The sequence below is a fragment of the Flavobacterium fluviatile genome (assembly GCF_010645065.1).
GTDB lineage: Bacteria > Bacteroidota > Bacteroidia > Flavobacteriales > Flavobacteriaceae > Flavobacterium > Flavobacterium fluviatile.
In genome coordinates this window covers 57,672-115,342 of the sequence record NZ_JAADZW010000009.1, presented here as the reverse complement: position 1 = coordinate 115,342, position 57,671 = coordinate 57,672, and the positions used below count along the sequence as shown (strand labels likewise).

Sequence of the window (57,671 nt, the reverse complement as noted above, 5' to 3'; positions counted from 1 at the left end):
AATAGCAAGCACTACAATAGTATATACAATAGTGTCAACCTCGGATGGATATTCGATGTTAAATTTTTTCATCAGCTTGGTATTTCCGGCAAGTACTTCTTTCCCATCAATAGTTCCTTTAAGACCATGACCGGAAATTTCCTCTACGTCGGAAATGTTGACGCCTTTAATACTGTCCTTGCCCGCATGCTCAACAACTGCAAGCCCGATAGGATGGGTGGACTGGCTTTCAATAGCAGCAGCATATTTAAGAAGTTCATCTTTTTCTATGTCTTTTGAATTGATTTCCTGTACTTTAAAGATGCCTTCGGTGAGCGTTCCGGTTTTATCCATTACCACTACATTGATTTCAGTCATAACGTCAAGGAAATTGGAACCTTTAAATAAAATACCATTTCGGGAGGCAAGTCCTATTCCGCCAAAATATCCCAAAGGTATAGAAACCACAAGGGCACAAGGGCAGCTGATCACAAGAAACACTAAAGACCTGTAGAACCATACATTGAACTCGTAAGGGTCTACAAAGAGGTAGGGAGCAAAACAGACTGCAACAGCAAGGGCAAAAACAATGGGTGTGTATACTTTTGCAAATCTGCTGATAAAGAGCTGTGTCTGTGATTTACGGGAGGTGGCATCCTGAACCATTTCAAGAATTTTGCTAAGCTTGCTGTCCTGAAAAAGCGAAGTCACCTTTATTTCGGCAACCGTATTTAGATTAATCATTCCGGCGTAAATCTGTTCTCCCTTGTTTTTTGTATCAGGCTTGCTTTCTCCTGTCAGGGCTGCTGTATTAAAGGAAGCTTTTTCAGAAATCAGTTCGCCGTCCAGGGCTACTTTCTCACCGGGCTTTATCTGAATGATTTCACCGGGTTTTACTTCTTTCGGGTCTACAACCAAAAAGCCGCCGTCCCGCTGCACAGCAACCTGATCGGGCCTGATGTCCAAAAGTGCCTTTATGCTTCTTTTTGCGCGGTTAACCGCTGCGTCCTGAAACCATTCCCCTACCGAATAAAAAGCCATAACAGCAACACCTTCACTATAGGATCCAATGGCAAAGGCACCGATAGTGGCAACACTCATCAGGAAAAATTCATTAAAAAAGTCAAATCTTTTGGCCTTTCGGTAAGCCATGTATAAAACATTGTAACCTGCAAGGAGATAGGCTGCCGTAAATATTATAAGGTCAGCTGGAAAAGCCGGCACAAATTGAAAGCCGAATTCAAGCACCAGCATTACCACAAGTATAATTATGGCAAGCAGAAGCTGCCAGTGGCTTTTCCATCCTGAATCAGCATCTTCTGCTCCATGGTCGTGGCCGTCATCATCCGAGTGCATCTCTTGCTGTGGGGCGGCAGTTACTTTGTTGTTTTCTTTTGGATCTCCGCTGGGAGTTTGCTTTACAGTATCTGAATTTTGGGTGTTGTCAATCATAGCGTAATTTTTACTGCGGCATTGGAAAATACCGCACGGTTAATATATAACTAGTTAATGTAATAGTAAGAGTCTGGTTGAATAGGCGCTATAGCCTTATCGCTGCAAATTTCTTTTATATTGTTTTCTATAACCCCGCAAAGTGCCGTCATAGGTATGTCGGTCGGACTGTTCTCAAAAGGGTCCTGCATTATGATTGCTGTTTTTTCCACTGCTATTAGCATAGTGGATATAACAATAGTAAGGACAATTTCCAATACGGGAAAGCTGTCTTCAAGTCCAAAGGGGAGGATAGAGGTGAGAAGGTAAATCAGAAAGTGAATCAGCAGGCTGTAGGATTTCGGAAATACCGTATTTTTAATTCTTTCGCATTTTCCCATAGCATCATTCAGCCGCGCAATAGTAGTATCGATCTGTACCTGTTTATTCTCATTTATTATGAATTTTTTTGATACCACTCCGAGCTGATCGGCATGTCTGTTTAAAAGTTCGGCAGGAACATTATTTGCTTTTATATGGTGCTGCTCAAGATAAGAGCCGACACGCTTGGAAAATGGAATTTTCCTCAGGCTTTCCGATAAAGCATAGGACCAGATAACCTGTCTCTGTGCAAATTCTTGTAATTCATCGTCAGAATCAGGCATGAACTGCCTGACCTGTCTTATTAATGTTCTGGAATCATTGACAATTTCTCCCCAAACTTTTCTTGCCTCCCACCAGCGGTCATAAGACTGTGCTGTCCGAAAAGCAAGCAGTAATCCCACTATGGTTCCCATAATAGCGGTTATGGGAAGAGGTATTGCAATTTCCCGCAGTATGGTATTATGATCAAGTGTGCCGATTACCAAAGCATAAGTTATGATAGCGGCTATATCAACCCAGATCGATCTAATGAAAAACACTATGGAACTTTTATTATTTTTAACCAGCATTTATCAGCGTTTTATAGTTGTTAAATAAAGTTTGTTTCTAAGGAACCTGGAGCAATGACCTCCAAAGGCTTATAAATCCTTATGACAGGTATGGTTATATCTTATCTTTTTTTTCCACCTGATATACCACTTCTGGTGATGGAGTGAAAGTAAAAAATACAAGGCGCCAGAACTTGCCACAGCAATTATGTACATGTTGAGCCCGACAGCAACTCCAACAGCCGATGTACACCAGACCGTAGCAGCTGTTGTCAGCCCATGTGAAGCCCCCTTGTGATCGTTTCTGTAAATAATTCCGGCGCCAAGAAAACCTACACCTGTGATAATATTTGCTATAACTCTCGATGCGGCAGCCGGGTCCGATGCGAGATGAACTGTAATGGAAGTGAACAGCGTCGCACCAATACATACCGCTGCATATGTCCTTACCCCGGCATCATGACCGTGCCTTTCCCTGTCAAGGCCTATGAAGAATCCTAAGGCCAAAGAAACCAGTAGTCTAGGAAGTATAAACAGCTCTGTATTAATGTCCATATCTATCTAAGTTAAGAATTAATTGCCAACTATTAAAATTTTTCAATCTTTTAATAACCAGGCACTGTATGATGTACCTGGTGTTTTGAATTTATTTCCTTCACTGGTTTTAGCAGCTTAAAGCCACCCTAATGTTCATGTCCCTGATGATTTTTTGGGTCATGTTTATGTCCCTGGTGGCTTTCCTGGTTAACCCTGATGAGTTTCATCTGGCATACCGGGCATTTCCCTTTTGATTTATATACTTTTCCCTTTTCACAATTCATAGGGCATTCATACGCTAATGTGTGCATGTCTGCATCCTTATGCTCATGTTTTTGCTCGTCCTGGCCAGAGGGTTTGTGGTCATTGTGCCTGCAGGAGAAAATTGTTAGTATGTTTAAGATCAAAACAATAAACAAGACTTTTTTTTTCATATCGAATGTTTTAATAGTATCATTTAGTGCTCATGACCTCCGCCGCCTTCACTCTTCAATAAATGACTTTGGATATAATATGCGCCTTTGGTGACAATTTTAGAATCTGCATCAATTTTCTGAAGCAGCGTTACTTGAATAAACCCTAATTGTGAAGTTCCTGTTTTTACTTCAATACGCTGAAAATGGTAGGTTTTGCCCTCGCTTTCCTCGTGTTTGTCTCCATCTTCATGAGCGTGCCCCTGCTTTTCATCGTGGGCCTCTTCTTCCTTATGTCCCTCTTCAAGAACAAATATAAATTCGCGTCCGTCAGCTTTAACTACCGCTTCCAAAGGAAGCGCGCTTACAGCATTTACCCCGATATCGATAAGGGCATTTATATACATTCCAGGAATTAACTGCTGTTTTTCATTGATGATATCGGCATGCACGGCAACGGATTTAGTTTCATTCTCAAATGATTTGCCCACACTGAAAATTTTCCCCTTGATTTCGCTGTTATCCTGATTGGTCAAAATAAACCTTACATCCTGGCCTGGTTTGACCTTGCGCAGGTCTTTTTCGTAAACCAGCAGATCGACATGGAGTTTTGAATTATCAACAATGCCAAGCAGTGGTTTTCCGGCCTCAACATTGCTTCCCAATTTGATGTTAATTTCAGTTATAAATCCTGAAATAGGCGCTTTTACAGCCACTGTGGAGGTTGCAGGTCCATTTGGGCTAATATTTAAGGTTGCTAACTGTTTGGCAAGGGAATTGAATCTCGCCTTTTCAATTTCATAATTGGATTTGGTCTGCTGGAATACTTTTTTAGAGTTCACTTCCTCAGCGCTCAGGATTTTTTGTCTCTCAAATTCCAGTTTAAGATACTCTAAATTGCTTTTTGAAGTAAGGTAGGCTTCCTGCATTTTTGAGAATTCAGGACTTTCAATGGTGGCGATAATTTGTCCTTTCTGCACGCGCTGCCCCTCTATAACAGAAATGCTTTTCACGATTCCCGTAGTAAAAACAGATACATCTGCCTGATTCTGTGGAGGCAGTTTTGTGTAACCATTGGCGTTGATAACATCGCTCAGGTTTTTCTTTGAAAAGCCTCCAAGTTCTATTTGCGACCCTTTAAACTGGGCTTCATTTAGTTCTACTTCCTTGATTCCGGCTGCCTGGTTTTCTTCGGTTTTCGCTTCTTCTTTTGGAACCTCGGCCGCTGTTTTGCGAAGTGTAAAATAAAGGATTATTGCAATTACTACAGCAGCACCTATTGCATATATTATATTTGCTTTTTTCATTATAACTTAAATTATTGATTTATTAAATACTGAATTGCAATTACTGTCTGATTGTATTTGCTGACAGCATCATTATAGTTTAATTGTATCGTTGAAGCTGTTTCAATACCCTGAACATATTCGACATACGAAATATCCCCGTTTTGATATCCCTTTGTTGCATTTCGAATTATTGAATTGGCATTTTCAATTGCAGTTGTCTGATAAAAATCAATCAGCGACTGATAGGTCTGCAGTTGTTTGTTCAATTGTTCAAATTGGGTTTTTACCTGGGCATACAGGTATTCCGAATTCTTTTTTTCTACCTCTATAACCGTTTTGGCTGCTTTTGATTTCGCTGCGCCGCTTCCGGCAAAAACAGGAAGGGAAACACCCACTGAGAAACCCTGGAACTGCAGCGAGTTATCTGCTATGGCAGTGCTGTAAGGATCCTGGCTTCCGCTGATGGATTGTATGAAGTAGCCTGCTGAAAAATCAGGAAGCAGCACAGACTTTTGAACTTTATAATTGGCCTGGGCAATTTTTACCTGATTCTCCGAAAGCTGAAGCCCGGGATTTTGTTTCACAAGAGATGTGTCTGCGGCAATAGCAAAAGGTATTTGCGCAAAAGTAGTATCCGAAGATATAAAATCGCTGTCAAGGTTCATCAGCGTTTTTAAATTGGACACTTCAACCTGCAGCTGTGTGCTGTTTTCCTTAATACGCTGCTCTAATTCCTGCTGTTTGGCAAGGGCAATAGATTTTTCCAGTGAATTGGTTTCCCCGGTCTGGAATTTCAGGGCTGCTGACTTTACAAACTTCTGCAGAATCACATTCTGCTTTTCAAGGATTCGGTTCTGCTTTTGAAAATACAGCATTGTGTTCCAGGATTGTCGAATGCTGTATTTTACTTCCTGTTTGGTGATACCTAATCTTGTCTGGCTTGCATTGCTGTATTCGGTCAGCAGTTTTTTGCGGGCACCGATTTGAAATGGGCTGATGCCCTGTGTTACACTAATATTTTTATCGTTGGCCTGCGAGTTGATTTTTCCGAAAGTTCCCAGCAATTCAGTTTTTGGAAGATCCCACGCGGAACCCAGCAATTGGGATTGTGCCTTTGTATCGAGCTGGGATGCCTGTATGCTTTTATTGTTTTTCAAACCAAGGTCAAGGGCTGTTCCCAAATTAATGGACTGAACAGGTCCCTGCGCAGTGGCTGTTAAAGAAAACAAAGCCAAAGCCAAAACAGTAAGGGCAGATTTCCCAGGACTTTTGATCTTGCCAATACCTTTTTCAAAATACAGATAAAGGATCGGAAGTACGATCAGTGTCAACAATGTTGCCGTGATAAGCCCTCCGATGACAACTGTTGCAAGTGGCTTTTGAACTTCTGCCCCTGCGTTGGTGCTGATGGCCATTGGAAGGAATCCCAGTGACGCTACTGCTGCTGTCATGACCACAGGACGCAGTCTGACTTTGGTTCCTTCTCTAATTCTCTCATATACATCCTGCATGCCTTCCTCTTTTAATTGGTTAAAATATCCGATAAGTACAATCCCGTTAAGTACCGCAACACCGAATAAAGCTATAAAGCCCACACCGGCAGATATACTAAAAGGCATATCGCGAATCCACAGTGCAAAAATTCCGCCAATTGCCGATAATGGAATGGCTGTAAAGATCAGTAGTGACTGTTTGATAGAATTGAAAGTGAAATAAAGTAAAATTAAAATTAGCCCAAGCGCTATAGGAACTGCTATGGAAAGACGCTTGCTGGCATCAATAAGGTTCTCAAAAGAACCTCCATAGGTAGTGTAATAGCCATCCGGCAATTTTAATTTCGCATCAAGTTTGGCCTGGATTTCCTTTACAATACTTTCCACATCGCCTCCTCGGACATTAAAACCGACAACAATTCTTCTCTTGCCGTTTTCACGTGAGATCTGCATAGGCCCGTCTTCATAATTTACATCGGCGATCTGCTCCAGAGGAATCTGGCTTCCCGAAGGCAGTGTGATGAATAGTGTTCTTAAGTTCTCAATATCCTTGCGGCTTTCGTTGTCCAGTCTCACCACCATGTCAAATCGTTTTTCGCCCTCATACACAACACCTGCGGCCTCACCTGCGAACCCCATACGGACAACCCTGTTCAGATCGCCTATTTTTAAGCCGTAAAGGGCTAATTTGTCTTTATTGTAACGGATTGTAATTTGTGGCAGACCGGCAACACGTTCTGCTTTTGCATCAGCAACACCTTTCACGCCTTTTATAAGCTGTACCACTTCTTCACCTTTGCTTACCAGCATATCAATATCTTCTCCAAATATCTTAATGGCTACATCGCTTCTTACTCCTGTCATAAGCTCATTGAAACGCATTTGAATGGGCTGTGAAAATTCAGTTGAAGCGCCCGGGATCTCCTCAAGGGCCTCTTCCATTTTTTCCATCAATTCCTCTTTGGTCTCAGCTGAAGTCCATTCGCTTTTATCTTTCAGGGTAATGATCATATCACCCGCTTCAATCGGCATAGGATCTGTCGGGATTTCCGCACTACCAATCTTGGTCACAATCATTTTGATTTCAGGAAATTTAGCTCTCAGTATTTTTTCTGCCTTTGTAGTGGCTTCTATTTCCTGTGAAAGGGAACTTCCTGATGCTATAATAAGGTGTGTGGCAATATCTCCTTCGTCAAGCTGTGGTATAAATTCGCCTCCAAGTGAATTAAAAATAATCAGAGCAACAGCAAATAGAGCCAGGGCAACGCCTATTACGACGGCTCTTACTTTTAGTGCCTTTTCCAAGAGCGGGCTGTAGAAGCGGTAAATGGCATCGATGATTTTGTCACTGATGTTTTTCTTATGTCCGGTTTCTTTTTTAAGGGCCAGGGCAGACATCATCGGAACATAGGTTAATGAGAGGATAAAAGCGCCCAGAATGGCAAAAGAAACGGTTTGTGCCATAGGGCCGAACATTTTTCCTTCAATACCGACAAGGGCAAGAATGGGCAGATAAACAATAAGAATGATGATCTCCCCAAAGGCAGCGCTGCTTCTGATTTTAGAGGAGGCCTGATATACTTCCTCGTTCATTTCCGCTGTACTGAGCTTTCCTTTGTTGCTGACCTGGAGTCGGTGTATAATAGCTTCCACAATGATAACCGCACCATCGACAATAAGGCCAAAATCTATAGCGCCAAGGCTCATCAGGTTACCGCTCACGCCAAATAGTTTCATCATCGTAATGGCAAATAACAGTGCCAGGGGAATAACAGAAGCCACTACAAGCCCGGCTCTCCAGTTGCCCAGCAACAATACAAGGATGAATATTACAATAAGGGCACCTTCTATAAGATTTTTTTCGACAGTTGAAATAGCTTTATTTACCAGCACGGTTCGGTCCATAAAAGGTTCAATATCCACACCTTCAGGGAGTGATTTTTTGATCTGCTCCATTTTTTCCTTTACGATCTTTACGATCTCACCGCTGTTTTCGCCTTTCAGCATCATGACCATCCCTGACACCTCTTCTCCTTTGCCATCTTTGGTAACTGCTCCGTAGCGGATTCCGGCGCCAATCTGAACCTTGGCTACATCGCGGATTAGAATGGGGATTCCATTTTGGTTTTTGACTACAATTTTATTTATATCATCAATATTATTAACCATACCAATACCTCTGATAAAATAAGCGTAAGGCTTTTTATCGATATAGGCGCCTCCAGTATTTTCATTATTGTTTTCCAGTGCATCGAAAATTTCCGTTATAGTAGTATTCATGCTTTTGAGCTTGTCAGGCTGAACGGCTATTTCGTATTGTTTAAGTACACCGCCCAGAGTGTTAATTTCCGCAACTCCTTTTGTTCCGATAAGCTGAGGCTTGATAATCCAATCCTGAATTGTTCTTAATTTGGTAGCATCGAATTTGTTTTCATATCCTTTTTTAGGAAAGACCACATATTGGTAAATTTCTCCCAATCCGGTACTAAGAGGAGACATTTCCGGAACTCCAACACCTTTTGGTATCATGTTCTCCGCTTCTTTGATCCTTTCGGCAATTTGGGCGCGTGCCCAGTAGATATCAACATTTTCCTCAAATACCACTGTCACCACACTGAGTCCGAAACGGCTGATTGAACGAAGTTCGACCATTCTGGGAATTGATTTTACAGACTGTTCAATGGGATAGGTGATGAATTGTTCCACCTCCTGAGTGGCAAGCGTAGGGGAGCTGGTAATAATCTGTACCTGGTTGTTGGTAATATCCGGTAATGCATCGATAGGGAGCGTGTAAAGCGAATAGCTCCCTACAGCTATTAGTACCAGGGTGAATAGTCCAATAATAAACTTATTATTGATACTAAAATGAATTATTTTATCTAACATTATCTTGTTGTAAATTAAATGTATAAAAGCGGTTTTTGATGATCTCTCCCATGTTTGTTCGGCTTTATTGGCATGCCAAATGACGGGCACTGCTAAATGCAGGTGAGCACTTCTCTAAGTACAGTATGAAATGAATTTGCTTGTTCTTTTAAGGACGGTGTACCGTGAAGAAGTGGTAAATTCTTGCACCTATCCCCAAAAGCAGTAAAAGACAAATCAAAACTGTGATAATTGTTCGCAGAACTGCATAAGGTTTTTTAGGCTGTAGTGCCTTTTTTTTTGATTTTATCATTTTGACATAATTAATTGATACTATTATGAACATATCGGCATACATCACAGTTGTGCAACTGCCGGATGGCAATAATATTATGAATTAATCTGAGGGGGCTGCCAAATGCTTCCAGTGAAGCTAGATATTAAAATGGATTGGTATTGAGATACCTTAGGGGGAATTTCTGGAATGATAACAGGGAAATCAAAAGAAATAGCATTCAGGTTGTTAACCACCTGGATTCCGCAGCAGGCGCAGCTGCAAAAAGGAGAGCATAAATCTGTTTCGCCTTTATGTGAAGTGCCTTCATTATGATTGGATTGTGATATCTCGGCAGATTTTGAAACAGAACTATACATATCGGCGTCAGCACAGGTAATGGCTGAGAGGCTTAGCAGGTAAATAGTTAGTATAAAGCTGAATATTTTCACGCCATAAAAGTAAATAATTATTTTTACCCCTCCAATAAAATTATGGAAAATTTGTAGCTCATAATTCTAAAACAGTATAGTTCGATATAGGCCGCTGCAATGTTTGTTGTTTAAAATAGTGCTGTGTTGCAGTTTGTTTGGTCTGGAATGTTATAATACTGTAACGGCTGTTTTATGTCAGGTATCGGCCAGTTTTTCAGGTATTGGTGTTTTTTGCTTGTAGAAATAAAAAAAAATTTATCACGATATGTTATCTTTGCCGTGATGAGCTGTAATGCAGGATTTATTTAAAGCAGCTTGGCGCGAATATGAAAATTTTATTAATCGAGGACGAACACTTTTTGTCCGAAAGCATCAAAGATTATCTCTCGGGCAGCGGAATTTTGTGCGAGTGCGTGGATAAAGTAGGGACTGCCCTTAATAAAATAGCGGTATATCATTATGATTGTATTGTCCTTGATCTGGGACTTCCCGATGGCAGTGGCCTGGAGCTGTTGCTGGCACTCAAAAAGCAGAACAGAAATGAGGGCGTCATTATTATTACCGCTAATGGTCTTACACTTGAAGATAAGATCGAAGGATTTAACAGCGGTGCTGATGACTATCTTACCAAACCCTTTGAGCTGGCAGAATTAATGGTTCGTATCATAGCACTGGTACGCAGAAAGCAATTTAATGGCAATAACATTGTCCTTTACAATGAAATCGCTATAGATATGCTTGCCAAAACAGTAAAAGTAGGAGACATCTTTATAGACATTACTAAAACAGAAATAGATTTGCTGCTGTACCTTGTAGCCAATGAAAATAAGGTACTGTCAAAGAGTACGATCGCCGAGCATATTTCAGGCGACATGGCAGATATGCTTGATAACCATCATTTTGTATATGCTCATATAAAAAATCTTAAGAAAAAGCTTGTTGACGCAGGTTATGATGATTACATCAAGACCCTGTATGGGATGGGCTATAAATGGACAATGAAAAATGAGTAAAAAGCTGCTCAACAGGACCCTTAAATACTATATGGTATTTTCAATTACAATGCTAATTATTGCGGGCATCGCTTTTTACTTCTTCGGAACTTTGCTTTACGTCAATAATGCAGACCGCGAACTTTTAATTCTCAAAAAAGAATTTATCAGTCTTTCTCTCCCTGGGCTCAAGCCAGATAAAATTGCTGCCTGGAATGAGTTTAACCGTGATCTTAAGATTAGGGACAACAATGACCAGCTTGCTGATGATACTTTTTTTTACCACAGTTATTACAACTGCCTGAGTGAAAATTACGAACGCTACAGAGTGTTGCAGTCTCCTGTAAGTATTGATGGTAAAAATTATATTTTTTCGGCCAAGATTAATCTCATTGAAGATGAAACATTGATGATAGGAATAGTGCGCCTCTTTGCTATTATCGGCTTTTTTCTGCTAACGGGGCTGTATCTGATTACCCGCTATCTCTCAATCCGTTTATGGAAACCCTTTTATACAACACTGCAGCAAATAGAACGTTTTGAAATTGATAAGGTAAACCAGCCTGAACTGCCCGCCGTGGATGTTGAAGAATTCGAAAGGCTTAATTGGGCAATTTCCAGGCTGATGGAAAAAAACACAAGTATTTATGCCAGTCATAGTGAATTTATTGAAAATGCTTCGCACGAACTCCAGACCCCTCTTGCCATTTTTAAGGGAATGCTGCAGTCCCTTCAGCAGCGTAATGATATTACAAAGGGTCAGTTTGAACTTCTGGAAAATATAAATATAGCTGCTTCAAGGCTTGGCAAGATCAATAAGAACCTTTTGCTGCTATCAAGGCTTGAGAGCAGGCAGTTTGATGCGACCCAGGGTATTACGGTCAATGCTATGTTGGAACGGCAGCTTCCCTTTTTTACAGAACAGGCCCAGGCTAGGCAAGTAGATCTGCGCTATACTCCTCAAGGACTACTGCATGTTTCAGCTAATGCCGTTTTACTTGAAATTGTCATCAACAATCTCTTTAACAATGCTATCAGGCATAATAGTGCGGGAGGCACAATAGATGTAGTGCTGAAAGAAACCTCTTTGTGCTTCAGTAATTCAGGTGAATCAGGACCACTGGACCAGTTGCGTATCTTTAAGCGTTTTACCAAAGCAAGCACCAAATCTCAGGGAAGCGGACTGGGTCTGTCTATAATCAGCAGGATTGCTACGCTTAATGGATGGAATTTCTCCTACAGATTCGAAGAAAAACAACATTTTTTCTGCCTGGATTTCTAATCTTCTAAATATCTTCTAAATTCAAACTGAAGTTTGTTTCAAAATTTCAGTACCTATGTTTACAAATTTCAAATCCGCTGGCAGATTTGACCTGCTGCTTCATTTTACAGTTTGGTTTATATTTAGTTCTCTGCTGCTTCGTATTGCTTTTCTTTTGCTGGAATATCACCAGGTATCCATGGTTTTGCCTGACCTGTTCCAAACACTCCTTACCGGACTATTCTACGATCTGGGAACGGTAAGTTTTATTATTCTGCCTGCATCATTTTATTACATGATTATGCCTGCGAGATGGGTGGGGAGTTTAGCCGACACGGTAATTATACTTTTCTTTACTGCACTTTCCATATTTATTCTTGTCCTTACCTTTTTTGCAGAGATTATATTCTGGGACGAGTTTAAGTCTAAATTCAATTTCATAGCCGTGGATTACCTGATTTATACCCATGAGGTAGTGGCCAATATACAGGAATCTTATCCGCTGCCCATATTAATTGGGAGCATGCTTTTGATCACGGGACTTTTTATCTTTATTTTCCTCAAAAGGGGTGCCCTCACCAATACGCTGTCGGTCACTGCTTCACCGTTATCTCGTTTTGTTTTGTTTTCATTAGTACTTTCAATATCAGTGATATTTACCTGCTTTGTACGCAATGACATGTCTGAATGGTCTGCCAACCGCTATAATTCTGAGATTTCCAAATCAGGAATTTATTCTTTTTTTGCTGCCTTTCGTAATAACCAGATGCAATATAAGCAATTTTACAGCACCATTGATGACGATAAGGCATTTGCCCTGGTAAGAAGCAAGCTTCAGGGAAGTGGAAATACTGCTGGAAAAACCCTGCGCTCTGTCAGCCGGAAAATAATTGACAGCTGCGGGCAGGAAGAACAGCGAAAGAATGTTGTTTTTATATTAGTAGAGAGCTTCAGCGCTGGATTTATGAGGGAATTCGGCAATAGGGAAAACATTACACCTTTTTTGGACAGCCTGGCTCAGGAAAGTATTTTTTTCAAGGATATGTACGCTACAGGAACACGCACGGTAAGGGGAATGGAGGCTGTTACAATTTGTATCCCGCCTACCCCGGGCCAGAGCATTGTCAAACGGCCGGAAAACAGTGATCTTTTTACTATTGGCTCGGTATTCAGAAAAAAGAAATATGCCACAAATTTCTTCTATGGAGGGGACGGGTACTTTGACAATATGAATGCTTTTTTTGGCGGGAATGGTTTTACCATTTACGACCGCGGCCGAGGAAGCGTGCTGAGTGATAAGATTAAAACGGTCAGAAACAACATAGGGGACAGTGAAGTAACTTTTGAAAATGCATGGGGCATTTGTGATGGTGATATTTATGCCAAGATGCTCAAAACAGCTGATTCGCATTACAGTAAAAAAGAGCTTTTTTTTAATTTTGTCATGACCACCTCCAACCACAGGCCTTATACCTATCCTGATAATACAATTGATATACCTTCTGGAACAGGAAGAAACGGTGCGGTGAAATACACGGATTATGCACTGCGAGAATTTTTCCGTAAGGCCGCCAATAAACCATGGTTCAAAAATACCGTTTTTGTAGTGATTGCTGACCATTGTGCAAGCAGTGCGGGTAAGGATGAAATTGACATTGCCAACTATCATATTCCGGCATTTATTGTCAATATGCCTAAGGATCAAAACCAAAAAGTGCTCAAACAGTGCTCCCAGATAGATTTTTTCCCCACTTTCTTCTCTCTGATGCACTGGAGTTACACCTCCAATTTTTTTGGAAACGATATTTTGCATCCCAGCTATGAGCAGCGTGCACTTGTGGGTACGTACAGAAAACTGACTTTAATGAAAAAAAATCAGGTGATGATACTCTCTGATCAGAAGAAGCAATCAGCTTATTTATGGAATAAGAAAGACAACAGTCTTTCCCCAGTACATATTGACCAAAAAATGCTGGAAGAAACTATCTCCTGGTACCAGACTGCAGATTATTTATTTACCAATAAATTATTACATTAAAATCATGACTACACCCTACATTCATTTTATCATAAACCCAGTTTCAGGTGGAGGAAAGCATAATATTAACGTTCAGTTCATAAAAGAATTTTTTCCTTCTCATCAGATCATTGTCGATTATACCCAATATAAAGGACATGCTATGCTGCTGACAAAGGCCGCAATGGAAAATAATCCTTACTGCATTGTAGCCTGTGGGGGTGACGGCACTATTAATGAGGTGGCGTCCTGCCTTGTTCATTCTAACATAGCCCTTGGAATAGTACCGGTAGGATCCGGAAATGGACTGGCATCTCACCTTAATATTCCAAAAGAAATTGATAAAGCCATGCAGGTTATTTCTATTGGAAGAACTATTAAAATTGATGCTGGTAAGGCAAATCATTATTATTTTTTCAGTAATATGGGAATTGCCATTGATGCACTTATTATAAAAAAATATGAAAGGGCCAGCAAAAAAAGTTTAATGTCGTATGTTTGGTCATCCCTTACTGCCGCGCTTGAATATCGTCCTGCAGAAGCATTAGTAAAAATAAACGGAGAAAGCATATGGATCAATCCAATGCTGTTGTTAATATCCAATTCGAATGAAATGGGATATAATATGAGTTTAACTCCAAATGCAAGCCTTACAGATGGCAAACTGGATGTTTTTATGGTTCCTAAGATCAATTTTTTAAAAAAAGTGCAATTGGGTATTTACATTATTACTGGAAAAATAGATAAGTTCAAAAAAGCCAGAACAATGCGTACCACAGTGCTTGATATTGCGCTTCCAAAAAAAATATTTATTGATGCTCAGATTGACGGGGAATACCAATTCCTAAAAACTAATAAAGTGTATGTTACAATTATCAGGCAGGCTATTACTGTTCTGGTTTGATTTTTTTTAATATGTTTAAATGACTCAAATTAACAATTACCTTACTTAACAGTATTTAATAATACAGCGTACTAACTTGCTTTGAAATAAGGAAATGGGTTTAATGTCCGATTGATTTTAAATTTTAATGTTTTTTTATAATTAAGAGGAAGTTTTATCAGAATAAAATTAAAAATGATGTATTTTTGCCCAAATTAAAAATCATACAGACTTTTGAAAAGCCTAATCATAACAGCACTTTCACTTTTGATCTTATCTCCATCATTTGGCAGCCTGTTCGTTTATGCTTCATTTAAAATTAATCAGAAAGAAATAGCCAAAACTATTTGCGTGCAGCGTAAAATGTCATTTAACAGCTGTAACGGCCGATGCGAACTTCAAAAAAGCATCAAAAAATATTCTGACAACGAAAGAAAAATGCAAGACAGCTTAAAAGAAAAAATTGAGCTTGTTTATATTCAAAATACTTTTAATGCAGAGGTTACTTTTATTGCTGTAATCGAATCCAAAGAAAACACTTCTGTTTTGTTTGAGAAGAAACCTATCGGGTCCCCTAATAGTACTTTTCGCCCACCGCTGGCATAATCATTCCTTGCAGATCAGTTTGTAGTTTTAAAAATGCAGCCTTATTGCGCTTTGTACCTGATGCACAAAGATGCAATATTTTCATCTTGTTCATAATTTGACTTTATTGCGAAAACTCAGGTTGTCCAATGGATTTCAGCTTTGTCTGCACATATTCTTTACAACAGAAAACTCCTTGTTTGACAATTGAGAATCTATTTTCAATTAAAAACCTCCATTTAAATTTCACGGCACTTTTGCTTTCAGGATCTGATGGCTGTGCTGCATTTTAAACTTTTTTAATATTCATTACACATGAAATCCTTTAAATTTCTAGTTATTGCACTCTATTGTGCGATTGCTTCCTGCACAATAGACAAAACAGATTACCAGGCGGAAACAGGCGCTTTAGTGCCGCAATATTATGAGTTCAAAGAAGCCGTTTCGTTTACCAGCGGTACTTATAAAATAAGTATTGAAGCTTTAAACGGCACTTTTTATAAAGGTTACAACGAACTTCATTTGAAAATTATAAATACAAAGACCAATCAGGATGTCAATACATCCGAAGTCACTTTTTTACCCATCATGAGCAATACAGATGGAAGCAAAACATCCTGTCCGCACCTTTACAATCTTCCCTATGATGCGGCTAATAAATATTACACGGGTTATTCTGTATTTACAAGTGAAAGTACTACGGCAAACAGCTGGAAATTATATGTGAGTTTTACTGCCGATAATCAGCAGTATGCCATCAGTGGAGATATCATAGTTGAGAAGCAAAGCAATAAAAATCTCAATATGACCGCCTTTACTGCAAAGGATAATGAGCAATATGTTATCGCACTGGTTGCCCCTCAAAAACCAACAGTCTCAGAAAATAAACTGACTGCGGGTATTTACAAATACAATAAACCAACTACTCCTGCAGGAACTTTTCCAGATCCTTCTCAGTACTCTTACTCAGAAGTAAGCGACTACACTCTAAAGTTAGATCCCAGAATGCCAGAGCCTTCAATGGGAAACCATTCTTCGCCTAATAATCAGGATCTCACACAGCAGAACGATGGTTTGTATCATGGCGTTGTCAACTATACGATGACCGGAAACTGGACCTTGAATTTAATCATGATGAATCAAAACGGGCTGATCCTAAAAGGAACCGTTGTTCCAACAGATTTCACGCCGGGGATTGAAGGGGTAAAAAGTGAACTTTATATTGATACCTTATTCTAAAAATATGAAATATCTAATAATGCTGCTTTTTTTGGGAATGTCTGTTACGGCGCAAAACGCGCACGCAGGTCACGACAGCATAAAAAACCTGGAAGAAGTACAAGTAAAAAATGCCACCAAAAAAAAGAAAATAGAAACCGAAATGAAAATGGCAGTTTCTGTTGATGAATTTTTGTCGTCATCAGATAATATCAGCTTCATAAAACGAGGCGCTTATGCATGGGAACCTCTGCTGAATAATATGAGCAGCGAACGTTCAACGGTTACCATTGACGGCATGCACATTTTTGGTGCCTGCACCGATAAGATGGATCCGGTAACCTCTTATGTAGAGAGTAATAATCTTTCGGCAATTGATATAAAATCAGGGCAGCAAGGGAGCCTTCACGGGGCAACTGTTGCCGGAAGTATTGATCTGAAAAGAAAAAGCACGCCCTTTGGCATGGAAAAAAAATGGAACGCAGCCTATCAAAGCGGATTTGAACTTAATAACAAACAGTTTTTCAATCTTGGAAATGTGGCGTATTCAGGTGAGAAATTTGTAGCAGAAGGAAGTATTTCATACCGAAAAGCAGATGATTATTATGATGGAAACAACGACGAAGTAAAACATTCACAATACAAAAAATTCAATACTTCACTGGGTTTTGCCTATAAAACCACTGATTTGTCATCGGTAAGGGTAGATGCCATTTTTGATATGGCAAAAGATGTGGGTTATCCGGCCCTGCCAATGGATTTATCACTTTCAAGAGCCCTTATTACATCGGCATCTTATAAACAATTATTTGAAGAAGGACTCATAAAAGTAATTGATTCAAAGATATATTTCAACGCCATTGAGCATTATATGGATGATACCACACGTCCGGAAAATCTGGTTCATATGGATATGCCGGGCTGGAGCACCACTTATGGACTGGTTTCCAAAGCCAATTTGAAAAAGAACAGTTATTCGTCTGAAATACAACTCAATGCTTACGATAATTTGTCTATTGCAGAGATGCGAATGTATCCGCAGGACCGAAGCAATAGAACGATGTTTGCCTACAGCTGGCCTTGGGTAACAACGCGTTACGGGGGACTTTCCATGAACAATTCCTGGGATATTTCAGAGAAAAGCCAGATCAATTTAGGAGGATCTTTGGGGGTAAATTACAATTACTCCAAATATGTAGAATTCAACTGGATTTTTCATCCCGGCGCGCCTCAGGAAAAAACAAGGTTCCTGCCAAGCCTTCACGCAGGTTATAATCTGGATATCGATCATTTTAATTTTGCTGTCGGGACAGGCTACGGGCACAGGGCGCCATCGGTTTCTGAGGGTTATGGGTATTATATCTACAATAGTTTTGACCGCTATGATTATATCGGGAACCCTGATTTGAAAAATGAGATTTCGTATGAAGCAAATGCAAGTGCAGGATTTAAAAATGAAAGGTTCAGCCTTCAGGGAAAAATAAATTATTTCTACATTGAAAATTATATCATCGGAAGGATTTTAAGCATGGGAAGCCCGATGAATTACCAGTCCGTTGGGGTAAAAGGATATACTTCACTGGATTATGCAACGCTTTTAAATATGTCTATGAATGCCAGTTATGATATCCTTGAGCATCTGCATTGGAAAGCAGCACTTACCTATGCGCGCGGAATGGATGACAAGGGAGGAAACCTTCCTTTTATCCGACCGCTGAGTTATCAGACTTCGCTTCATTTTATGCATAAAAATTTTGGGATACAGACTGCTGTAAATGGTGATTTTGAGCAGATTAATTACAGTCCGCAGTACGGGGAAGACCTGACTTCAGCCTATACGACCTGGAATCTTTCAGCCAATTATAGTTTTAAAATAAATAAAGTTGGTACCACTATCCAGGCGGGAGCTGAGAACTTATTAAACAAATATTACAGCACGTATGCGGATTGGGGAAATATTCCCAGAATGGGACGCAATATTTTCACGTCTTTAAAATTCAGCTTCTAATAAAGATGAAAAAAGTTTTTAGTTTCACAATGACAATGCTTTTTCTGCTGGTTTCTTTCCAGCAGGCACTCATTATTGTGCACTTTAAACTCGATCAGAAAAATATAGAACAGGAGTTTTGTGTCAACAAGGCCAGACCCGAACTGCAGTGCCATGGTAAATGCCATTTGAAGAAAGAACTGGAAAAATCAGATCAGACTGATTTGGAGTTTACCAGTATCGGCAAGAAAATCGATATGGTTTTGGTATCCAATATCGAGGTTCCAGCTCTTATCAAAAAAGCTATAAAATCAAGTAAGATAGCTGATTATAAGGAATTTGGGCTATTGGAACCCTGTCTTGAAATTTTTGTGCCGCCGCCCATTTATTGCTGTTATCCACGACTCAATTAATAAATCGAAATAAAAATTAAATTAAAGAAAATGCAAAATTTAAAAAAATACTTTTTAGTATCCATTGCCTCTTTGGCATTCGTTTCCTGTTCAAGCGATGATGATAATCCTGCTGCAAACAATGTAACGCTGGAATTCAATAATACTTTTAAAAATAATACTATCGTTCTGGGCAATGCGGCATCAGCTTCTGCTACAGCCAATACTTCAGCCGCCGGACAGGTACATCATTTCTCCGAGCTGAAATACGTGATCAGCAACATCCGCCTTATAAAAGACAATGGGGACGAAGTTCCCTACAATGTAAATGATCTGGATAAGGGCGCGGCAGTGATTGATCAGGCAAAAACGACAACATTGAGTTATGTTTTAAGCAATGTGCCATCGGCGGCTTATAAGCAGATCAAATTTGGTCTGGGTATCAAGGCGGAGCAAAATACTTTAGATCAGGTAAGATTTCCTAATTTCTATGCTGCAGCAGGAGCAAACGACACCGAGATGATGTGGGAATGGGGAAGCGGATACCGCTTTACAAAAGTAGAAGGCTTTTATGATACCGATAATAAAGCAATGTCTATCCATACAGGAAGCACTGTTGAGGGAACTGCTCCAAACTACACGCAGGGCGTGAATGCTTACAGGGATATTACGTTGAACTTAACAACAAATGCAGTTGTTGGAAGTAAAGCCCCAAAAATCAAAATTGAAGCTGATTTTGATAAATTGTTAAGCGGAAAAACAAATACAATTACTTTATCAACCGGAACAGGAATGGATAACAACGCAACGCCTAATATTCACACTGCTGCCCAGATGGTAAAGTTTGTGGATAATCTGGGAGGAAACGGATCAAGTGATATCACAGGAATATTTTCAGTAACAGGGGTAGAAAACTAAATTCATATTGCAGGGCCGTCTGAGTTTTTAAAACTTGGACGGTTTTGCTTTAAATTCATTAATAATGCAAAAAATAATTGGTTTACTATTGCTATCCTTGTTGTCTTGGTCTTGCAGCAATGACGATTCTGATATGGTTTTGATTGATAATCCAGAGATTGCATTTAATATTCCCTCTGGGTTTCCAGAGTTAAATGCTTTTTTTAGCCAAAACAAACCCACTAAATACGGCGTGGAATTGGGCGGGAAGCTTTTCTCTGAAAAAAGGTTCAGCGCCGATAATACCATTTCCTGCTCCACCTGCCATATCCAGGTAAATGCTTTTACAGATCATAATGCGCAGGCTATTGGCATTGAAGGAAGGGTTGGGCTTCGTAATACACCATCCATTCAAAATTTGGCCTTTATGAAGTTTTACAATTGGGACGGAAGCAAACTCCAGCTTGAAACGCAGCCCTTGGTTCCTATTATCACCCATGAAGAAATGGATTCTTCCATTTTGGAAGTCATTGGTAAAATTAAGGATGATGCCCCTTACAAAGAATTGTTCAGAAAGGCCTTTGGGGATGAAAATATCACGCCGGAGAGAATCTACAAAAGTATTGCCCAGTTTGAATATACGTTGATTTCTGCCAACAGCAAATATGATAAAGTCAAACGAAATGAGCAGTCTTTTACAGCAGGCGAACTGCAGGGGTGCCAGACCTTTGAGCAGAAATGTGCCAGCTGTCACACCACGGAATTGTTTACCGATCAAAGCTTTAGAAATATTGGTTTTCCAATAAATACCAATACCAGCGAAGCAGGGCGGGGAAGGGTTACAGGGGGTGCTTCCGATTTTATGAGTTTCCGCGTCCCGACTTTAAGAAATATTGAATATACAGCACCTTACGGGAGTTTCGGGCAGTTTGCTGATTTAAAATCAGTTCTGGATTATTTTGACAAAGGTGTTCTGGACGCCGAGAACCTGGATCCGGTTTTTAAAGATAACGACAGGCGAATTCCGCTCACCGAAGAGGAAAAAAACAACCTTATTGCGTTTATGAAAACGCTAAGTGATCATGATTTTTTAGGGAATTGATACTATGAAAAGGAAAATTAAGGGTTTTATTTTTATGGCTGTCCATTTTTGTGTAAGTCATCTGGTTTGAAGTGTCATAGCTCTTTATAATGCATTTTTTTTTGGAGCTTTTTCCCGCTATACGTTGCAAACGAAGTTCACTGAACTCCAGTAAAATAAAAGTATAGTGAAGTAATCTTTTGTGCCGAACAGCGGCACAAAATGATTTCCGATTCTCTCGGGGCAATGATTGTTTTTAACGACTGGCTCTACAGGGCTTTGGTTTTTCTGGTAATATCATGCCCTTGTGCCCTGGTAATCAGTATACCCCTTGGTTACTTCGGCGGAATTGGGGCAGCGAGTAAAAACGGAATATTATTCAAGGGAAGTAATTTTCTGGACAGTATTGCCAATATCCAGAATGTGGTAATGGACAAAACAGGAACCATGACAGAAGGTGTCTTTAAAGTTCAGGATGTGGTGATTTCCGACCAGCTTAATAAAGACGAAATCCTTAAAATGGTCAATGCGCTCGAAGGCCAGAGTACGCATCCCGTAGCAACGGCCATCCATGATCACGTTGGTGAAATTGATCCCTCGATAGTACTTGAGAAGGTCGAAGAGATTTCAGGACATGGATTAAGGGCTGAGATTAATGGAAAAGAATTGCATGTAGGTAATTTTAAGCTGATGGATAAATTCGGTATCAAATATGATATTGATCCGAACTCTATAGTCTATACGTTGATTGCCATAGCTTACGATAAAAAGTTTGCCGGTTACTTAACCATTGCAGATACAATAAAAGAAGATGCGCAGCTGACTGTTGACAGGCTAAAAGCAATGGGAGTTAAAACCACAATGCTTAGTGGCGATAAAACCAATGTTGTCCAATTTGTGGCCGATAAGCTGGGCATAGTAAACGCTTTTGGAGATTTGCTTCCTGAAGACAAAGTAAATAAAGTAAATGAAATTAAAGCTACTAACCAAACCGTTGCATTTGTAGGTGACGGTGTAAACGATGCGCCTGTTGTAGCCTTGAGTACTGTTGGTATCGCTATGGGCGGTTTGGGAAGCGATGCCACAATTGAAACTGCCGATGTGGTAATCCAGGATGACAGGCCAAGCAAAATTCCAATGGCTATCAATATTGGGAAACAAACCAGAAAAATAGTGTGGCAAAATATTGTATTGGCATTTGCTGTCAAGGCAGTTGTTCTTATTCTGGGTGCGGGCGGACTTGCAACAATGTGGGAAGCGGTCTTTGCAGATGTAGGTGTTGCCTTACTCGCTATACTAAATGCGGTAAGGATTCAGAAAATGAAATTCTAATGGCAATAAACAGGCAGATTTTTGCCGTGTTAAGGTTCAAAAACAAAAACCGCACAACTGTGCGGTTTTTGTTTAAATAATTATTGGTATTAACTTGCCATGGCCTCACAAGCCTGGGCACATTTGCGACAAGCTTCCGCGCATTCCCTGCAGTGATCCATTCCCATTGCGGCATGTTTTTCACATTCCTCGGCACAAGCTTTACAAATTTCTGCACATTCAGCACATAAATGAGAGGCATGTTCGCCACCAATACTCATAAGGTTTGCAGCTGCAAAGCATATCACCGAACATTGCCTGTCGAGCTGTATGCATCTTGCAAGCATTTTTATATCGTCTTCATTCAGGCATTCCGTTGCGCATTTGTTGCACGCTATACCGCAAGCCAGACAGGCTTCGATACAATTTCTAAATTTCTGATCCATAATTTATTTATTTTGTATTAAAAGTTATTCATACTGAATTAATTTGCTACAAGCCAGTTGCCAAAATCAATTATTTCCTGGGTCTGCATTTCTACCATCATATTCGCCATTGCTTTGAGTTCTGCGTTTTTTCCATGATGTAGATAAGCCGATGCATTATCGAGTGCACTTTGGTGATGGACAATCATTAGTATGGCAAAATCATGGTCCGTATTTCCGGTGATTAATTGCGTGTCAGCAGTAATGCCCATTTTGTCCATTGATTTCATAAGCTCCATAGCAAAAGCATTATCGGTTTCATCAGCTGGCATGCCATTTATAATTGCTTTCATATGCTCTATTTCCTGCTGTTGGGTATCAATCACATCTTGTGCCATTGCCTTAATCTGGGCATCGGTACCATTTTGCAGTTCATAATTAGCCATATCTATAGCACCTTGATGGTGCATAATCATCATATTGGCAAAATCCAGATCTGGATCTTTGCTCATGGTCATTGCGTCCATTTGATCCATCATTGTGTGCATTTTATTCATCAATATGTTTTTATCATGCTCCTGAGGATGTATTCCGTTATCTTCATCATTTGAACAAGAGCCAACTATTAGCCCAATTACTATCAAGGTTGTGAATGCTGCTTTTTTCATAATTTCTACAGTTATAAATTATACTAAAGCTAAAATAATTATACCATTTGTCCTTTATTTATAAAATTTAGCCCAAGTTTTACATTATTATTACTACTGCACTCAGGCATCGACCGTTTGTATAATACTAGGCAACATAAACTGTTAGTAATTCAAAGTGAATCCGGCCCCAAAACCCATATCGCTGTCATAATGTGAGGAAAGTGATCCCCATCTGGTTACTATGTAACGAAGCCCCGCCATATATTCCTTGTCTGTATTCCACATTAGATTCATTCGTAATCTTTTAGAAACTGGGATGTCCTTACGTTCAAACTGTAGTCTGACTTTACCGTCTGTGAAAACTTCAGCCTGTGCTACTATTAACATAGGAAGGGTATAGTTGACCCCTAGACTCGCCACTGCACGTTTATCTTTAGTATTTTTTTGTCCAAAGAGATTTCTTTCCTGTTGATCTTCGCCCATTCTTCTATATCTCCAGTCAAATCCTATAAATGGCATTAGCCATTGCATTTTTCCAATATAGCGTCCAATATGTGTTTCAGTTTCATAGCCATGCATATCATTGTAGCCTAATCTCCATTCGGTCCCTATACTCCAGCGTGTCCCCTGATACATTGCTTCGCCATCGTTTCCATTAGTAGCAAAATCGTTTTCAGCCATGAAATGGAATTCTCTATCATCAGCAAACAATTTTCGCTGAGCCAGTTTAGGGTCTGGTATTTCTGGATTTGGAGGTGAATCTTCATAAGAAAAAATTCTGCCCATACCAGCCATCATATGGTAGAGAATGTGACAGTGGAAAAACCAGTCGCCACCATCTTCGCTTGCGGCGAATTCAATAATATCTGTTTCCATTGGCATGATGTCGATGATGTTTTTCAATGGCGCAAAATCACCTTGCCCATTGATTACCCTGAAATCATGTCCATGCAAATGCATTGGATGCCGCATCATTGAATTATTATGCAGAATAATACGTAAAATTTCTCCTTTCCTGATCAGTATTTTATCAGCTTCGGAAACGACCTTGTTATCCAGGCTCCACACATAGCGGTTCATATTTCCCGTAAGCTCGAATTTGAGCTCCCTTATGGGAGCATCTTTTGACAATGCTGTGTTTGTAGGAGATTTTAGCATTGCATAATTTAAAGTGACAATATCGGCAAGGGCATTGGCATTGTACTTATTTTCCATATTGTGCATGTCGTGCATTTTATCTGGGGCATCCAATTTGGTTTCTTCTTTGTCCATCTCCATTGGCATGTCTTTGCTTCCTTTTGTTTGTGGGCCTGTAATTTCAGGATACATTACCGAATTCATGTCCATCTGATTCAGCGACATCTTCATCCCCATATCATTTAGGTCTCCATTCATTTTCATCATACCGTTCATCATTTGCATCCCTTCAAAGTATTTCAGTTTTGGTAAAGGGGAGGCGAGCTGTTTAATGCCATTTCCAATGTAGAGAGAAGCTGATTTTGTCCGGTCTTCTGGTGTTGCCAAAAACTCATAAGATGTGTTTTCTGCCGGAATGGTCAGGACAACATCATAGGTTTCAGAAACTGCAATTAGCAGACGGTCTACCTCAACAGGCTCAACATCATTTCCATCACTGGCCACTACTGTAATTTTGCCTCCGGCATACGTAAGCCAAAAATTACTGGAGGCACCTCCATTAGCGACGCGTAATCTTACCTTATCTCCCGCTTGGAACTGCGAAAGTTGGCTTTCGTTTTTCCCGTTAATTAAAAATTTCTCATAATAAACATCGCTTACATCCATAGCATTCATACGCTTCCACTCGTTGATGAACTTGGTTTTTAAATAGCCTTGTTTTATAGCTTCTCCATAACTTTGTGTTGTGCCTTTTTTTATTGCAAACCAATCTGAAGCATTATGCAACATTCTATGAACGTTCTCCGGGTTGATATCGGTCCATTCGCTTAGCACAATCGGAATTGTCGGGAGGTCATCTATCCCTGCCCTGAAGTTTGGATCGGAGTTTCGTTTGTCCATCACAAAAGATCCATACATTCCTATTTGTTCCTGCAATCCCGAATGGCTATGGTACCAATGGGTTCCATGCTGCCTGATGGGAAAAGAATATTTGTAGGTAGAGTGCGCTTTTATCGGCATTTGGGTAAGGTTAGGCACACCGTCTTCTTTATTGGGTAGAAACAAACCATGCCAGTGTAATGACGTTTCTTCGTCAAGTTCATTATGGACATAAATTTCTGCAATATCACCCTCTGTAAAGGTTAATGTAGGCATTGGTATCTGGCCATTTACCGCTATTGCTCTTTTTGATTTCCCTGAAAAATTTACCACCGTATCGCGAACATATAAATCGTACCTTACAACTTTAGGTGGCTCATCATTTACCATCATTTTTTTTACTGGGGGATCTACTGTTTTCTTTTCCATGTTTGTCATATCATGCGCCTGGTGTGTGTCGATATTATCCGCAGAGGAAGATTTAGCCTTTTTAGGCATTTCCTCTTTAACAGGAGTTGCAGCTTTAGGTTTTCTGCCTGCTTTCGGCCTCACTGTTTTAGACTTTTCTTTCACTAATGCCATTCCGCATTTTGGGCATTTTCCTGGTTTGGATTCATGGATATCGGGATGCATGGGACAAGTATAGGTAGTGGGATTCGACTCTTCTTTGACAGGCTTTTTATCTATTGCCATTTTCATATCCTGCGCCTGAATTAGGACAGGAAGCATAATAAATACGAGTATTGTCAGTATATTTTTCATATTGCTTTTTTAAAGAATAGTGTTCTGTTATTTTTTTTTCATCTCTTTCAACTTGGCTTTCATCTGTGTAATTTCAGCTTCTTGCGCTTTTATAATGTCTTGGGCAAGTTGACTTATTTCTGGATCGTGAAGAGAAGCCTCCTGAGCCATGAGAATTGCCGCCGCATGGTGTGGTATCATTGATTTTAAGAATTGTTTATCATCAACAGCTGCTTGCTGTCTGATGCAGGAAAAAAAAAGGATTGCGGCAAGGCTGCCTGTTATAATTAACATTATGTTCCATTTTTTATTCATATACATACTACCCATTACAATAATCTCAATTACGAGCATTGGCATTGTCATTAGTCCTGCCATGTAAAATTGGTTTACATTGGGAATGACATTAGCAAAAATATCGACCATCGAATACATTAGTATGTACATAGAAATAAATGACAATACGATCATAAGGGCTAATTTTTTGTACATTTTGGAGTCTGCCTCTTTAGAATGCTGCTGTGTTGCGTGTTCCATTTTCATATTTTTAGCTTTAAAAGTTATTTTGATTTATCTATTTCCCTGAACAAAACAAGTCTAATGTTACTATAACACTATATCGGCTTAAATGGCAAGGATTTTTTTATGCTCCTGTAGTTTTCAATGTGATATTGTAATACTTATTATTTATTTACTTTTAAGTAATAATTGTAACTCTTCAATCTGATTTTTTAATTTTTCAGTACCCTTCATTTTTTTCTGTTCTGCAATTGTTAAGGCTTTTTTTGCTGCCTCAATAGCATTGGGATAATCCTTCAGTTCTAAAGATACTTTCTGTCTTAAAGTGGGATAATAAAAATTTTCGGGATCCAATTTTTCGGCCTCAGTTAACCAGGATACTGTTTGGTTATTTGCTCTTCCCGTGGTTGAATAATAATTTGCTGCCTGAAACAATAAAGTAGCATTTTGACTTTTCTCTTTAATAATATATTTGTCAATCAGGGCTAAAATTTCTTTGTCAGCTTTGCTTTTCATTGGTATTTTAACCATAGTATTTTCCCATTCTATTTTAAGGAAACCTTCCCCTTTACTATTGATGTCATTTAATTCGATGGTAAAAGTTTCGTAGAAATTAGTTGTTTTTTCTGTGGGGACGGTAAAACGCATAACGTCTTTTTTCTCATCATAACCAGTTTCGCCATGTAAAGTAATATCACTATTTATAATGATAGTCCACTCATTTTCTGATGGAATTGAAAATATAGAGTAGGTTCCTGTTTTTAAAATATTATTTCCTAAGGTGATATCCTCATTAGTACTGATGGTCGTACAGTCACTTGCACCTGTTCGCCAGAGTTTGCCAAAGGGCACCAGTTCCCCAAATATTTTTCGTCCTCTTACTAAGGGTCTGCTATAGGCCATTTTTATTGTTGAACTTCCAATTTCTTGTTGAAATGATGCTGAAGGGCTTGCAGAAGTAAGCTTAATTTGAACTTTTTCCTGTGCCCAAATTGATAACGATTGTATAATAATGAAGCTTAATACAATTATTTTTTTCATAGTTTTTTAATTTTAAATTGATTTTGATATTTTTTCCATTACCGAATGGTCGGTTCCAAATTTGCAGATGGCATCACAATTAGCTCTTAATTCAGAAAACAGGATATATTTTATATTCATTTTCGAGTTTTTTATAACGGGCCTATTTAGCTGAAGCACTACATCCTTTTCCCTGTTATTGGGAATAATAATATAAAAAACTTCCTGTCCGCTTGAGATACTAAAGTATAGGTCAGACAAGCGCAGTATGCCAGAGTAGATACTAGTGCTCTTTTCTACTTCAAAGGCACCTATAATTTTGTTTGTGCCTTTTTCTAACCAGAGCACATCAATAAGCTTAATGGTATTTTGAGTGTCCTTGTCGGTAGGCAACTCAGGGAATTTTACCAGTGAAATAAATGAGAAATTTTGTCCATTAAATGATTTGTTTTTATCATTGCTTGCCGGGGTAACATCGAAACCTAGAGAAATACCTATTTTTAGCAGATGGTATTGCATCTCACTATGCAGATTTTCCTCCAGTTTTTCTTCGAGTATTTCTCTTTGACGCTTGTGTACGTTTTTTTCGAATTTTGAACGTTCTGCCTCGCTTAAATATTCATCATTACCGATTAGCATTTTCTGAGTTCCAATTTCAAAACACAATCCTGCAATGGCACCCAAATCATTTGACAGCTGAGATTTATGCAAAGTGTTAGTTTCCATCAAAGTTTCTCTTATTTTAAGATATTCTGTCCAACTTCCCAATTTTTTTTTGTCTTTAAAAAGAAAATTAAAGCCATTGAGAATAGCAGTGTTGAATGGCGGGAACCAGGTTGGGTGTATGAAATACAAAATACTGGCAACCGCAGGTCCTAATCCTTTAATTTTTAATTCATCGAGTTTTATGATTTCTTTTACAACCTGTTCTTCAGACTTGGCATTAATACAATTTTCAAGGAATTGACCAAAAGCCAATTTATTGTTTTGATTTTCATAGATATCGGGGATGCGTAATTTGGGTTTCCAATAAAACGGATGGGAAACCCCTGCAAAGACTTGTTTTTGTTCAGCAATGCAACTCAGAACAAATTCTAAGCTGCTTTCTTTAAAATCATTAGGAAAGGTTTTCTTTTTAATATCCTCAATGACTTGTAAAACACCTCGTCTTATAGTCCGAAATGCCTTTAACCGTTGGTTGTTATCTATAAACCAGGTATTATAGACACTTTCGTTATCGTTTTTATACTGCAGAATAATTTGTCCTAGATTGGTCATTTGTTTTTATAATAAATTATTATTCTTTAGAGTTTTAAGCTTCTCAATCGCAATGCATTGACAATAACAGATACCGAGCTAAAACTCATTGCCAGGGCAGCAATCATAGGAGAAAGTAATATTCCGAAAAACGGATATAAAACTCCCGCAGCTACTGGTACGCCTAAGACATTATAAATAAAAGCAAAGAATAGGTTTTGCTTGATGTTGCGCATTACAGCGTGGCTCAGATTTTTTGCTTTTACAATTCCTTGCAAATCTCCTTTTACCAAAGTAATCTTGGCACTTTCTATCGCAACATCTGTTCCTGTTCCCATCGCAATGCCAATGTCCGATTGTGCCAAAGCTGGCGCATCGTTTATACCATCTCCTGCCATAGCAACAACTTTTCCTTCAGCTTGTAATTTTTCTATTACTTTTAATTTGTCTTCCGGTAAACAACCTGCTTGGAAAGAGGTTAAATGCAACTCGTCAGCAACAGCTTTGGCAGTATTTACATTATCTCCCGTAAGCATAATTACTTCAACTCCTTGACTCATTAATTCTTTTATAGCAGCAGCACTGGTTTCTTTTATAGCATCGGTTATCGTTACAAATCCCACTACGTTATTATCCACAGCGATATAAGAAACTGTTTTTCCTAATTTTTGTTCGGCAATAATTTTCTCTTCAATTGTGGCAGAAATAGCTGCGCCTACTTGCTCCATTAATTTTTTATTCCCTAATGCGATCTTTTTATCAATAGCAGTTCCAATAACTCCTTTTCCTGCAATATTTTCAAAATCATCGACTTTCGTTAAAGAGACATTCTTTGCTTTTGCAAATTTTACTACTGCTTGTGCTAAAGGATGTTCGCTATACTGATTTAAAGACGCAATGTATTGCAACAGTTCATCTTCTGAATATTGAAATGCAACAATTTTTTCTACCGAAGGTTTCCCTTCTGTAATTGTTCCTGTTTTATCAGTAATCAGAACATTTACCTTATCCATTTTTTCTAAAGCTTCAGCATTTTTTATCAGAATTCCCGATTGAGCGCCTTTTCCAACTCCTACCATTACAGACATGGGCGTTGCCAATCCTAAAGCACAAGGACAGGCAATAATTAATACCGCAATGGCATTTATAAACCCATAGACCAATGCCGGTTCGGGACCAAATTTTGCCCAAATGAAAAAGGTAAGAATGGAAATTACAACAACAATTGGTACAAAATATTTAGCAATACTATCGGCTAGTTTTTGAATTGGTGCTCTGGAACGACTTGCATTATTAACCATCTGTATAATTTGCGAAAGCAAGGTTTCCGAACCAACTTTTTCGGCAATCATGATAAATGATTTGTTTCCGTTTATAGTTCCTGAAGACACCATATCGCCTATTTTTTTATCTACAGGAATTGGTTCACCGGTAATCATCGATTCGTCTATTGTACTTTCACCATCGGTTATTTTCCCATCCACAGGAATTTTATCTCCGGGTTTTACCCGTAATAAATTACCTTTTTTTATATCATGGATTGAGATTACTTTATCACCGCCATCAATTACCAAAGTAGCTTCGGTAGGAGCCAATTTTAATAATTCTTTTATAGCACCACTGGTTTGACTGTGCGCTCTGGCTTCAAGCAATTGTCCTAATAAAACCAAAGTCAGAATAACTGTTGTGGCCTCGAAGTACAATAGTACTGTTCCGTGCTGGGTCTTAAATTCACTTGGAAAAATGTCTGGAAAAAACATTCCAACTAAACTAAATAAAAATGCCACTCCTGTACCAATTCCGATAAGGGTAAACATATTTAAATTCCATGTGATTATTGATTTCCATGCTCGTACAAAAAATACCCAGCAGGCATAAAAGACAACAGGAAGTGATAAAATAAGCTGTACCCAATTCCATTTAGCCGCATCCATTAGTTGAAGTAGAGGATTGTTGTGTGCCATTTCTATCATGGCAATGGCGAAAACAGGAACTGTAAATACAACCGCTATTTTCATTTTCTTAACCAAACCCTTATAAATCCTTTGTTCTTCGCTTTCGCTTGGTTCCATTGGTACTAGATCCATCCCGCAAATAGGACATGATCCTGGCGCATTGGTTATAATTTCCGGATGCATAGAGCATGTGTATTGCTGAACCTGAACAGCGGGTGGTTCTTGTACCAAATGCATTCCGCATACAGGACAATCTCCCGGTTTATCATACATTTTATCGCCTTCACAATGCATCGGGCAATAGTATTTTCCACCCGCATCATTATGAGGCGCAGCTAACTTTTTATGATCAGGATCGTTAGCAGTACTACAGCATGGTTTCTCAGCTGTTTTTTCTTGCGAATGAGTCGTGTGTGTCATTTCAATGGTGTACTTTCCAACCGCAGTCAATGCTTCCTGCAGCTGTTCGGTTGCAATATGTTTTTCCATTGTAATGGTTGCCAATGGAGGATCTAAGGTAACAGTTGCCTTTATTCCCTGCACAGCATTTAATGTTTTTTCTACTTTCGTACGACATCCATCGCAAGTCATTCCCGATATTGTATAGGTGTGTGTCATAATGTTGTTTTTTTTTATAAAATTCGATGTGTTATATATTTAATATATAGAAAGTTAGCTTTTTTTTAGTAAACCTGAAATTTTGATTTGCTTAAAATGATCTTATTCCCAATAAGCTTTGATATCCATTTTTTAACACTGAAAAAAATTACAAGTAGTTTTGTTTTAGAACCTAATTATTTAATTGTTTCTTTCACCTCACCGCACTTGAGCATTTTTGCTCCAAAATAAGGATTACGTACTTCTTTGGTAGAACTAATCCATACGGCCCCCTTATTGTCAAACGCCATTGGACAATATTCCACGTACAGCTCAGCCTGGGTCATTCCTGCTTTTTTTAGCAGGTAAATGAGTTCATTGCTTAGCTTAGAATAGGCAGCCCGCTGGTTTTCAATATCAGGAGCTGAAACGATTGCTGCGGCACTTACTGCAAGAGTACTGTTGTTGCTAATTTGCCGTGCTCCCGCTTCAATCGCATTGGCCGCCAGTTTTGCTTCCGCGAGATTATCTTCGGTAAGGGCTACTGTTAAATGTGCATACTGGCTGTATATCGCGTTTAAGACATCATCATTTATCCTGATTTCGGCTTCTTTTGAAATTGGGACAGAAGTTTCGCTATCCTCAGGATTCTCTTGCTTTTTGTTTTCATTATTACCGCAGGCAATAAGTAAGAAGATTGATAATATCGGGATTCCTATTTTGATTATTTTTTTCATCGTCTGTTGTGAGATTGGTTATTACATTTTCATTCCTGACATTGGGTTTTTGCCTTTCTTTAATATAAATTCACTGTACAGGAGATAGGCGCCAGATGCAACAACGACATCACCTTTTTTTAAGCCGCCAGTAATTTCGACTTCATCGAAGGTTTCCGAACCAATCGCCACCATTCTAGGCTGATATTTGCCTTTTCCAATTTCAATCCAAACATGTGTGCCGCTTCCGTCTCTTATAACAGCATCCACAGGTATGGTCAATTTCATTTTCTGTTCTGAGGAAGGCAGTAAAACAATTGCCTGCTGACCTGCCTGCCATTGATTGTTTGGATTGGCAATAGTACCGCGCAGCTGTATTATCTGCTTGCTTGTCTGCAAGGCAGGATTTATAAAATCTACGGTCATTGTTTGGGGCTGATCTTCATAACCAGAGACTAAAACTTTAACCTTTTGGCCGGTTTTAATTTTACCTGCATCGGCTGGATAAACATCAGCTTCGACCCATAAACGATTGTAATCTTCTAATTTCATAATAGAGGCTCCTTCTGCTACATATTGGCCTTCCGTTATGGAAAGTTCTGCAACTATTCCTGAATTTGGAGAATAATAATCAACATAAGGGGATGCTTTTTGTTTTTTGAATAACTCATTAAGCTGGGCTTCGGACTGACCATACAATAATAGTTTTTGCTTTGCAGCATTTTTTATTTGGGCAAAGCGTTTATCCTCGGCAAAGCTTGTGGCCTGTGCTGTGGCAATGAGGTACTCCTGTTGCAGGGCTGATAGCTGCTCTGAATATATTCTGTATAAAGGCTGGCCTTTTCGAACGGGAACACCAGTTTCTTTTACATACAACTCTTCAATCCTTCCTGCCACTCGGCTTGAGATGTAAATAGTTTGCTCAGGGTCAGTAACCAAACGCCCGTTGAGACGCGATGAATTCGAAAATTCATTTTCTCCGGCTGTTATTGTAGTCAAATTGGCTAGAGCTTGCTGGCTTGGCCCCAAGGTTAGAAAGTCCTGTGAGTTGTTTTTTTCGAAGGGCACTAAATCCATTCCACAGATTGGGCATGAGCCAGGACCATCTTTTACAATTTGCGGATGCATGGGACAGGTATAGGTTTGAACTTTTTCCTGACTGACTTTTTTTTCTTCTTTTTGAACACATGCTGTAAATAGAAGTGGAAAAACCATTGCAATGAGCAAAATAGTACGAATTATTGATTTACTGTTCATGACTTAATTTTTTAATTTATTTTCTGAAGCTATCTTGATAAAACTCTCACTGTCTATCATATAGGCCGCATTGCTGGCAATACCCCAATCACTGATGTCTTGATCTATTAGGACCATTCCATCAGCATTGTTTTTCGTTTTAACTTCTCTGGGAACAAACACGTCTTTTTCTTTTTTGAAAACGATGGATTTATTTCCTAGATTGAGAACGGCACTTTGCGGGAGCCACCAGCCTTTACTGACAATAGGAACGGCTGCAGTTACTAATTTTCCAGTTTGAAATTTATTATCCTGCAAATAAATCCTTGCTATAGTAAAGTTGCTTCCCTCTTTAAAGACGGGCTGAATGAGTCCGATAATACCAGTATATACGTTTTGCTTATCTGAGGGTTCATAAAACATCAGTTTTTGTCCTTTTTTAATCTGGGGTGATACCGATGGATCAAAAGCAAATTCAGCGATAAGGTTTTTATTGGTATAGATTGTAAAAAGTGATTGTCCTGCACCGATATATTGCCCTTCTCTTAACATAATAGCAGAGACAGCAGGACTAGATGCGCTACTATTTGATGCTGCATTGCCACTTGAACCCATAGCGCCCATGCCATCATCTGACACTATGCTTTGAGGCGAAGCCGCCGGAGCTGCCGTAGAACTGTTTCCTGCTGCAGTGTTGTCTAAGATGTATCCGGTAGCATTACTGTAAACAGGAATGCGATAGGAAATTTTACCTGTCTTTAATACCTGTTGTATTTGTTTCTGCTGCATACCTAACAGAGACAGTCTCTCTTTTGCTTTTTGCAGCATCGGATTGTTTGCATCAGATTGATAAATAAACAACAATTCTCTTTGCGCGGCAGCGAGGTCAGGTGAATAGATTTCCATGATTAGCTGTCCTTTTTTTACGGGCTGGTAATTGTACTTAATCAGCAGGCGCTCAATCCTTCCGCTTACCCTGCTCGAAATGCTGGTCTGCTCACGGGTATCGTAGGTAATAATTCCCTGCACCTGCAGAGAGAATATTTTAGTCCCTCCCTGAGGTTTTATGACAGATATATTAGAAACGACCTGTTCGTTGACGGGTTTTAAAAGGTGTTTTAGGCTGCTGTCTATAGCTGTTTCCGTACCAGGGGTATGTCTTGGAACCAATTCCATACCGCATATTGGACAGCTGCCGGGCTTATCCTGAATAACTTCGGGATGCATTGGACAGGTATATTCCTGATTTGTAACATGCTGATGTGATGGCTTATTGTTATGCTCGGTTTTCTTGTTACAGGCTGTCAATAATAATATCGAAACGAATAACAATGCGACTAACTTAGCGATAGAGTTCTTTTTCATAATCGACAATCATTTGATATAGTTTTAATTTTTCATCTAATAAGTTATTCTGCAGCATATTTAAAGCTTCCCAGGAATCAATTACTACAGGAATCTGCAGTTTGTTTTCCTGATAGTTCAGAAAGTTTACATCCAGGGACTTTTGCATAGAAGGGATTATTTTTGTTTCGAGTCCCAAAATCCTTTTTTGCATGGTCAGTATTTCATATTGCATACCGTACAACATTCCCTGGGTTTCCTGCAGCATGGCGGATTTCTCTTTCTCCATTGCCTGCACATTATATTGCATTGCTTTGGTATCTGATTTATACATTTTTGATGACCAGGGAGCAATAGGAATAGACATCATTGCCATTACCGAATAGGCTTTGGGCATCATTTTATCAAAAGAATTCATATGATCAAACTGGATTTTAAAAGAGGGATTTTTCTCTGCTTTCATGGCCTCAATACTAAGCTGCATCGATTCAATCCCTGCATCCATCTTCTTAATATCACCACGTACCCCTGCAAGACTTGTGGTGTCGTGTAAAGCAGGGTTAAAGACGGGGATAATACTCGTGTCTATGGCAAAATCAGCATTGCCGGGCTGGTTCATCAAGCTGTTGAGCCATGCTCTTGCTTTTGCGATTTCACCTTCCTGCATGCGGACCATATTTTTATTTTCTTCAATCCTTGCATCGATCTTGTATACATTACCCAATTGCGATTGGTTGTAGGGATAGCGCACTTCCTCAATCTTTTTCATGGTCAGCATTATCTTTTCGTTCTGATCCAAAACTTTCATTCGCTGCTCGGCCACCATCCAACTGTAATATAGTTGTTTGGCCTGTGCTTTATACTCGTTAAGGGTAACGGCACGGGTAGCGTTCTCAATGTTTCCTTGGGACTGGATGAATTTTTTCTTCTTGTTTAGTTTTCCTACATTGGGGATGTCCTGTTCAATTCTGAACATTAAAGATCCTTTGTCGCGGTCATCCATAACTTCCTGAAAAGGATAGGGGGTCATAAAGGTTCCCACACCCACCATTGGTGCCATCCATGCTGTTGCGGCATCGGCACTGTATTTATATCCTTCTGCTTTTAAACTATAGCTTTGCAGGAGCACATTTTTTTTATCAATCCTTTGAAGGATTGTATCGAGAGACAAGACCTGTTTGGTCTGGCTCAATAGCTGTAATGGCAGTAAAAGCAATAGTACTGCCAGTATTTTAATGTTTGACATCATGTACTTCAAGTTTGCCATATTTTCTTAGTTCATATTCTTTGGACATTAGGAAAATAAGCGGGGTTACTAATAAGATATGTACGGCAGAGGTAAATACGCCGCCAATCATGGGCAATACAATTGGTTTCATTACATCCATTCCAACACCATTGGACCACAGGACAGGTACTAAGCCAAATAATGAAACGCAGACGGTCATTAGCTTTGGGCGCAATCGTTTTGCGGCGCCGTGTACCACATATTCCCTGAGATCTTCTTTAGTGATGGTTTCCCTTGAGTTTCCTTTGGCCTTGATAAGTTGCTCCATGGCATCATTGAGATAGATAACCATCACAATTCCGGTTTCCACGGCAATTCCAAAAAGGGCAATAAAACCTACCGCTACCGCCACTGATAGATTGACATCCCAGAAAAAAATGATATAGGCACCTCCAATTAAAGCAAAAGGAACTGTTATAAGGCTTAAAAAGGCTTCTCTAAGGGAATTAAAGGCAAAATAGAGGGCGAAGAAAATAATAAGCAATACTAGTGGTGCAATGATTTTAAGTGTTTTTTCTCCGCTAATCAGGTTCTCATACTGTCCGCTCCATTCTATAAAGTACCCTTCAGGAAGTATGTTTTTGGCGCTTTCCAATTTTTTCATGGCTTCCTGTACGGTTCCTCCCATATCACGATCCCGTATATTGAACATAACAGCTCCACGCAATAATGCATTTTCAGAACTGATCATTGGCGGGCCATCTACGAATTTAATATCAGCAACGGCAGATAAAGGTACTTCTCCAAAGGTTGGAGACTGTAAGGGAATGCGTTTAATGCGTTCCACGCTATTTCTATAATCCTGCGCTATACGCACACTTATTGAAAAACGTCTTCGTCCTTCAACAGTATTACCAATGGATGCACCACCTAAAGCAAATTCCACCGTTTGGTTTACATCATCTACTGTTAATCCATATCGGGCCAATTCCTGGCGATTAACATCAACATCAAGGTATTTACCTCCGGTAATAGGATCTACAAATAAATCAGACACTCCTGGAGTTCCTTCTAAAGCCATTTTCACCCTTTCAGACACACGGGCAATGGTGTCGAGATTTTGTCCGTAGACTTTAATTCCTACATCGGTACGAATTCCTGTTGCCAGCATATTGATTCGGTTAATAATGGGCTGTGTCCAACCGTTTACTACACCAGGTATCTGGAGTTTGGTGTCGAGTTCCTTAATAATATCTTTTTTATCTATTCCTTCACGCCACTGTGATTTTGGTTTTAGCATGATAATGGTTTCAATCATGCTCATTGGGGAATTATCCGTAGCTGTGTTAGCTCGCCCTGCCTTTCCCAAAACACTTTCTACTTCAGGAACCGATTTGATTATTTTATCCTGGACCTGCAAAATGCGTTTGATTTCTCCATTAGATACATCAGGAAGGGTAACAGGCATAAATAAAATACTCTGCTCATCCAATGGAGGCATAAACTCCGTTCCCAGCCGCATCAATAATGGTATAGAAATCAATAATGCCAGAATATTGACTGCAAGAGTTGTTTTTCTCCATTTCAGAACCCAGCGTATAATTGGCTCATAACCTCTTTCCAAAAAGCGATTTACCGGATGTGAATCGGTTGGACGGAATTTTCCTTTCATAAAAAAAGATATCAGTACCGGAGCTAATGTAAGTACCAAGAGGGCATCCACAATCAATATGAATGTTTTTGTATAAGCTAAAGGATGGAATAGTTTTCCTTCCTGTCCGGTAAGCATAAACACAGGTAAGAAAGAAGTAATTATAATTACAGTGGCAAAGAATACGCCACGAGAAACCTGCTTGCTGCTTTTCTCAATTATTTTGAGTCTTTCCTCTTCGGATATCCACTGTGGTTTTTTGCGAAATATATTTTTAATTCTTTTCATCAGAGTTTGTTTCATTTTTTTGTTCAGATTCCCATTGTGCATACCGTTGCGAGAGATGCTGGTAGGCGTTTTCACTCATAATAATACCGTTGTCAACTATTACTCCAATGGCAAGTGCTATACCTGTAAGGGACATAATATTGGAGGATATGTCAAAGGCATTGAGCAGTATGAAACTTGCTGCAATTGTAATTGGTATCTGGATGATAATACTCAGTGCACTGCGCCAGTGAAAAAGAAAAATAATAACGATAAGCGACACTACAAGCATTTCTTCAATTAAGGTACGCTTAACCGAATCAATAGATTCTTTAATCAGATGTCCCCGGTCATATACAATATTGAATTTTACCCCTTTTGGGAGCCCTTTAGCAACTTCCTTCATCTTTTCTTTCACATTATCAATTACAGCATCTGCGTTTTCACCATAACGCATCACTACTATACCGCCAACGACTTCGCCAGTGCCATTATGATCAAAGATTCCCAATCGGGTTTCCCCGCTCATCTGAACAGTTCCTATATCGCTGACTTTTATAGGAATTCCATTTTGGTTTTTCAGCGGAATATCCTCAATCTCTTTGATGGATTTCAGATAACCGGATGTCTTAATGATATAACCAATATCACTCATGTCGAATTTTCTTCCGCCGCTTTCATTATTATTGGCACGTACAGCACTTATAACCTCCGGGACAGACAGCTTATAATATAGCAGTTTGTTTGGATCAATGGTAACCTGGTATTCTTTTTGAAATCCTCCAAAAGAAGCAATTTCACTTACTCCGGGAACATTTTGCAAAGCAAACTTGACGTACCAGTCCTGTAGGGCTCTTTGTTCGCCAAGGTCAACACCGGGTGCCTCCAAAGTATACCAGAGTATATGCCCAACCCCAGTTCCATCGGGTCCTAATTGCGGGGCAACTCCTTTGGGCAAGGTGCTGCTAACAGTACTGAGCCTTTCCAGTACTCTTGATCTTGCCCAGTATACATCAACATCATCTTCAAAAATGACATAAATAAAACTCATACCAAACATGGAAGCAGCTCTTACATATTTAATTTTGGGCAATCCCTGAAGGTTGGTAACCAAGGGATAGGTGATCTGGTCTTCAACGAGCTGTGGAGCACGTCCCATCCATTCTGTAAAAACGATTACCTGATTTTCAGATAAATCGGGAATAGCATCAATAGGATTTTTTTGAATAGAGATGATACCCCATACAAATATTCCTGCTGATAATAGTAAAACGATATAACGGTTGCGCAGCGACCATTCTATTAATTTGTGTACCATAGATTTAATTTATTTGTGCAAGACTATCGCTTACTTTTTCAATCCAATTGAGCAGTTGTTCTTTCTGAACAGTATTCAGCACTGCATTTTTATGGATCAGCGTATAGGAAGCCAAAGGCATTTCGTTAGCTTTTATCTGCTTGGCAATTCGGTCTAATTTATTTTCCTGTTTTCGTTTGGAATAACTTCCCCATTGGCTAAAATTCAAATTTTCTTTACCCTTAGTAATATGCCCCTCCATGAAAGTACGTGCCGGCTGTATGTAGGAGTACCATGGATATTGCGTGTTGCTGCTGTGACAATCATAACAGGAAGTCTGAAGAATCGTTTGTACATTTTTGGGAATGGGATAGACTCTCGAAATGTGAATTGGTAAAACCTGCCCGTAATCGGAATTTCGGGCAGGCTGATACAATTGCATCAGTAGAAAAATAATTAACCCAATAAAAAGAATCTTTCTGATGAATCGTTTCATTTTACAATTGTTTTTTCATTGAGCCGCAGGTTAGCATTTTAGAACCATAGTAAGGATTTTTTATCTCTTTTGTTTCACTGATCCAGATAGCCCCTTTCCCTGCATCATACATAGGGCAGAAGTCCTGATACAATTTTTGTTCTGACTTGAAAGATTTTATCAAATCATTCATGTCTTTACTGAGCATGGCGAAATGCTCTCTTTGGTGCTCAATATTTCCACCATTAGCTCCAATATGTTGGGCGTGTTCTTTGGCATCATCAGCTATATCAAGATATTCTGTCTTTAATTTCGCATCGATTGAATTGGGATTTACACTATTAAAAATTGTGTATAATGTATTTGCGGCATTTGCGGCACCTTTTGTATCATCTTTGGTTAATGCATTTTTTAGAGACAGGTAATTATTAACGATTTCGTTAATAGAAAATGTTGCCTGAGCAGCCTGGGTTGTTTTTGCTTCTGCGTTTTTTTCAGTAGTAGTTTGCTTTACTGGCTCGGTTAATTCCATTGCGCACTTGGAGCATTTGTCTCCTTTTTTTCCTGTAACTTCAGGATGCATGGAACAGGCATACAATTGTGATGCTGTTTCTGTTGCTTCAGAGGTAGTTGTTGCCGCTTCGGTGTTTTTTTGGTTACAAGAAACCATTACTAATGCCATTGCTATAGTGGAAAGAATTACATTTTTCATTTTTATTGTTTTTATTTTTTTTTGATTGATTATTTGATTGTTTCTATAGTTGATCCACAGCTTAACATCTGGGAGCCGTAATACGGATTCTTGATACCGCTTTCTTTGCTGAGCCAATTCGCATCAACCATTGGACAATGGTTATAATAAACCGGTTGTGGCTGATTGGCAGTTTTTATAAGATCGTAAGTGCTTTTCGATAAGTTTTTGAAGGATTCTCTTTGTTTTTTAATATCCTGGGTCTCAGAAATATTTTTTGCATCCGTAGCTAAGCTTTTCATTACATTCATCCATGTGGTATGTTCTTTGGGCTTTAGCTTGTCCATTTCAACAGCATTGATCGCATTAAGAAGCTCTTTGGATTTCATTTTGGCAGTTGTAGCATCTGTTTTCACCAAAGCATCTTTTAGCTCAAAGTAGTTCTCGAAAATGGCTTTAAAGGGACTGTCTTGTTGTGCATCTGGAAGAACTGCGGTTGTATGCTGGGAATGATCCATTTTCTCCATATCCATTTTTGATTCTTTCATTGGGACAGCCATCTTATTTGTTCTTTCATATTGGCAGCATTTTGGAAGTTTTGCATAAGCATCACCAGGAGATAAGAATTGCTCGCTGTCGTATCCCGCTAAGGCAATTCGTTTTAGGATCTCATCTTGATTTGTTTTCTTCTGGTCGTAGGTAATTGCCGCAATTTTGGTGTTTTCATCCCAGTTTACCGATGCGATGTTTTTGATGTTTCCTGCTTTTTCAATAGCAGTTTTGCACATTAGACAATTGCCATAAATTTTTGTGTTTACGGTTTTTGCATTTTTTATAGGTGCACCAAAACTTATGGCTGATAACAATATAGTAATTGCCATCAATGCTTTTTTGATTGTTTTCATTTTAAAATATTTGAAGTGGATAAAGCCTTTGAGAATTAAGCGTATAGGCGAAGTGCATAGACTACATTCTATAAAAGCAAAAAATAAAAAGTAATGAAGCGCAAAGGGCTTCCTTTTTTGACACACTTATGGCTGTCAAAAATGGTGTTTTAGCTTATTTTAGGAATAAGCCAGATGGAATAGAAACCCGATAAAGGTGAGGTTTGGGAATCGGAAAATTTTTGTTTTTGAGAAAAAACACTTATGACATTGTTTTTGAATTCCAGCTCGCTTGTAAAACAGATACCTCCATTACAAACCGAAGCACAGCTGCACATCGAATGTCCGCATTTTCCACCGCAGCCATCATGTTCTTTGCTGCCTGAATGATTTGTTTTGGAACAGCAATTATCATTATCAGCATTAGGGCCTTTTTTGGTACAGGAATGATTTACCTCAATTTTTTCACATGCAAAAGTCACTGCCGGCTTTAAAAATAAGCCCAGCATAACAATTAATATGAGGTGAAATCTGTTCATGTAAAAAATTTAATGAAAACAAAAATACTTATATTATTTTATATTTTAACAAAAAAAATGTTAAAAAGCGCAGTTCTGCAGCGGCAAATTATACTGGATAGGTTAACCTGTTGTACTGCTCATACTCTTGCTAAGGCAATAAGAGGCGCTTTGCCATTTGGGTTAGGGTAAAGGCAATACGTTCAATGAATCTTTTATTGACCTATATGCCCCATATAAATATTATCCGTTTATTTTCTCCTTATGATATTCCTCGAGCCATTTTTCCATTTTTTGCAATAGCTGGATTTCTTTAGGGTTGCCGGCCGGATCTAAAAGGCCCGTTATGCTCCTTTTGTAATTGAATTTCTTGTCCTCAAAAAGGCAGGTGAACTTAGGGAATTCATTGTGGGAGACAAGCCATTTGTTCTGATCGGTATTTGTAATTGTAAATTTTTTCATGTCTAATAATCTCCCCAAAGCTGCCTGCAGGCAAGATTGCTTTTTTTTAGGTTTTTGCTGCTGGATATAAGCGCAAAATTAGCGTATTTATTGCAGTGGTTCAAGTATCTGTTTCAGATCGGGATATTTTTTCATGCCCTTTAGTATTCGTTGATGCAGCCTGATTAATATTAAAGACGGCAGACGAATGTTAGGCCTTATGTTGCAAGTAGCATTTACTGGTAAGCCTATGGGTTTCTTAAGAGTTAATTCACCCGGGTGCTTACTGCTTTTCTTCAGGGCTATCTTTATCCATACTATCCCAATTGCTTCCCTTTTCTTTTTACCCGAGACCCAGTATGCTTTTGTTTTATTTCAGGAGCAAAGGTAGTCCGTGTCCTGAAGCCAAAGCAAGGCCGGGCCTTTCAGGTCTTGCTGAAAAATCTCCACCCCTCCGGGTTGTATTTTTCAGCAGAGCCTTGCTTTTGCCGGACACTCACCTTTTTACGCTCATGAAACAAAACATAGCATACTCCGGCTCTTTAGACGAATAAAAAAAAATGTCAGAAATGAAAATTGAAATATTGAAAACTGCAATGATGAAACAAAACAGCGCCTCCTCTCATTGCCGAATAAATTTCAAAAAAAATTAAAAAAAAGCAACAGGTAAAAAGTAAAAGGCGGGCGGAAAAAAAGGCAGGCGAAAAAAAAATAGTAAAAATTTTTAAAATTAGAAATCATGAACATTACAGCAAGAGTGACAAAAGATGCGCAGGTTCGCACATTGTCAGACAACAGACAGGTAGTCAATTTTTCAGTAGCAATCAACGACAGCTACAAAAACAGACAGGGCGACAAGGTAGAGCAGACCACTTTTTTTGAATGTGCCTACTGGATCAGCCCTAAAGTAGCCAGTATACTGACCAAAGGTACCGTAGTGGAACTCACAGGAAGGGTAAGCGCAAGGGCATGGACGGGAAATGACGGAGAGCCTCGTGCAGGGCTTAATTTCAACGCATCGAACATCAAACTGCACGGGGGCGGGAAGAAACCCGAAGGTACACAGGTTGTAAAAACTGGGCAGACTTCCGAGCAGGGAGAAAATAAAAAGGTCACTGCAAAAGAGCCCGAGGACGACATGCCATTTTAGAGGCAAAACCCACGATAACTAAAAACCATTATCCAATCATATTATAAATTTTAAAATCAAATATCATGGCACATAATATTAATTACAACAGTCAAACAGGAAATTATTCTTTTTTCAGCGTGAAAGAGAAAGCGTGGCACGGGCTTGGGCAGATCGTGGAGCAGTACCCGACAAGCGCCGAAGCCATTGCACATGCAGGGCTTGATTACGAGGTGGCTAAAAGCCCCCTTTACACAAAGGCTTCGGGCATTGTTTTGCCTGCGGGCGGTATCGTAACGGAAAACAGCGAGCTTGCAGTCCCTGACTGTTTTGCCACCGTGCGCACCGATAATAATGCGGTACTGGGCGTTGTAGGGAAAGACTACCATATCGTACAAAACCGTGAAGCGTTCCGTTTCTTTGATGCCATTGTAGGCGGGGGCGAGGGCATACTGTACGAAACGGCAGGGGCGCTCGGGCAGGGTGAACGCATCTTTATCACCGCTAAACTCCCTGACTATATTCGTGTGGGCAAAGGGGATGACGTTACCGAAAAATACATTTTCCTGACCACCTCCCACGACGGGAGCGGAAGCATCACAGCGGCTTTTACCCCTATCCGCATCGTATGCCAAAATACGCTGAATGCATCGCTTCGCTCCATGAGCAACGTGGTGCGCATCCGCCACACCTCAGGGGCAAAACAGCGCCTTGATGATGCCCACAAAGTCATGGGACTGGCAGACACGCTGACCACGCAGTTGGAAGGCATTTTCAATGAGTGGGCAAAAGTAAGGGTAAGCGATAGCGAGGTTAAAAAGCTTATCCAACTGGCACTATGCCCAAATAAGGAAACGTTGGATTTAATCAAAAAAGGGGCGGAGCAGGACGTTTCAACCGTCTTTAAAAATACCGTGGAGGATGCTTTTGCCTACGCAATGGCAAGCGAATCACAGCAGATGGAAACCACTAAAGGCACGCTTTTCGGGGCTTACAATGCCGTGACAGGCTACTATCAGAATGTACGAAAATATAAAGACGAGCAGGCCAAACTGCAGTCCATTGTCATGGGGGGCACAGCCCAGGAAAAAGCCCAAAAGGCATTTGATTTATGTACGGCTTTTGAAAAAAGCGGAGCGGAAATACTAAACCTTAACTAGACCCTTACAGGCGGTCGCCTTTCGGGGCGACTGCCTTAAAAACAACAGGAATATAAGTGCAGTTACAGACCCTGCACATAAAAAGGAACAAGCAAAAAAAATTCTAAAATTTTACAGCGATGAACACCAATTTTTTTAATCAGGTAGCGCAGTTGCAGGTCACAGGCGATTTGCACATAACAATAGCTAAGGGCGCAGAGAACAGGCTTATCGTACTGGTCATGCTTCAAAACGAGAATTGCACCGACAGCGCCAAGCACAGCATACCGCCCCTGAACCTTACAGGAACAGCGGAAGAACTTGACCATGGTTTTTTTGAAAATATAACCACGCCCATGCAGACCGCCTCAGGTCTGATGGTCGATATGGAAGGCTATATGAAACAGTTGGAATCCACCAGAAAACAGTCGGCAATGCAGAAGGAAAAAGCCGACACCCAAAAAAAGGAAACCGATGCCAAAGACAAAAAGTACACGGATGCCATGGCAAAAGCCGACGAACTGGAAAAAGACGGCAAATTCCGTGAGGCATGGATAAAAGTGCCTGAAATACATGAGTTTCCCTTTAAGGCGGAGGAGATACGCAGACGCAAATCCGAGCTTTCGGCACAGTTTGCGCCCGACCTTTTCGGCAGTACAGCAGAAAAGTCAGCACCCGAACCGCCCCGAGAGGCACTTTTTCCAAATTATCCCGATGAGGTCGAAGACCCCCAAACAGAAGGGGAAGAAATGGAATCAGAGGAAACGGAATACTGGGAGGACGACCCCGAAGAGCAGGGATATTAATCTAAAAAACGAAATCATGTTATTAGCGACACAATTACAGCGGGTCTTTATACTCAAAGACAAGGGGCAGGAAATCAGGCTTTCCGACCCTGAACCGAGATGGAGTACCGAGGCGGTACTGAATTTTTATGCACCGACCTATCCGATTTTGACAACCGCCAAAATATCCGCCCCTGCCATCAGGGACGATGCGGTCGAATACCGATTTGAAACGGTAATGGGGACAAAAGGATAACCAAAATTTAAAAGTCATGAATCATGCAAAAGACAATTATATCAGGGACAGTAAAACTGCCCGTGCAAAAAAGACAAAAACAGCTTCACGAACAACTAAGCGGGTTTATGCACTGGATGCAGAAACCCAAAGACTTAAGCGAGATACAGAAAGACAAACGCCTCTCAGTGCCTGTGCAGATGCTACCGATGGTTTTTTAAAAGTTTCTTTTCTGCCTAAATTGCAATTGAGCAAAACCCTGCAGGCTGGTCAGGAATCTGCAAAAATGCAGTCTGATTTTTATGCCTCCCTTGACCGTCTTACGGCACATTACGGTGTTTCGCCAATGCCGACCCATCATTTGGAATATCCCTATAATATGGCACTCGCTGTATGGGATTTGGAGCAGAAGCTGAAAAATAGTGTGGCTAACTTTCAGGAAGTAAAGGTATTGCAGGAGGGTTTTAAAACCTATCTGGTCAGCGAGGAAAAATTCAATACAGGCACAACCCTGTATTATATCCCGACCCATCCGATTTATCAGATGCTCAAAGACCCTGAGCGCAAAAAAAATGCGCACCTGCTCCTTTCGGTCTGCTCTTATCTGTACCATATTGCAGGGATTCCATACTACAGGGAGCAGGGCAGTTACCTCTACTGGCTCTATGAAATGCACAGGGAATGGACGGAGCAGGACGAGGACAGGGAGGAAAACGAAAGGTACATTCGGGAGTTTGACAAGGCGGAATTTATCGGGGACTGTATGGGAGGCAAGATTTCGAATGCAATGAATTTAAAGGTGTTTGAAAAGCGCCTGAATGCTTTTAAAAGCCATGATGCATTTGATAATGATTGCAGTCGTTTGGCGGATAAAGCCTATGAATTATACAGACAGTTTCTCAATGAAAGCATTTTCCGAAATGCACCGAGACATGAAGGATATGAAGACGAAGAAACGGAAAACGAGAGCATCGGGATGGAAAAGTACATTTCCTTTATATCGGACACCAAAGGATGGCTCTATGAAAGCCTTTCCGAGAGCATCAACAATGAATTTAACGAGTACGCTTCAATGGATGAGCCTACAATTGTAAAAACCTTTGACGGGCAGGAACTGACCCAATACAGCCTTGATTTTGAAAGCAGAATGTTTGCCCTTTTGGACGATCTCTGCGAATTATTGTATAACTACACACAACAACAAGATGAACACTTTAACTGATATAACCCAAGATTTCGGGACACTCTACCAACCGAAATCCGCCCTTGTTTTTTATGAATCACAAGGAGCGGAGAAAGATATTTACTTCGAGCATTTTGATATGGACCAAAACGGCATGCCCATCAATGCGCACCCCCTCACAGAGCGTGAAGCCGAAGCGCTTGCAAAGGCGCTTGTAACCGAAAAGCAAAAGCAGACCGCCTTTTTAAAATCGGGCGGGATTCTGCCGACAAACATCCTGCACATCAATCCAAGCAGGGACAAAAGTGCTGTGATATGGTACACTAAATCCCAAAAGCGAAGTCTTTATTTTATAGAATCGCTGGGCATTCCGTGCCGAGCAGCGTATGTCCCGCCCATGGTCTGGCAGGCTACCAAAAACAGCCTTAGGGTCTTTGCGCTTTCGGGCAATAGAAGACCCACCGAAAAGACACCGCTGTACTGCGCCCCGTTTTTCAATGTCTATGAGGATGGCAGGGTCTGTATGGGTTCGGTCAATATCGACATTACCGAATCTGCCTGCGTGGAGGAGTTTACAAAGGCATGGGAAGATTATTTTTTCAACAGTTATTTCAGCCATTTAATGGGCGAGGTAAGTCCCGTAAAAGGAAACTGCGTGAGCCTTTGGAAAGACCTTGTCTCATCGGGCAGACCCTTTCCGACAGCCCTTTTAAAAACCAATAACAAAACACTTAAAAATCTATTGTCATGAAAACAGGCAAAACAAAAATGCATTTTACAGACCCGTATCTGATTAGCCCTACCAATCCCATTACGGTCAACCTCATAGGGGCAGGCGGTACAGGCTCCAAAGTGCTGACTGCCCTTATGGAAATGAACCACAGCCTTGTATCGCTCGGACATGCAGGGCTGTGCGTCCGCCTTTGGGATGATGACAGGATTACGACTGCCAATCTGGGCAGACAGCGTTTTGCGCCGAGTGAAGTTGGGCTTTACAAATCCGTGGCACTTATTAACCGTGCCAACCGCTTCATGGGAACAAACTGGAAAGCCGAAACGGTAAAATTTGAAAAGGATAATTTAGGAAAACTGCCCGCCAATGCGAGGGCAACTATTTATATCACCTGCACGGACAGCGCAAGCTCCCGTTTTGAGATTGCCGATATTTTAAAATACAGCAATCAGAGGCATCACAGGGATGACCCCAAATACTGGATGGATTTTGGCAATAGTCAATATACGGGTCAGGTCGTCTTGTCCACTATTGGCGATATTCTACAACCCAAGTCTGGGATTTTTGAAACGGTGGAGCGCCTGCCATTTGTGACAGATGAATTTGGCGAATTGCTAAAGCAGTCGGAAGCGGTGGACGAGACCCCAAGCTGTTCGCTTGCCGAGGCGCTTGACAAACAGGACTTGTACATTAATTCTGCCTTGGCGCAGTTGGGGTGCTCGCTTTTATGGAATTTGTTCCGTGAGGGGATGACAGCCAACAGGGGATTTTTCCTGAACTTGAAATATTTCCGAACACAGCCCATTGCGGTTGGATAAGCCCAAATCGGGCGGCAAAAAGACACTCCCTCCTTGGGTCGGGACAGTCTTTTTGCTTTAATCGGTGCAGCGGCTTTGCCAAAATGCAGTGCCCGCTATTTTACCAAACCCGCTGCGGTATTTTTAAGGGATGTCCGGCATCCCTTTTTTCGTTTGGGCGGGCTTCTTTTCTTTCTGCACAAGCGGCCAAAGAAAAGAAGCAAAAGAAGACCGCTTTGTTGCGCTGGATTTTATTTTAATTGTACAATCGGCTCTTTTTTCCAACGGGAAAAGCCTTCAAACAGATAGGCGATATTTTCAAATTCGATAAAGGCAATGAGTTCTTCTTTGCACTTTAGCTTAAAACCCCTGAAATGCTGATAATCTTTCAGCGGTATATCGGCAAGTTCCCCAACAGTTTTGATTTTTAAGGTTTCCAGTACGCCTTGCAGTCTTTTGCTGAACGGAAAAGCACTGCTGTAGAGCAGTTTCTGTCGGTCTTTTTTCGTTTTGTCATCTATGATGTCAGCTGGACTTGGATTTAATCTGCGTTTTAACTCCTGCAGTTTCTCAATATATTGGTCGATTTCTGAGAACAATTCCGTCACCGCTTTTACTTTATTATAGCTTTTGCGGTAAAGCTCACGGACATATTCTGGCGTGACCCCGTAAAGCTCAGCGGTCTGCCGGGGTGTCATCTTATCAATGAGCATTTTGCGCAGCACATCGTATTCCTTATCCGAAAGTACCTTTCTGGACATTTCGATATAAAACTTGTTGGTACGGTCTATAACATTTTTCATAAGCGATGGGTCAGGATCTCATTACTAAATATATACCGGACTTTCCGATTACCGCTAAGGTATTGATCTTTAAGCTATCGGGCAAATATTCTGGGCAACGGCACTGCCGGAAAATAAAACAGCCCAAAGATGCTCTTCGGGCTGTGATCCAATACGGATTTTTGTCTTGGCAGTAAGCAGGCAAATAACCTAATCACTGCTGTTTAACTCAAAGCTCAGCTGCTTTTCATTCCCGAAATTATCAGAAATCCACACGTCAAAGGACTGCGAAACGGCAGACTGTGAGGTGTAATAAAGTCTGAACTCTTTTGAATCCAGTGGGTATAGGTCATTGGGAAGGTAATGCGGCTGGTCGTAATACTGCAGTGTTCCTTTCCCGTCGAACTGAAAGTAACGGATAAAATAGCCTGTACCCGTATAGCTGTTATTTTGCGCTATGCTGATCCTTATCTCTACCGTATTGCCCCTGGCAATTTCTTTGGGCACCGGCATGACCTGTACTTCGAAAGGAAAGTCCTGCTGTATTTCCAGTTTAGCCTGATCGCAGGATAGTAATGTAAATGAGCACATCAGCACTGCCAGTAGCGCTCTTTTTATTCTTTTAAAAATTGCTATCATAATCTTGTGTTTTAGAAATTATATCGTAATCCCAGACCAGCTGACGGACGCAACTGTTCCAGATCAGTTCCCCAGACTGCTTTGATGCGTCCCTGCAGTAACAGGACAAAATGGTCGGACAGGTTGCTTTCAAGTGACAGCCGTACACCAGCCCCGTAAAGGAAATTGTCCTCACTTATTATTTTTGCCCCGTCCTGTAGCAGCGTCTCACCGCGGTTGATACTCTCATAACCCAGCACGGCAGCGAGTAATGCATTCAGGGCAAAATTCCTTCGGGTATCACCCATCAGGAAAAAACTGTAACCGCCTTCCGCTGTATAGGTTTCCAGTGGCAGGCGCAGAGCCTTGTACTTCGAATACTGGTGGCTGTATTCCAATGCCCATAACTGGTAATTGCCGTTTTTCCCGTTTAGGGTCAAGCCCAGGTTCAGGTAATAATTACGCCATCGAATATCGCCGGATAGGGTTCCGGAATTAATTTCGAATCCTTTTTGTCCAGGGATCATGCGCTGTGCGTGGGTCATAATAATGCCGGTCATTACCAGCATCACTGCATAGATATATTTTTTCATTTCTCTAGTTTTAGGATTGCTACAATTTCAGGTGCATGTCATTGATCAGCCTTGCTTTTACCAGATCTGAATTTTCCAGCTCCAGTGTCTGGTGCCTGCCTCCGTTTTTCTCGAAAATCTCAATTAGCAACAGCTTGTCATCAGCGATGGTAAACTGGTCCAAAAGCAGCACATTCTGGTCTGTGTTCTTTCCCGGAATCTCCGTAAGGGGCTTGAACATGCGAAGCGGTACCAGTGTTATTTGCTGCGCGGCAGTGCGTCTGGCTGTTTTTTTGTCTATCACCTTGAAGCTCATAAAATCAATGTCGAAAGGGACATTGGTTCGGTTTTCAAGCTGCGTATGAAAATAATACCTGCCATTGTGGATATAAATTCCCTTTAAGCTGAATTGTACGCCGAAACTCTGCGATGCAATGTGCTTTAGGATTCGCTTGTTGTTTTTGTAAATGGTTTGCAGAATTAGCGCTGCCAGTGAGGGCGGGGTTTTCCCGAGCTCGTCGAAGAGTACATCGCTTGCTCTTGCTTTGTCCATTGACTTCTGTATGGTGACAAGGTCATAGCTGAGGGTGGGCGGGTTGGAGCTGTACTGCACAGTAAAACTATAAAAACGGCCATCATCGGTAATTACTGAAAAGTTCGTTTCTTCTTCAAAATTCTTGACCGATGACTTGACGCGCAGGACATTTGCCGCATCCTCGGCCTTTCCGGCAATCAGGTGCTCGCTTCCAAGATCCACATATCGGATAGCCGAAGGGAAAATAAGATGCGAAGTTTTGTCATAGGTAACCTGCATATGGTAGGGGTCTATCTTTCCGAAATCAAGGTTTTCGGTTTGGTTTTCCTGCGCTGATGAGGTCAGTGAAAAGGCTATTAAAAGGGCTGTAGCCCAAAATGTTTTGAAATGATTTTTCATAATAATTTATTTAGGATTGCTGTTATTTTTAGACACCAGAAAGACCTGATGTCCCGCTTTCAGGGTCACTTTCGGCGTCCTTACTTTTTTGGAGAAATAGCCCGAGATGCCCTGGACTATGCCCCGGCTCAAGTCAGCGGCCATCTGCTGGCCCGCAGACTGTGTCATCATTAGGCTCGTGCCGGACTGCTGGCTCATATTGCCCGCCATTTCTGTAAGGGCATTCCTTTCGGCAGAATAGGGAACTGCTACTCCCTGCTGTCCGTCCAGGTCATAAATGGTGATGTCCACCGGGATAATAATACCATCCAGTTCGATTGAGGTGACTTTGAGCTGCAGGCGTCCTTCCTGTATCTTGGCATTCGCCGTAACGATTGTGCCTGTTGCCAAGGTCAGACCTGAAAGCCGGGCAGGCTCCAGTAAACGAAGCGAAACGCCAGCTTCCCCGATAATGGTCTGGGTCTGGTGTACGCAGGCACTGACGCTGTTTTTTGGTTGTTGCACCTCTTCTGATTTACCTGTGGTATAAAACCCGTGGTTACCATTTTTATCCCAGCCCGCCAGAAAAGCGCTGTCTGACGGTTGGCGGTACAGCGTGGATACCCTGCTTTTTTTTGCGGGAATTAATGCTTCAAAAGTCTCCTTTTGTGACTGTGCAATCGGCGCGGCATTATTTTTGCCTAAAGGCTCCACTGGACTGGATCCGGATGGAAGGTACTTGGCGGCCATCTGATAGGATTTTTCCATAAGCGCCAATTGGTCATCAATAGTGGCAGGGACCGGAACATCCTTTTGGGCGAGTTCCTCCTTGAGCTCCTCGAGCTCCCTGCGGAGTTCTTTTGTCTCCCCGTTGTCTTGCTGATAAAAAGATCCGAGCGTGCTTTGGGCACTACGGTAGCTGTTCAGTGCCGGATTGTTTGGCCCTTCCACCTGATCAGGCAAGGCTTCTTTCTGCTGATCGCTATCCTCATGCCAGTAATCGGACAGCGTTGTTAACGCGTTCTTTTTTTGCTCTTCTTTGTCTTCGAGCATTTCCTGCTCATACGCTTTCTCCTTATCTGCCTGCAGTATCGATTCGCTTGCCTGCGGCACGCTGTCGTTCAGCCCGGGGTTTTTGATCTGCTTTTTATCTGTCGAAGGCTTAAAGATCAAGTACATACAGCCGATGCAGACAATACCCATCAGGGTAAAAATCAGCGGCTTTTTCAAACGCTCTACTGCCGTCTTTTTCTCATAAGGCAAAAACGAGGTATTGCTCTGGCCAGTCCCCTCTGAGAGAAGGCTGACCTTTTTCTTAGTGTCTTTCATAATCTTATTGTTTTAAAATAGGCTTTATGGGATCCTGCAAAGGCGCCGGACTTTGTTTTCCTGACCGGGCGGGGTTTTCGATATGGTCTACAGCCATGCTATTTCGGGCAGCTGCAGTATCACGGCAGACATTGAAAATGACAACTCCGGTCAGCAGCACGTACGCTGCAAAAAAATACCGTATCACCAGGTGCTGCCTTTTTAGAGGCATCGCTTCCCAGTCCTTGTCAAGCTTTTCCAGCCACTGGTCTATTTTTGTTCTTAAATTTTTCATAACGTTCTTATTTTTGTTTTCATAGCTTGAAACGTTTAGCGGATTTATCTGCTTTTTGCTCGTGTTCTTCACTCACCAAACCGACTGCCTGAGCTGCGCTCGGTGCCGATAGCACAGACAGGTTTGTCAGTTCCGATTTTTTCAGCAGCTGTCCAAATTGGTCTTTCCTTGAAACCTCCATTGCGCTTAGGGAAAATTTTCCGTCAAGGTATTTTACCAGCATAATGCATCTTACACTGGGCTTGTCCGTGCCCGACCATTGCAGGTAGCCTGTCAGCAGCAAGTCCTCTTCGGGTAAACAGTCTGCTTCTTTTCGGCAGCTTTCAAGGTATTCCCCGATGCTGTCTTTGAGTTTTCCGGCATGCGCACCCTGCGTATGGAAATAGCCATTATATCCTTTGTCAGTCAGGATTCTCGCGAATGCGTCTAAGTCTAATAATGCTTCCATGAGATTTTTTTTAGCGTTCAATGACCTCTATGTCCCTGTTTTCAACCACCGCAAACTTTTCAATAGTAAAGCCCTGCGGGTTATTGTCAGACCGCACCGAGTTGACCAGTAGGCAGGATGTAACCAGACTGCGCCGGGTCACATTGCTCGAGCGTATTATAATCTGCCGGGCATAGCTTCTCACCGCATACGGGTACTTCTCGAAGTTGCAGACCACGCTGTCCATCTCGATACGCTGCTGTACATTACCTGATATGATACGGCTGTAATAGCCTTTCTCCAAAAGGTCTTTGTAATAGTCAAAGGCGCTTTTATCGGCAAGGTTAAATGCCCTTTTCATGTTGCTTTCGATGGCATTTTTGTCCGGTGCCAAGGTAAAGAACAGCTCGTGAAAGCGCCTTACGTGCTCGCGGGCTTCAACCGGACGGTTGATCGAGGCGTCCTGGGCAAGTGCCAGCATGAGCGATTTGCCATTGTCCAGCACATAAATTTTCTGGCGCTGCAGCTCAGCAAAACCGTACGATTTCCAAAGGGCGTATCCGGTCACCGCCGCGCAGAGCCCGGCAAACACGATAGCGTAGAGCCTGATCTGCCTGAAACTGTTTTCTATATTTCTCAGTGTTTTAAATTCCATTTTATCGAATATTTATTTATTAATAAGCCTTCCGGCAATGTTGCCTGCGGCCGAACCTGCTCCGGCGCCTGCGATATTTCCGGACTTCATGGCGGTCTGGTGGATGTTTCGTGAAAAATTTCCTGCGCCTCCTGCCTGTATAATCCAGCCTGTCACCGTCGGAATAGTAAAATAGCCCACGATACCGATGATCATAAAAATGATGTACACCGTGTTTGACGTGTCAGGAATGAAAGAGGGATCGGCAAGCATTTCAATGTCCCTTTCAATGATCAGGGACTGGATCCGGGCCAGCATCGAGCTGAACAGGTCCGCTACGGGAAGCCAGAGATAAACGCTGACGTACCGGGTAATCCACTGGGTGAGTGTCGACTCAAAGCCGTCCCAAACTGATATGGCAAATGCAATAGGGCCAAGGATCGAGAGAACAATCAGAAAGAAAGTCCGTATGGTATCGATAACCAGCGCTGCAGCCTGAAACAGTATTTCAAGCATGTTGCGAAACCATTCTTTTATTATTTTCTCTATATGATAGGTCTGCCTGTCCATATACATTCCGGCCATAGTCCCGATATCCGAAGGAGACCAGCCCAGCTCGTCCAGTTTCTTGTCGAACTCCGCATCCGATACCATATAGGCTGTCTCGGGATTGCGGATCATCGCTTCATGCTCCAGCTGGTCTTTTTTTGCCTGCAGATCGTTCAGGTCCAATACCTGATCTTCCAGAATGCTGTGTGTTCCCTGGACTATCGGGCTTAATACGGCATTGATTGTGCCCAGTACAATGCTCGGGAAAAACATGATGCAGAGCCCAAGTGCAAAAGGGCGCAGCAGCGGGTAGACATCAATAGGTTCTGCCCGGCTGAGCGCCTGCCAGACCTTCAAGGCCACAAAAAACAGCGCCCCGAGCCCTGCAAGTCCTTTTGCCACTGCCGCCATATCGGCGGAGAGTGGCAGCATCTCATCATAAAGTGAGCGGAGGACCTCGTGAAGATTATTAAATTCCATATCACCAGTATTTTTGGTCAGGAGTGCCGTAAAGCTCAAGCACCCTTTTGGTGCTGTTCTGCTTTTTAGCCCTAAGAATACTGACCGAAATATTCTTGTTGGTGTAGTAACGCACCAGGCTGTGGTATTCTTTAACCTCCTTGTATACGCGGTCAACAATGTCCATACGTTCCTTATCACTGAGCGACAAGCTTGATGAGGTTACAATCTGCTTGAGTTCTTTCAAAAGCTCGGTACTCTCTCCCAGCAGCGCCGAATACCCCTTGGCAATAGCGGATAGTTCCCTTGCCGAAAAGTTAGGGTCACTGAGCATCCTGCCGAAATTCTGTACATACATTTCCGATACATCGCCCACCAAGAGCACTGTCTGCTGTACCTTGCGTGCGTCTTTTACCAGATTGTTGATGGCCTGCAGCTTATCATAATATTCCTTGCCCTGCTTGTACACCTTTTCGACTTCCTTGAAGTTTTTAACCACATTGCTGACTGTTGAAGAAGTCTGTATGATCTCGTTTGCGCTGTTGAGAATGCCCGAGGCAAGATTGGCCGGGTCGGTAACCACGAACTGCGCTTTTGCTGATGGAGCACACGCAAGCATAATTGCCAGTGGCACCATGAATAGTATTTTTTTCATTTTTATAAGTTTAAAACGTTATTGATTATTGATTTTCCTGCTCACGACGCCTTATGGCAATCTGTTTTATCGCGAGCTCTACATTTCCGCCAAGTTCCTTGGCAAGCTGCATCACTTCCATTTTTTCAGTTTCTTCGGTCGTGTAGGCCAGATACTCTTCAAGACTGACTTCGGTGGCATAGACCGCGGAGTGCGTTCCGCCAAGCCCGATCCAGACTTCCTTATAAAGCCGTGATGCATCATTGTTCATATTGATGGACAGCACCTGCGCCTTTTCCTTGTCCGTAAGGCCGAGCATGGCCTGAATGTCATCAAACTTGTTCATGTATTTGCGCTGGTCGAGCAGGATCTTGCAGTCTGAATTGTTGATGATGCTTTCTTTGACAATGGGCGACTGGATAATGTCATCCACTTCCTGGGTCACCACAATGGCCTCACCAAAGAACTTCCTCACAGTCTTAAAAAGGTACTTGATGTAGTCGGCCATTCCTTCCTTGGCAATAGCTTTCCATGCCTCTTCGATCAGGATCAGTTTACGGATGCCCTTGAGCCTTCTCATCTTGTTGATAAACACTTCCATAATAATGATGGTCACGATTGGAAACAGGATTTTATGGTCCTTGATTGCATCAATTTCAAACACTATAAAGCGTTTGGACAGCAGGTCGAGCTGCTTATCGGAATTCAGCAGGTAATCGTATTCGCCTCCTTGGTAATAAGGCTCCAGCACGTTTAGGAAATTGGCAATGTCAAAGTCTTTTTCCCTTACCTGCTTTGCTTCCAATACCTGACGGAAATCCTCCTTTACGTAACGGTAAAAACCATTAAAAGAAGGGAATGCATCAAGTTGTCTGATCCTTTCAATATAGCCGCTCACGGCATTGGAGAGTGCCACTTCCTCGGAGCGCGTGGGAGGCTCGTCATCACGTTTCCATAAAGTCAGTATAAGGGTTTTGATGCTTTCCCTTTTTTCAATATCGAAAACCCCATCATCGGTATAAAAAGGGTTAAAGGCTATGGGATTGTCCTCAGTGTAGGTAAAATATACCCCATCTTCGCCTTTGGTTTTTGCTTTGATAAGCTCGCATAAACCCTGATACGAGTTGCCGGTATCCACCAGGAGCACATGCGAGCCTTGCTCATAATACTGCCGTACCATATGGTTGGTGAAAAAAGATTTGCCGCTTCCCGAGGGGCCGAGTATGAACTTGTTGCGGTTGGTAATGATACCTCGTTTCATCGGCAGGTCCGAAATGTCCAAATGGATCGGTTTGCCCGTCAGCCTGTCCGCCATCTTGATACCAAAGGGAGATGGCGAATTATGGTAATTGGTTTCCTCTGTGAAGAAACACAAAGCCGGCCCGATAAAAGTGTAAAAGCTTTCCTCGCTGGGGAAATCTCCCGCATTTCCTGGCATTCCCGCCCAATACAGTGTAGCGGTATCAGTCGTGTTATGCCTCGGCTTACATTCCATAAGGGCCAGTGCGCTCCCGCAGTCGTTCTTCAGCTGTTTGAGTTCGGACGGGTCCTCCGACCATGCCATGATATTGAAATGCGCGCGGATTGAGGAGAGTCCAAAAGAATGTGCCTCGTTTAAATACCGTTCTATCCATTCTTTGTTGATCTGGTTAGCGCGGCTGTAGCGTGCCAGCGAGTGCATGTTTCGGGCTGACTTTTCAAACTTCAGCAGGTTCTCCTCGCTGTTGTCCAAAAACAGGTACTGGTTGTAAATGTGGTTGCAGTTCAGCAGCAGCCCCACAGGCGCGGCAAAAGAAAGACGGCAGTCACTGCGGTCAGTGGACAGTTTTTCATATCGCGTATCAGCCGATACAGATGATGGCAGGTTGTCGGTGTCAGAAAGGGTATGCAGGCACAGCCTTTTGTTTCCGACACGCACCTCTTCGCTGCCCAGGGCAATATCCTGCAGCGGGGTTCCAATTTCCCTTGAAAGGGTCAGGTACTGTTCCAGCAGTCCCTGTCTGTCTTCAGATCCAATAATATCGTCTTCACTCATCCGACTTATTTTGACAAATCCGCAGTCGTTTATAATGCGCTCAAACTGCGCCACGGCTTCCATAAAACGATGTATGGCTTCTTTATCCCTGATTTCTTTTGGTATCAGTGCACCTTTGCACAGCGAGGAGAAATTGCTCTGCATCCTCATGCGCTCTTTGGTGGTCTTGGTTAGAAACAGGTAGCAGTAATGGTTCAGGAACGGACGCTCATTAAAGTGCCGCTGATAAGACCTGGCCAGAAAAC

53 protein-coding genes and 1 pseudogene (2 of these 54 cut by a window edge) are annotated in these 57,671 nt (G+C 41.1%); 18 read left to right on the top strand and 36 right to left on the bottom strand.

Annotation, left to right across the window (positions count from 1 at the left end; translation table 11 throughout):
- The 7 genes from GXM17_RS11555 to GXM17_RS11525 form a co-directional block, all read right to left on the bottom strand.
- Positions 1–1,335: the 5' portion of a heavy metal translocating P-type ATPase gene (locus tag GXM17_RS11555; protein ID WP_244307387.1), read on the bottom strand. It extends 570 nt beyond the left edge of the window; 1,335 of the gene's 1,905 nt are visible here — the first part of the coding sequence; the start codon lies at positions 1,333–1,335; the stop codon falls past the left edge of the window.
- Positions 1,336–1,481: 146 nt separating this feature from the next.
- On the bottom strand, positions 1,482–2,363 hold the full coding sequence (locus GXM17_RS11550; protein ID WP_163399485.1) for a bestrophin family protein: 882 nt from the start codon (positions 2,361–2,363) through the stop codon (positions 1,482–1,484).
- A gap of 69 nt (positions 2,364–2,432) precedes the next feature.
- Positions 2,433–2,897 carry an MgtC/SapB family protein gene (locus tag GXM17_RS11545; protein WP_163399484.1) on the bottom strand — a complete coding sequence of 155 codons (465 nt, stop codon included), beginning with the start codon at positions 2,895–2,897 and terminating at the stop codon, positions 2,433–2,435.
- A 128-nt stretch (positions 2,898–3,025) separates the two neighbouring features.
- The gene (locus GXM17_RS11540; RefSeq protein WP_163399483.1) at positions 3,026–3,313 is read right to left on the bottom strand and encodes a heavy metal-binding domain-containing protein; all 288 of its coding nucleotides are present in this window, start codon (positions 3,311–3,313) and stop codon (positions 3,026–3,028) included.
- Between the two features lie 23 nt (positions 3,314–3,336).
- The gene (locus GXM17_RS11535; protein ID WP_163399482.1) at positions 3,337–4,599 is read right to left on the bottom strand and encodes an efflux RND transporter periplasmic adaptor subunit; all 1,263 of its coding nucleotides are present in this window, start codon (positions 4,597–4,599) and stop codon (positions 3,337–3,339) included.
- A gap of 11 nt (positions 4,600–4,610) precedes the next feature.
- Positions 4,611–8,960: a CusA/CzcA family heavy metal efflux RND transporter gene (locus tag GXM17_RS11530; protein ID WP_163399481.1), complete on the bottom strand. Its 4,350-nt coding sequence runs from the start codon at positions 8,958–8,960 to the stop codon at positions 4,611–4,613.
- Between the two features lie 369 nt (positions 8,961–9,329).
- Positions 9,330–9,665: a DUF6660 family protein gene (locus tag GXM17_RS11525; protein ID WP_244307383.1), complete on the bottom strand. Its 336-nt coding sequence runs from the start codon at positions 9,663–9,665 to the stop codon at positions 9,330–9,332.
- A gap of 308 nt (positions 9,666–9,973) precedes the next feature.
- Between GXM17_RS11525 and GXM17_RS11520 the strand changes: the two genes are divergently transcribed.
- From GXM17_RS11520 to GXM17_RS11470, 11 genes and pseudogenes are all read left to right on the top strand, one after another.
- Positions 9,974–10,660 (top strand): response regulator transcription factor, encoded by a 687-nt coding sequence (locus GXM17_RS11520; RefSeq protein WP_163399480.1) that lies wholly within the window; start codon positions 9,974–9,976, stop codon positions 10,658–10,660.
- Positions 10,653–11,921 carry a sensor histidine kinase gene (locus GXM17_RS11515; RefSeq protein ID WP_163399479.1) on the top strand — a complete coding sequence of 423 codons (1,269 nt, stop codon included), beginning with the start codon at positions 10,653–10,655 and terminating at the stop codon, positions 11,919–11,921. The genes GXM17_RS11520 and GXM17_RS11515 overlap by 8 nt, the downstream gene beginning before the upstream one ends.
- Before the next feature lie 55 nt (positions 11,922–11,976).
- A complete protein-coding gene (locus tag GXM17_RS11510; RefSeq protein ID WP_163399478.1) occupies positions 11,977–13,938 on the top strand; it encodes an LTA synthase family protein in 1,962 nt (653 codons plus the stop codon).
- A 4-nt stretch (positions 13,939–13,942) separates the two neighbouring features.
- Positions 13,943–14,821: a diacylglycerol/lipid kinase family protein gene (locus tag GXM17_RS11505; protein WP_163399477.1), complete on the top strand. Its 879-nt coding sequence runs from the start codon at positions 13,943–13,945 to the stop codon at positions 14,819–14,821.
- A 213-nt stretch (positions 14,822–15,034) separates the two neighbouring features.
- Entirely contained in the window at positions 15,035–15,406 is a 372-nt protein-coding gene (locus GXM17_RS11500; RefSeq protein ID WP_163399476.1) for a hypothetical protein, read from the top strand.
- Positions 15,407–15,700: 294 nt separating this feature from the next.
- Complete coding sequence (locus tag GXM17_RS11495; RefSeq protein WP_163399475.1) at positions 15,701–16,624, top strand: hypothetical protein; 924 nt, start codon at positions 15,701–15,703, stop codon at positions 16,622–16,624.
- A gap of 4 nt (positions 16,625–16,628) precedes the next feature.
- Entirely contained in the window at positions 16,629–18,611 is a 1,983-nt protein-coding gene (locus tag GXM17_RS11490) for a TonB-dependent receptor plug domain-containing protein (protein WP_163399474.1), read from the top strand.
- Between the two features lie 5 nt (positions 18,612–18,616).
- The gene (locus GXM17_RS11485) at positions 18,617–19,003 is read left to right on the top strand and encodes a hypothetical protein (RefSeq protein ID WP_163399473.1); all 387 of its coding nucleotides are present in this window, start codon (positions 18,617–18,619) and stop codon (positions 19,001–19,003) included.
- Between the two features lie 30 nt (positions 19,004–19,033).
- On the top strand, positions 19,034–19,900 hold the full coding sequence (locus GXM17_RS11480) for an MbnP family protein (RefSeq protein WP_163399472.1): 867 nt from the start codon (positions 19,034–19,036) through the stop codon (positions 19,898–19,900).
- A gap of 64 nt (positions 19,901–19,964) precedes the next feature.
- A complete protein-coding gene (locus tag GXM17_RS11475; protein ID WP_163399471.1) occupies positions 19,965–20,981 on the top strand; it encodes a cytochrome-c peroxidase in 1,017 nt (338 codons plus the stop codon).
- A gap of 231 nt (positions 20,982–21,212) precedes the next feature.
- Positions 21,213–22,292, top strand: a pseudogene (locus GXM17_RS11470) (heavy metal translocating P-type ATPase); the annotation flags it as partial.
- An 89-nt stretch (positions 22,293–22,381) separates the two neighbouring features.
- On the opposite strand, the gene GXM17_RS11465 reads toward GXM17_RS11470, so the two are convergent.
- From GXM17_RS11465 to GXM17_RS11380, 18 genes are all read right to left on the bottom strand, one after another.
- Positions 22,382–22,717 carry a four-helix bundle copper-binding protein gene (locus GXM17_RS11465; RefSeq protein ID WP_244307382.1) on the bottom strand — a complete coding sequence of 112 codons (336 nt, stop codon included), beginning with the start codon at positions 22,715–22,717 and terminating at the stop codon, positions 22,382–22,384.
- Positions 22,718–22,755: 38 nt separating this feature from the next.
- Complete coding sequence (locus GXM17_RS11460) at positions 22,756–23,364, bottom strand: DUF305 domain-containing protein (RefSeq protein ID WP_163399470.1); 609 nt, start codon at positions 23,362–23,364, stop codon at positions 22,756–22,758.
- A gap of 144 nt (positions 23,365–23,508) precedes the next feature.
- Positions 23,509–26,124 (bottom strand): multicopper oxidase domain-containing protein, encoded by a 2,616-nt coding sequence (locus GXM17_RS11455; RefSeq protein ID WP_163399469.1) that lies wholly within the window; start codon positions 26,122–26,124, stop codon positions 23,509–23,511.
- A gap of 27 nt (positions 26,125–26,151) precedes the next feature.
- The gene (locus GXM17_RS11450) at positions 26,152–26,640 is read right to left on the bottom strand and encodes a DUF305 domain-containing protein (RefSeq protein WP_244307381.1); all 489 of its coding nucleotides are present in this window, start codon (positions 26,638–26,640) and stop codon (positions 26,152–26,154) included.
- Between the two features lie 150 nt (positions 26,641–26,790).
- Positions 26,791–27,663: a DUF2911 domain-containing protein gene (locus GXM17_RS11445; RefSeq protein ID WP_163399467.1), complete on the bottom strand. Its 873-nt coding sequence runs from the start codon at positions 27,661–27,663 to the stop codon at positions 26,791–26,793.
- A gap of 12 nt (positions 27,664–27,675) precedes the next feature.
- Positions 27,676–28,920 (bottom strand): hypothetical protein, encoded by a 1,245-nt coding sequence (locus GXM17_RS11440; RefSeq protein WP_163399466.1) that lies wholly within the window; start codon positions 28,918–28,920, stop codon positions 27,676–27,678.
- A gap of 26 nt (positions 28,921–28,946) precedes the next feature.
- Entirely contained in the window at positions 28,947–31,472 is a 2,526-nt protein-coding gene (locus tag GXM17_RS11435) for a heavy metal translocating P-type ATPase (protein WP_163399465.1), read from the bottom strand.
- Between the two features lie 176 nt (positions 31,473–31,648).
- On the bottom strand, positions 31,649–32,188 hold the full coding sequence (locus GXM17_RS11430; RefSeq protein ID WP_163399464.1) for a DUF3347 domain-containing protein: 540 nt from the start codon (positions 32,186–32,188) through the stop codon (positions 31,649–31,651).
- Between the two features lie 21 nt (positions 32,189–32,209).
- Positions 32,210–33,424 carry an efflux RND transporter periplasmic adaptor subunit gene (locus tag GXM17_RS11425; RefSeq protein WP_089055914.1) on the bottom strand — a complete coding sequence of 405 codons (1,215 nt, stop codon included), beginning with the start codon at positions 33,422–33,424 and terminating at the stop codon, positions 32,210–32,212.
- 3 nt (positions 33,425–33,427) lie between these two features.
- Positions 33,428–34,768 carry a heavy metal-binding domain-containing protein gene (locus tag GXM17_RS11420; RefSeq protein WP_163399463.1) on the bottom strand — a complete coding sequence of 447 codons (1,341 nt, stop codon included), beginning with the start codon at positions 34,766–34,768 and terminating at the stop codon, positions 33,428–33,430.
- Positions 34,746–35,996 (bottom strand): TolC family protein, encoded by a 1,251-nt coding sequence (locus GXM17_RS11415; protein WP_244307380.1) that lies wholly within the window; start codon positions 35,994–35,996, stop codon positions 34,746–34,748. Before GXM17_RS11415 ends, GXM17_RS11420 begins: the two co-directional genes overlap by 23 nt.
- Positions 35,980–37,914, bottom strand: coding sequence for an efflux RND transporter permease subunit (locus tag GXM17_RS21905; protein ID WP_163399462.1), 1,935 nt, complete (start codon positions 37,912–37,914; stop codon positions 35,980–35,982). The genes GXM17_RS11415 and GXM17_RS21905 overlap by 17 nt, the downstream gene beginning before the upstream one ends.
- Positions 37,901–39,211, bottom strand: a complete 1,311-nt coding sequence (locus GXM17_RS21900; protein WP_163399461.1) for an efflux RND transporter permease subunit — start codon at positions 39,209–39,211, stop codon at positions 37,901–37,903. The genes GXM17_RS21905 and GXM17_RS21900 overlap by 14 nt, the downstream gene beginning before the upstream one ends.
- 4 nt (positions 39,212–39,215) lie before the next feature.
- On the bottom strand, positions 39,216–39,686 hold the full coding sequence (locus tag GXM17_RS11400) for a heme-binding domain-containing protein (RefSeq protein ID WP_035650032.1): 471 nt from the start codon (positions 39,684–39,686) through the stop codon (positions 39,216–39,218).
- 1 nt (position 39,687) lies between these two features.
- Positions 39,688–40,377, bottom strand: coding sequence for a DUF3347 domain-containing protein (locus GXM17_RS11395; RefSeq protein WP_160374888.1), 690 nt, complete (start codon positions 40,375–40,377; stop codon positions 39,688–39,690).
- 29 nt (positions 40,378–40,406) lie between these two features.
- Entirely contained in the window at positions 40,407–41,261 is an 855-nt protein-coding gene (locus GXM17_RS11390) for a DUF3347 domain-containing protein (protein ID WP_160374889.1), read from the bottom strand.
- Between the two features lie 149 nt (positions 41,262–41,410).
- On the bottom strand, positions 41,411–41,779 hold the full coding sequence (locus GXM17_RS11385; RefSeq protein WP_160374890.1) for a hypothetical protein: 369 nt from the start codon (positions 41,777–41,779) through the stop codon (positions 41,411–41,413).
- Positions 41,780–42,001: 222 nt separating this feature from the next.
- Positions 42,002–42,220 carry a hypothetical protein gene (locus GXM17_RS11380; RefSeq protein WP_163399460.1) on the bottom strand — a complete coding sequence of 73 codons (219 nt, stop codon included), beginning with the start codon at positions 42,218–42,220 and terminating at the stop codon, positions 42,002–42,004.
- Between the two features lie 718 nt (positions 42,221–42,938).
- Here GXM17_RS11380 and GXM17_RS11375 point away from each other — a divergent pair.
- The 7 genes from GXM17_RS11375 to GXM17_RS11345 all read left to right on the top strand — a co-directional run bounded on the left by GXM17_RS11375 (position 42,939) and on the right by GXM17_RS11345 (position 48,221).
- The gene (locus GXM17_RS11375) at positions 42,939–43,349 is read left to right on the top strand and encodes a single-stranded DNA-binding protein (RefSeq protein WP_163399459.1); all 411 of its coding nucleotides are present in this window, start codon (positions 42,939–42,941) and stop codon (positions 43,347–43,349) included.
- A gap of 65 nt (positions 43,350–43,414) precedes the next feature.
- Positions 43,415–44,488, top strand: a complete 1,074-nt coding sequence (locus GXM17_RS11370) for a DUF932 domain-containing protein (protein WP_163399458.1) — start codon at positions 43,415–43,417, stop codon at positions 44,486–44,488.
- Between the two features lie 119 nt (positions 44,489–44,607).
- Entirely contained in the window at positions 44,608–45,273 is a 666-nt protein-coding gene (locus GXM17_RS11365; RefSeq protein ID WP_163399457.1) for a PRTRC system protein E, read from the top strand.
- A gap of 16 nt (positions 45,274–45,289) precedes the next feature.
- On the top strand, positions 45,290–45,508 hold the full coding sequence (locus tag GXM17_RS11360; RefSeq protein WP_035680809.1) for a PRTRC system protein C: 219 nt from the start codon (positions 45,290–45,292) through the stop codon (positions 45,506–45,508).
- Between the two features lie 16 nt (positions 45,509–45,524).
- Positions 45,525–46,709 carry a hypothetical protein gene (locus GXM17_RS11355; protein ID WP_163399456.1) on the top strand — a complete coding sequence of 395 codons (1,185 nt, stop codon included), beginning with the start codon at positions 45,525–45,527 and terminating at the stop codon, positions 46,707–46,709.
- Complete coding sequence (locus GXM17_RS11350; protein ID WP_163399455.1) at positions 46,693–47,421, top strand: PRTRC system protein B; 729 nt, start codon at positions 46,693–46,695, stop codon at positions 47,419–47,421. The genes GXM17_RS11355 and GXM17_RS11350 overlap by 17 nt, the downstream gene beginning before the upstream one ends.
- The gene (locus GXM17_RS11345; protein ID WP_163399454.1) at positions 47,418–48,221 is read left to right on the top strand and encodes a PRTRC system ThiF family protein; all 804 of its coding nucleotides are present in this window, start codon (positions 47,418–47,420) and stop codon (positions 48,219–48,221) included. Before GXM17_RS11350 ends, GXM17_RS11345 begins: the two co-directional genes overlap by 4 nt.
- A gap of 230 nt (positions 48,222–48,451) precedes the next feature.
- Here GXM17_RS11345 and GXM17_RS11340 read toward each other — a convergent pair whose 3' ends face one another.
- From GXM17_RS11340 to GXM17_RS11290, 11 genes are all read right to left on the bottom strand, one after another.
- The gene (locus tag GXM17_RS11340; protein ID WP_163399453.1) at positions 48,452–49,003 is read right to left on the bottom strand and encodes a hypothetical protein; all 552 of its coding nucleotides are present in this window, start codon (positions 49,001–49,003) and stop codon (positions 48,452–48,454) included.
- Between the two features lie 189 nt (positions 49,004–49,192).
- Positions 49,193–49,621 carry a DUF3872 domain-containing protein gene (locus GXM17_RS11335; RefSeq protein ID WP_163399452.1) on the bottom strand — a complete coding sequence of 143 codons (429 nt, stop codon included), beginning with the start codon at positions 49,619–49,621 and terminating at the stop codon, positions 49,193–49,195.
- An 11-nt stretch (positions 49,622–49,632) separates the two neighbouring features.
- Positions 49,633–50,193 (bottom strand): conjugal transfer protein TraO, encoded by a 561-nt coding sequence (locus GXM17_RS11330; RefSeq protein ID WP_163399451.1) that lies wholly within the window; start codon positions 50,191–50,193, stop codon positions 49,633–49,635.
- A gap of 19 nt (positions 50,194–50,212) precedes the next feature.
- Entirely contained in the window at positions 50,213–51,106 is an 894-nt protein-coding gene (gene traN, locus GXM17_RS11325) for a conjugative transposon protein TraN (protein ID WP_163399450.1), read from the bottom strand.
- 6 nt (positions 51,107–51,112) lie between these two features.
- Positions 51,113–52,414, bottom strand: a complete 1,302-nt coding sequence (gene traM, locus GXM17_RS11320; protein WP_163399449.1) for a conjugative transposon protein TraM — start codon at positions 52,412–52,414, stop codon at positions 51,113–51,115.
- Positions 52,415–52,418: 4 nt separating this feature from the next.
- On the bottom strand, positions 52,419–52,688 hold the full coding sequence (locus GXM17_RS11315; protein WP_163399448.1) for a nitrogen regulatory IIA protein: 270 nt from the start codon (positions 52,686–52,688) through the stop codon (positions 52,419–52,421).
- A gap of 19 nt (positions 52,689–52,707) precedes the next feature.
- A complete protein-coding gene (locus GXM17_RS11310) occupies positions 52,708–53,136 on the bottom strand; it encodes a hypothetical protein (RefSeq protein WP_163399447.1) in 429 nt (142 codons plus the stop codon).
- A 10-nt stretch (positions 53,137–53,146) separates the two neighbouring features.
- Positions 53,147–53,770 (bottom strand): conjugative transposon protein TraK, encoded by a 624-nt coding sequence (gene traK, locus GXM17_RS11305; protein WP_163399446.1) that lies wholly within the window; start codon positions 53,768–53,770, stop codon positions 53,147–53,149.
- A gap of 12 nt (positions 53,771–53,782) precedes the next feature.
- Positions 53,783–54,778: a conjugative transposon protein TraJ gene (traJ, locus tag GXM17_RS11300; RefSeq protein WP_163399445.1), complete on the bottom strand. Its 996-nt coding sequence runs from the start codon at positions 54,776–54,778 to the stop codon at positions 53,783–53,785.
- A 1-nt stretch (position 54,779) separates the two neighbouring features.
- Entirely contained in the window at positions 54,780–55,412 is a 633-nt protein-coding gene (locus tag GXM17_RS11295; protein WP_163399444.1) for a DUF4141 domain-containing protein, read from the bottom strand.
- A gap of 25 nt (positions 55,413–55,437) precedes the next feature.
- Positions 55,438–57,671, bottom strand: partial view of a TraG family conjugative transposon ATPase gene (locus GXM17_RS11290; RefSeq protein WP_163399443.1) — the 3' portion only. 271 nt of this gene lie beyond the right edge of the window; only the last 2,234 of its 2,505 coding nucleotides appear in the window; the start codon falls outside the window, past its right edge; its stop codon occupies positions 55,438–55,440.

What these genes read in the sequence shown, in the direction of transcription:
- GXM17_RS11550 (WP_163399485.1), bottom strand. Translation starts at nt 2,363, where the DNA reads ATGCTGGTTAAAAATAATAAAAGTTCCATAGTGTTTTTCATTAGATCG.
- GXM17_RS11545 (WP_163399484.1), bottom strand. Translation starts at nt 2,897, where the DNA reads ATGGACATTAATACAGAGCTGTTTATACTTCCTAGACTACTGGTTTCT.
- GXM17_RS11540 (WP_163399483.1), bottom strand. Translation starts at nt 3,313, where the DNA reads ATGAAAAAAAAAGTCTTGTTTATTGTTTTGATCTTAAACATACTAACA.
- GXM17_RS11535 (WP_163399482.1), bottom strand. Translation starts at nt 4,599, where the DNA reads ATGAAAAAAGCAAATATAATATATGCAATAGGTGCTGCTGTAGTAATT.
- GXM17_RS11530 (WP_163399481.1), bottom strand. Translation starts at nt 8,960, where the DNA reads ATGTTAGATAAAATAATTCATTTTAGTATCAATAATAAGTTTATTATT.
- GXM17_RS11520 (WP_163399480.1), top strand. Translation starts at nt 9,974, where the DNA reads ATGAAAATTTTATTAATCGAGGACGAACACTTTTTGTCCGAAAGCATC.
- GXM17_RS11515 (WP_163399479.1), top strand. Translation starts at nt 10,653, where the DNA reads ATGAGTAAAAAGCTGCTCAACAGGACCCTTAAATACTATATGGTATTT.
- GXM17_RS11510 (WP_163399478.1), top strand. Translation starts at nt 11,977, where the DNA reads ATGTTTACAAATTTCAAATCCGCTGGCAGATTTGACCTGCTGCTTCAT.
- GXM17_RS11505 (WP_163399477.1), top strand. Translation starts at nt 13,943, where the DNA reads ATGACTACACCCTACATTCATTTTATCATAAACCCAGTTTCAGGTGGA.
- GXM17_RS11495 (WP_163399475.1), top strand. Translation starts at nt 15,701, where the DNA reads ATGAAATCCTTTAAATTTCTAGTTATTGCACTCTATTGTGCGATTGCT.
- GXM17_RS11490 (WP_163399474.1), top strand. Translation starts at nt 16,629, where the DNA reads ATGAAATATCTAATAATGCTGCTTTTTTTGGGAATGTCTGTTACGGCG.
- GXM17_RS11485 (WP_163399473.1), top strand. Translation starts at nt 18,617, where the DNA reads ATGAAAAAAGTTTTTAGTTTCACAATGACAATGCTTTTTCTGCTGGTT.
- GXM17_RS11480 (WP_163399472.1), top strand. Translation starts at nt 19,034, where the DNA reads ATGCAAAATTTAAAAAAATACTTTTTAGTATCCATTGCCTCTTTGGCA.
- GXM17_RS11475 (WP_163399471.1), top strand. Translation starts at nt 19,965, where the DNA reads ATGCAAAAAATAATTGGTTTACTATTGCTATCCTTGTTGTCTTGGTCT.
- GXM17_RS11465 (WP_244307382.1), bottom strand. Translation starts at nt 22,717, where the DNA reads ATGGATCAGAAATTTAGAAATTGTATCGAAGCCTGTCTGGCTTGCGGT.
- GXM17_RS11460 (WP_163399470.1), bottom strand. Translation starts at nt 23,364, where the DNA reads ATGAAAAAAGCAGCATTCACAACCTTGATAGTAATTGGGCTAATAGTT.
- GXM17_RS11455 (WP_163399469.1), bottom strand. Translation starts at nt 26,124, where the DNA reads ATGAAAAATATACTGACAATACTCGTATTTATTATGCTTCCTGTCCTA.
- GXM17_RS11450 (WP_244307381.1), bottom strand. Translation starts at nt 26,640, where the DNA reads ATGGAACACGCAACACAGCAGCATTCTAAAGAGGCAGACTCCAAAATG.
- GXM17_RS11445 (WP_163399467.1), bottom strand. Translation starts at nt 27,663, where the DNA reads ATGAAAAAAATAATTGTATTAAGCTTCATTATTATACAATCGTTATCA.
- GXM17_RS11440 (WP_163399466.1), bottom strand. Translation starts at nt 28,920, where the DNA reads ATGACCAATCTAGGACAAATTATTCTGCAGTATAAAAACGATAACGAA.
- GXM17_RS11435 (WP_163399465.1), bottom strand. Translation starts at nt 31,472, where the DNA reads ATGACACACACCTATACAATATCGGGAATGACTTGCGATGGATGTCGT.
- GXM17_RS11430 (WP_163399464.1), bottom strand. Translation starts at nt 32,188, where the DNA reads ATGAAAAAAATAATCAAAATAGGAATCCCGATATTATCAATCTTCTTA.
- GXM17_RS11425 (WP_089055914.1), bottom strand. Translation starts at nt 33,424, where the DNA reads ATGAACAGTAAATCAATAATTCGTACTATTTTGCTCATTGCAATGGTT.
- GXM17_RS11420 (WP_163399463.1), bottom strand. Translation starts at nt 34,768, where the DNA reads ATGAAAAAGAACTCTATCGCTAAGTTAGTCGCATTGTTATTCGTTTCG.
- GXM17_RS11415 (WP_244307380.1), bottom strand. Translation starts at nt 35,996, where the DNA reads ATGATGTCAAACATTAAAATACTGGCAGTACTATTGCTTTTACTGCCA.
- GXM17_RS21905 (WP_163399462.1), bottom strand. Translation starts at nt 37,914, where the DNA reads ATGAAAAGAATTAAAAATATATTTCGCAAAAAACCACAGTGGATATCC.
- GXM17_RS21900 (WP_163399461.1), bottom strand. Translation starts at nt 39,211, where the DNA reads ATGGTACACAAATTAATAGAATGGTCGCTGCGCAACCGTTATATCGTT.
- GXM17_RS11400 (WP_035650032.1), bottom strand. Translation starts at nt 39,686, where the DNA reads ATGAAACGATTCATCAGAAAGATTCTTTTTATTGGGTTAATTATTTTT.
- GXM17_RS11395 (WP_160374888.1), bottom strand. Translation starts at nt 40,377, where the DNA reads ATGAAAAATGTAATTCTTTCCACTATAGCAATGGCATTAGTAATGGTT.
- GXM17_RS11390 (WP_160374889.1), bottom strand. Translation starts at nt 41,261, where the DNA reads ATGAAAACAATCAAAAAAGCATTGATGGCAATTACTATATTGTTATCA.
- GXM17_RS11385 (WP_160374890.1), bottom strand. Translation starts at nt 41,779, where the DNA reads ATGAACAGATTTCACCTCATATTAATTGTTATGCTGGGCTTATTTTTA.
- GXM17_RS11380 (WP_163399460.1), bottom strand. Translation starts at nt 42,220, where the DNA reads ATGAAAAAATTTACAATTACAAATACCGATCAGAACAAATGGCTTGTC.
- GXM17_RS11375 (WP_163399459.1), top strand. Translation starts at nt 42,939, where the DNA reads ATGAACATTACAGCAAGAGTGACAAAAGATGCGCAGGTTCGCACATTG.
- GXM17_RS11370 (WP_163399458.1), top strand. Translation starts at nt 43,415, where the DNA reads ATGGCACATAATATTAATTACAACAGTCAAACAGGAAATTATTCTTTT.
- GXM17_RS11365 (WP_163399457.1), top strand. Translation starts at nt 44,608, where the DNA reads ATGAACACCAATTTTTTTAATCAGGTAGCGCAGTTGCAGGTCACAGGC.
- GXM17_RS11360 (WP_035680809.1), top strand. Translation starts at nt 45,290, where the DNA reads ATGTTATTAGCGACACAATTACAGCGGGTCTTTATACTCAAAGACAAG.
- GXM17_RS11355 (WP_163399456.1), top strand. Translation starts at nt 45,525, where the DNA reads ATGAATCATGCAAAAGACAATTATATCAGGGACAGTAAAACTGCCCGT.
- GXM17_RS11350 (WP_163399455.1), top strand. Translation starts at nt 46,693, where the DNA reads ATGAACACTTTAACTGATATAACCCAAGATTTCGGGACACTCTACCAA.
- GXM17_RS11345 (WP_163399454.1), top strand. Translation starts at nt 47,418, where the DNA reads ATGAAAACAGGCAAAACAAAAATGCATTTTACAGACCCGTATCTGATT.
- GXM17_RS11340 (WP_163399453.1), bottom strand. Translation starts at nt 49,003, where the DNA reads ATGAAAAATGTTATAGACCGTACCAACAAGTTTTATATCGAAATGTCC.
- GXM17_RS11335 (WP_163399452.1), bottom strand. Translation starts at nt 49,621, where the DNA reads ATGATAGCAATTTTTAAAAGAATAAAAAGAGCGCTACTGGCAGTGCTG.
- GXM17_RS11330 (WP_163399451.1), bottom strand. Translation starts at nt 50,193, where the DNA reads ATGAAAAAATATATCTATGCAGTGATGCTGGTAATGACCGGCATTATT.
- traN (WP_163399450.1), bottom strand. Translation starts at nt 51,106, where the DNA reads ATGAAAAATCATTTCAAAACATTTTGGGCTACAGCCCTTTTAATAGCC.
- traM (WP_163399449.1), bottom strand. Translation starts at nt 52,414, where the DNA reads ATGAAAGACACTAAGAAAAAGGTCAGCCTTCTCTCAGAGGGGACTGGC.
- GXM17_RS11315 (WP_163399448.1), bottom strand. Translation starts at nt 52,688, where the DNA reads ATGAAAAATTTAAGAACAAAAATAGACCAGTGGCTGGAAAAGCTTGAC.
- GXM17_RS11310 (WP_163399447.1), bottom strand. Translation starts at nt 53,136, where the DNA reads ATGGAAGCATTATTAGACTTAGACGCATTCGCGAGAATCCTGACTGAC.
- traK (WP_163399446.1), bottom strand. Translation starts at nt 53,770, where the DNA reads ATGGAATTTAAAACACTGAGAAATATAGAAAACAGTTTCAGGCAGATC.
- traJ (WP_163399445.1), bottom strand. Translation starts at nt 54,778, where the DNA reads ATGGAATTTAATAATCTTCACGAGGTCCTCCGCTCACTTTATGATGAG.
- GXM17_RS11295 (WP_163399444.1), bottom strand. Translation starts at nt 55,412, where the DNA reads ATGAAAAAAATACTATTCATGGTGCCACTGGCAATTATGCTTGCGTGT.